Below are 57,671 nucleotides of genomic sequence, written 5' to 3'. Positions count from 1 at the left end.
GACGTGGTTCCGGAGCCGCTTTTAACTTCTTGAACGCTGCGAACGGCGTTACGATCGTGGCTTTAGGCGATACGTTCCAAGAACGTGTCGATGATTTGGCAAAGAAATTAAAAGATGAGAAAGGAATTGATGTACCGGCTGATAAACGTTTCGTCGGCTTGGATGCATACAAACAAGTGATTGATAGCGGTGTAGATGTAGTGATCGTCGCCACTCCTCCCGTATTCCGTCCAGTTCATTTCCAATACGCCACAGAAAAGGGCAAACATTCCTTCTTAGAGAAACCTATCTGTGTTGATCCGGTTGGTTACCGTACCATTATGGCTACCGCAAAACAAGCTGCGGCAAAGAACTTATGTGTCGTAACCGGTACTCAACGCCATCACCAACGCAGTTATGTCGAGTCTTACAAGAAGATCATGGAAGGATTGATCGGTGAGATCACGGGCGGTACGGTTTACTGGAATCAGAATATGCTTTGGTATCGGGATCGTCAACCGGGATGGAACGATTGCGAATATATGATCAAAGACTGGGTAAACTGGAAATGGCTTTCCGGCGACCATATCGTAGAGCAACACGTACATAATATAGATGTATTCACTTGGTTCAGCGGATTGAAACCAGTCAAGGCTGTAGGTTTCGGTTCTCGCCACCGTCGTATCACTGGCGACCAATATGATAACTTCAGCGTTGATTTCACAATGGAAAATGGTATCCATATGCATAGTATGTGCCGCCAGATAGATGGTTGTGCAAATAATGTAAGCGAATTCATCCAAGGAACCAAGGGATCATGGAGCAGTGACACGATGGAGATCAAGGATTTGGCAGGAAACGTTATCTGGAAATATGATAGTGAGGCCGAAAAAGCGAACTTCAAGCAAACTGACCCGTATACATTAGAGCATGTAAACTGGATCAACTGCATCCGTGGTGGTAAACAAATCGAGCAAGCTTCTGAGACTGCTATCTCCAATATGGCCGCAATCATGGGTCGTGAGTCCGCTTACACGGGTGCCGAGACCACTTGGGATGCCATGACTGCCTCAGCATTGGATTACACTCCGAAAGATTTGAACTTAGGAAAGATGGATATGAGCGGCTTCGTCGTTCCTGTTCCGGGTAAACCAATCGACAAGAAATAATCCAGACTGTTTATGACATTAAATAGAAGAAACTTTTTAAGAACCTCCTTATCCGGCGCTGCTTTAGCGGTAGGAAGTACGGCCTTGGCCTCCTGCTCTTCCAAGTCGGCAAACACTGCCAAAGGAGAAAAAGGGAGCGACAAGCCCGGCAAGGACCTTGAATTAAAGCTTTCTTTCCAAGAGGGAATCGCCCCGGGTGAAAGTTTGAACGAGAAACTTGATTTTATGGAGAAGTTGGGCGTTGTAGGTTTTGAGCCGGGTGGCGGAGGATTAGCCAGCCGGGTAAACGAGATCAAGCAGGCCTTAAACGGACGTAATATCAAAGTGAGTGCCATTTGCGCCGGCTTCAAAGGCTTTATTCTTTCTACCGATCCAGCCATCCGCAAGGAATGCATGGATACGATGAAAGAGATCATCGCCGCAGCCGGTGAATTAGGTTCTACGGGCGTGATTATCGTTCCTGCCTTTAATGGTCAAGTCCCCGCCTTGCCTCATACGATGGAGACACGGGATTTCCTTTGCGAGCAATTCAACGAGATGGGAACTTTCGCCGCCCAGCATGGGACTAGCGTCATCTTTGAACCTTTGAACCGAAAAGAGTGTTTTTATCTACGTCAAGTAGCCGACGCCGCCTCTTTATGCCGGGATATCAATAATCCGGGTGTACGTTGCATGGGCGACTTCTGGCATATGACATGGGAAGAGACCTCTGATATGGGAGCCTTTATCTCCGGTGGAGAGTATCTCCAACACGTACACGTGGCCAGCCGCAAACGTCGCAGCATGCCGGGTGAGGATGGAGATGCCGATAACTATATCAATGGCTTCAAGGGATTGAAAATGATTGGTTATAACAACTACGTAAGTTTCGAGTGCGGATGTCAGGGAGACCGTAACGTGGTAGTCCCCGCCGCCGTCAAGTTATTACGTGAACAATGGGAACAAGCTTGATAAGATGCCTTTAGTATACCCAAATATGCAATTGAGTGAGGTGGTGGAAGAACACCCCTCACTCATTCCCGTAATCAACCGGTTTGGGATTCGTCTCGGGCTTGGCGACAAATCGGTGAAGACGCTCTGTGAAGAACATTCGCTGGATACGGACTTTTTATTGACAGTGATCAATACCTTCCTCAACGAGGAGTATTTTCCGGAGAAGAAGTTACAAACTTTCCATACATCGCAGATTATTGATTACCTGACAAAGACGAACCAATACTATTTACGTTATCAGCTCCCCAATATAGAACGCCATCTAGGTTCCTTTATCTCGATGAGTACGCCCGGCAATCCTACTCTTGGATTGATAGGACGCTTCTTCTCCTCATTCAAGGAAGAACTCATCGCCCGCATTGAGAAAGATGATAAGATATGGTTCCCCTACTGCATGTCGTTAAGTAAAAAGCTGGGAAAAGAACCGGCGCGAACGATCGATGGATTGCAAATCACCTCCGAGCAACGTACGGAAGATACCATCGAGGCCCTTTTAGCCGACTTAAAAAGTATCATGGTCAAGCATCTTTCGGGAGATTACGACGAGAATTTATGTTATGCCGTCCTCTTCTCCGTCTGTAGTCTGGAGAAAGACATCAAACAACACAACCGGATCCGGTATCGAATCCTTACCCCCATGGTCTCGGCCATGGAAAAATTATGTATCTAACGATCTGAAATGCATCGAAACAAACAAATAGCGATCATACTGTCTGATACCCTAAGAAGTATTGGGCTGCAAAGCTTGCTGACCGACTACTTCCCCCCGGTAGAGGTTTGCTATTTTCCAAATTTCGAGATGCTTTCCTCCACAGGAAGCGACACCTACGATTACTATTTCACCGATTCAGATACCCTTGTGCTCAACGCAGATTTCTTCCTCCCGAGAAGAAACAAGACCGCCCTCCTCATCGACAGCACCGAAGAACACGGGGCGCTCTCGTCTACGAACCGTATCACGTTACGTTCCTCCCAAGAGACCATTATCGAGCAATTGCAACAATTATTTACGAGCGACAGCTCCGGCAACACCACTACCGAAAACAACAAGGACCTATCCAGCCGTGAGGTAGACGTACTTCAACTGATCGTAAAAGGCATCACGAATAAAGAGATCGCCGATAAGCTGAACATCAGCTTGAACACCGTCCTCACCCATCGTAAGAACATCACCGCCAAGCTGGGCATCAAGACCGTTTCCGGCCTCACCTTCTACGCCATCATGAACGGGATCATCTCAGGTGACGATATCGAACTATAGCGAAGCCAACAAACCAGCTTTCAAAATCACTACATCTAGTGATTGACCATCCTGTTTCTTTACCGTTTCTTCGCGATTGAAAAAATATACTAACAAAAGAAATTCGATGAAGAGACACTACTTAGGTATCATCGCCCTAGGTGCGTTGGGGCTGCAAAATGTATACGCCGAGAATATCAAGGCTAACGAGAACGACACGATAAAAACCTATAACATGGGTGAGGTAATCGTGACCTCATCCACGAAGGAGACAAATAACCTCCGTACGTTACCCGGTTCCGTATCAATCCTTTCCCCGCAAATGATCTCCGGCAGGCAGATCGACGCATTAAAGGATATAAGTTCTTTCGTCCCGAATCTATACATGCCGGATTATGGGGCAAAACTAACCTCGGCCATCTATATCCGCGGTATCGGAGCCAGAAGTAGCGGACAATCCGTGGGCTTATATGTAGACAACGTGCCTTATCTGGATAAAAGCACCTTCGATTTCGAGCTGACCGATATCCAACGCATCGAGGTATTACGAGGGCCGCAAGGAACCTTGTATGGTCGTAACGCCATGGGGGGCATCGTAAATATCTATACCATCTCCCCGTTCGATTACCAAGGAAAGAAACTCTCCCTATCGGCCGGAAGCTACGGGCAATATAAAGTCAAGGCCTCTCATTATGCTAAGTTGAGCGAGACCATCGGATTCACCGCTGCCGCTTACTATGACCATAGCGACGGCTTCTACACCAATGCCTACGATGGGAAAAAGATCGATAAGGAAGACAATGTAGGCGGCCGATTCAAGTTAGAAGGTCGCTTCAATCCAAACTTCCGTACCTCCTACTCCCTTTCCGTAGATTATACGGATCAAGGAGCGTTTCCATATGGTATGTTCATCGGAACCGGAAATACCGATCACAAGTATGTAAATCCTATCAATATCAACGATCCCAGCTCTTATAAACGGACGGTCATCGCCAATAACCTGTCCCTCGAATACCGGAATGAGCACGTGATACTGAGCAGCACCACCGGTCATCAATATTTCAAGGATGACATGAAGATGGATCAAGACTTCTCCCCTCTCTCGATCTTTACCCTCAACCAAAAGCAAAAGCAAAACGCTTTCAGCGAGGAATTGGCGATCAAGAGCAACACGAGGAATAATTACCAATGGTCCTTCGGACTCTACGGTTTCTACGATGATCTACATACGGACGGCCCGGTCGATTTCAAGGAAGACGGAATTAAGACCGTTCTCCAGCCCGTATTCGATCAATTGAAGAAAGATCACCCTAAGATGCCCTATCTAAAAATACTGGACGATCATCTTTATATTCCGGGTTCTTTCGACACCCCTTCTTACGGTCTTGCATTGTATCACCAATCCACTTATAACAATCTGTTCACGGAAGGTCTGTCAATTACCGCCGGTATCCGCTTGGATTACGAGAAGCAAAAGATGGATTACAATTCTGAGGCTAAGATGAGAATGGGGTTCGGCTTCGTAGAAAACGGACCGGTTATCGACATAGAGAAACTTTTCCCGATCCCAACCACCGTGATGGACGCCAGTGTCTCCCAAGACTTCTGGCAAGTACTTCCGAAAATATCTTTAAAGTACGAATGCTCACCAAACACGTTCACTTACGTATCGGTAGCGAAAGGTTATAAGACCGGGGGCTACAACGTACAAATGTCGGCAGACGTGATGCAAAGCCAGATGCAATACGATATGATGAGCGCTTTCAAGGACATGATGCCGATCGAGGTCAAAGAACCTACCCCCATCGAGGAAGTAGCCGCCTACAAACCGGAGAAAAGCTGGAACTACGAGATCGGTATCCGTAGCGAGTTGCTATTCCAACGCCTAAGCGCAGAATTAACAGGTTTCTATATGGACATTCAAGACGTGCAGTTGACCAAATTCGTGAACAGCGGCAACGGCCGTATCCTCACCAACGCCGGGAAAGCCAAAAGCTACGGTATAGAGGCCTCCTTGCGTGCCCGCATCATCGATGGGCTAACCGCCGACGTTAATTACGGTTTCACCCATGCTACGTTCCGGGATTACAACAATGGGAAAGAGGATTTCAAGAACAACTTCATCCCATATACCCCACGTCATACCTTCAACGTAGGACTGCAATACACCCGCCTGTTCCGTAACGCATGGATAGACCAATTCTCCGCCTCCGCCCAATTCAGCGGTGTCGGAAAGATCTTCTGGACCGAGCGAAACGACATCTACCAGAAATTCTACGGAACGGTGAACGCAAAGGTAGGCGTACGCAAAGGTATCGTCAACGTAAACCTATGGAGCCGTAATATAACGAACACCCATTACTCTGCATTTTATTTCGAGTCATTCGGGAATCCGTTTATCCAACTGGGTAAGCCCTTCCAGATCGGTGCGGAGGTGGCGATCGCCTTTTAAACGCAAGCGTTCGATAGAAATAAAAAAAGGGAGAGCCGGTTCTTACACCAACTCTCCCGATAACATTTCACATAAAAACAAAATCGATCTTTTTTATCTAGCTATTTTAAAAATCGTAAGAAATATCAGCTTAAAGTACTCAAACAATGTAGGATGATTAATATATCTCATATTAAGTTTAATTTTCGCCGGCATAATATCCTCAACATAAGTTTTGTCGGGATTTGAGGATTGTCCAAGTAATCTATTTTCATCCATATACACTATAGACGCATAATCTGTAATACCCGGTCTAACTGCCAACACACGCCGTTGTTCAGCCGTGTACAGATCAACATACTTACGTACCTCGGGCCGAGGACCTACCAAACTCATATCCCCTTTGAGTACATTGATCAATTGAGGAAACTCATCCAATTTATACTTACGGATATAATAACCAGACCGTGTAATCCGTGGATCACGCCCTCCTACGGTAATAAGTCCCTTCTTATCAGAACCTACACGCATACTTCGAAATTTAAGCAACTGAAAATCTCGATTGTTACGTCCTACACGAATTTGCCTATAAAAAACTGATCCGGTAGAATCACACTTAATCCAAATTGTCAAAATGATAAATAGAGGACTAAGCAAGATAAGTCCTATCCCGCTGGCTACAACATCAAAAAAACGTTTCAAATCGATTGATTATTTTATTGGGTAATAATATCAACAAAATTAGAGATCACATACTCTACGTCCTCATTCGTAAGACTGGTATGCAAAGGAAGAGTAATCTCGTTATGGTATTGGTTGTAAGCATTCGGATAATCTACGATATCAAAACCTAAATTTTTATAGGCTGTCATCATCGGTAAAGGTTTATAATGTACGTTACAAGCGATCCCACGTTCAGCCATCCGTTCTATCACAGCATTTCGATATTCCACATCCTCACCAAGCAAACGTACAAGATACAAATGCCCACTCGAAGAATGGTCATCACCAAAATGATCCAAGACCTGCACATTGCGCCCCTTCAGTCCTTCATTATACCTCTCAATAATCTGACGACGACGATACAGCATTTCCGGATAACGCTTCAACTGCGCAAGACCAATACCCGCCATCACATCCGTCATATTACACTTATAATACGGAGCGACAATATCATACTCCCATGCCCCCAACCTCGTTTTAGCAAGCGCGTCCTTGTTCTGCCCATGAAGGGAAAGCAATTGAAACTGTTTATAAAGAGACTCGTTGTCAACCCCATCATGATTTCTCCAAGTCAACGCACCTCCCTCTGCTGTCGTAAGGTTTTTCACGGCATGGAAGGAAAACGAAGTAAAATCAGCGATCTCACCACACATCTTTCCATGCCATTTGGCACCAAAAGCATGAGCGGCATCCGCAAGTACGATAACCCGACCGTACGCCTTCTGGATATCGTTCGCTGGCGAAAACAAATGTTTCTTGCTCTCTACGGCAGCGAATATCTTATCATAATCACAAACCACACCGGCAAGATCAACAGGCAGAACCACCTTTGTCTTCTCCGTGATCGCATCTGCCAACTTATCATAATCCATCTCAAACGAATCAGGAGCGGTATCTACCATGACAACCTTTGCCCCCACATGACAAGTTACACTTGCGGTAGCGGTATACGTATAAGCGGAAGTAATCACCTCGTCTCCTGGCCCAACGCCCAAAACACGCAATATCAACTCCATACAAGCCGTAGCCGAATTCAAGCATACAGCTTGATCCGTTTGGCAGCACATGGCAATTAATCTCTCAAATTCTTTTGTCTTAGGCCCCGTAGTGATCCAACCGGAACGAAGAGCCTCTGATACTAAATAAACTTCACTTTCAGTTATATCAGGAGGAGAAAAAGGAATTTTTTTTATACTCATAACCTCATACAAGTTTATAATTATTATTAATCATTCAATCAAAATCGTAAAAAACTTTTTTGAATTTATCATAAATATGATCAAATGTTAGATTATCTGCAATATATTTTTTCGCTTGCTTACCTATTTTTTCTCTTAGAGAACGATCATCCATTAATTTTATAATAGTATCAGCCATTTTTTGAAAATCAGTTCGGATAAAGATATGTTCTCCATCAACAATCCCCTCCAGTCCTTCTGCTCCAATTTCAGTTGTCACAACACAGCAACCGATTGACATCGCTTCAATAATTTTATTTTGTACTCCAGCTCCAGAATACATCGGAACAACCACAACAGAAGCTTTCTTCAAATAAAACTTAGGATCATCGACAAACCCCGTAATAATAACATGCTCAGATGCAAGTCGACAAACAGAGGCAGATGGTCGAGAGCCTACAATATAAAAACGAACGGATGAATCCAAAAGCAAAATAAGAGGTAGCACATATCGAACAAAAGTCGTTACAGCAACTATATTTGGTTCATAAAACATAGATCCTACAAAAACAATATTTCGAGAATCATTAGGAATAATAAGTTGATCGTCAAAATCAACACTATTACCGATTACCTCAATATGTTTATTTGAAATTTCTAGATCTGCATGCCTCAAAATAAACTGACGATCGACATCGGATATAATAATAAATTTATCAAAAGATTTTAAAACTTTATTCTCATAACTAATTAATCGATTTGCCTCGAATTTATAAACCAGCCTCCATATCCAATTCGCTTTTAAAGAAGCTCCAATATAGTTCATTGAAATAGCATCAACATAATCAATTATCTTATTACACTTACTTCCATCAACGTACGGAACGGTTCTAATATTATTACAAAAAACATAATCATACAAAGATAAATGTTCCTGTATATAACTCATCATCCTCGGAGAATAAAAATAACTACATTGTAATGGTCTAGATTTAAAAAAGCCCAATAATGCGCGTAATACACATTTCCACTTGGGCTCTAAGAATTCACTTATTTGTCGACAAAAACAACGCAATTCGGTTAGATCCGCAAATGTTTTATAAGGATTACAAGTATATACCAAATCAACTTCAAATATTTGTGACAACATCCGAATCATTTGAGATGTACGAATAGAAGCTCCGTCTTGAACTGGAAATGGACGTTTAGAACTAATTACAAGAATACGTTTACGAGAATCCATGACACAAATAATTTGCTCACAATTTAATCATTAGGCAATTGAAACTTTACAATAAAATGCCTCTCTCTTTTTTCCTCTGGAGGCAATTGCATATAATCATGATAAAGATTGGTCAAATACCGATCATAGTCAGCAGGTATATAAACGATTTCTCCTTCAAATAAAGCCTCTTTTGGAGGAAAATATACAGAAGCATCAAATATTTCTCCGTTATAATATTTTCTACCAGTAGGAATACCTAGAGGATTCCCTCTCTTTGAAGAAGCCACAAAACGATCAAACCAATAAACCCATTTCGCATGTGGAATAATACCAAAGATAGATCCCAGCATTTTCTTAATTTGGAATCTTCTCTTTAACGATGAATCTAGAGATACAAATTCTGACAAAGACTCGCTTGGATATTGCGCATATAAAACCATGATGGATACAAACTGGATTACATTGGCGATAAAACCTTTTATAGCTTGTGCGATTTTATACTTAGGCACTGAATCTAAAGCAAACACATCAATATATAATCCTTTGGGGAAGGGTGAATTCTCATTAAAAAGCTCTATATTAAAGGAGTTCTTTCTATATATCTTCAAGAACACAGTTTTTGCATCAGTGTCTCTATTAGGATAGTCAAACTCATATTTATTCCCCAATCTCCCCTCCTTACACAATCGAATCAATTTTTCATAATCATCACGCCTCATCATTACGTCTAAATCATCATCCCAAGGAATAAAACCCTTATGTCGGATAGCCCCCAAACAACTTCCACCACTAAGCATTAATGTCAAGCCTTCTTTTTCACATAATTTCGCTACATCCCTGTATATATCCAACAAAGCTCGCTTCATGGCAGAAGACTCCGAAGATGTCATCTCATGTAAATAATTCGTTTTATGAGCTAACTCATTCATCAATTCACTATCAGATTTCATCTTTACGGTCTTTTTTTAACATCCACCACTTCTCCGGTCAGGGAAGAAAATATAGTATTCACCGACACAGACGCAACAACACTTGATTTCAACAAGGTATCCTCCGGTTCTATGCCAAAATTTCTCTCCCGCATAGGGGTCTTAGTCCGTTCCGGATTAATACAATTGATACGAATACCACTATCCTGCCACTCTTCACTCAACGCTTGTACAAAATTCACGATAGCGGCTTTAGAAGATGAATACAAGCTATATAATTGACGCCCCCTCGTATAAGAACTGGAAGTAAACAGCAGCAGCGCCCCTTTGCTCATTTTTAAATATGGATAAGATTCCCTTGCTACAATAACAGCTCCAAGATAATTCACATGAATACTTTTACAAATCTCCTCATATGTCATTGTAGCCAATGGCTCCCGATTCAAGACTCCAGCCGTATTGACAACCGCATCTATACGCCCTTCCTTATCCATGACAGTTCTCAAAGCATCAGCCACTAGAGCCGAATCGGAGACATCCACTCCATTCTCTGAACGGCTGAAAGAATAGATATGCGCCCCGTACTGGCGACAAATATGGATAATATCAAGCCCAATCCCATAGCTTCCGCCAAAAACAACAATAACCGATGAAGGCAAAGCGGCTATAGTCTTAGGAGTTACCGTTTCATTCTGTTGAGCGATTGATTTTAGCTGAAACAACTTATCCAATAAAAACAGATCTTCTTTGTAAGTCAATTTCATATTAAACTGTTCACCCTTGACTACATACACGAATTCTTCCGGAAGATATCTGTAAACAACTCCACAATCATCTGTCGTTTGAAAATCAAGATCTTTCAATGCTAATTCATAAGCCCGCTTTATCGTAGAACGTTTAAAAGCTTGCGGAGTCTGCCCATTACGCAAATACTCACGAGCTGGTATTCCTGTAATATGGTCTTCCACATCCACTTGAATGATTGTATCAGTCGTCTTGATCGCAACATCCACCGCATTATACGTTTTCAACGCATTGATGCAATCAGTAATAATACGATCATTGACCAATGGGCGAACCGCATCATGGAAGATCATATTCACCTCTTCCTCATAAGCATTAATCGCCGCTAAACTTGAATGGTAACGTTCCTTTCCTCCCTTGAGGATTTTCTTCATCTTGGAATATTCATTCTTCACCAAGATATTCTCTACCTCCTGCACATAATTAGGATTAGAAACCACAACGATCTCATCTATTAACGGATGATTTTGGAAAACATCTATCGTATGTTCAATCACTTTTTTCCCTGCCAACTTCAAGAACTGTTTAGGCGTCGCATCACCTAAACGTTGACCGAAGCCACCGGCCAAAACCACAGCTATATTTCTCATGATCTACGTTTATATATATTAAAATATAAATAAATACCAATAACAAATATTGGATAAGCATATAAGGCGCAAAAAGCGACTAATTTCCACTTCTTTTTTACACTCCCATTAACCCAAAAATATTGAACATATTTCTTAAAATTCATATCATTTAAAACCTCTTTAACAATACGATTAGCTCTAATTGAAAAAGGCTTTTTTTGAGGATATTTAAATAACAAAGCATTACCAACCCAAGTAAAAATAAGTTCTTTATACAAAGCATTTTCTTTCAAATAAATTTTATTTTTTTGCACCAAGAATTTTTCCATCATATTCACAGTATACAGTACATCTTTATCCTTCTCTTTTATCGTATTAATTATACTATCTTTTCTATTCCATCTATAATAATAGTAAGGAGAATCCATCACGATCAAAGAAGACGAACAAATCAAAGCCTTAAACACAAATAATAGATCCTCATATAAAACACCTGTATCAAATCTTAATTCATTTTTCTCCAAAAATGATCTATTAAAGACCTTATTACAAGAAGAAGCTGTAAAACACTCATTTTTCACACAATGTAGCAAATAAGATTCACCTGTTTCAAAACAAGTTTTCCCCTTACTTATAGGGTCTTGCATATAAACCTCATCAGCAAAGCGATATCTTCCTAATACAATTATATCAACCTCATTATTATACGATAAAACCGCCTCTATTTCTTCACAAGTATTCAAAGATATATAATCATCCGAATCAACAAACAGAATATAATCTCCTACTGCATTATCAATACCAACATTACGAGTATATCCTAAGCCCATATTTTTTTGATCTATAACACGAATTCTATCATCAATCCTACTATACTCTTCAATTAAAGATAAAGAGTTATCACTAGAGCCATCATTTATCACTACAATCTCGATATTTTTATATGTTTGATTTATCAACGAGCTCAAGCACTCATTGATATATTTCTCAACATTATAAACCGGAACAATTACTGAATACTTTCTTTTCATCATTTACGAACAGATAAAACATAACACCAGAAAAAATTCCTCCTAGAAACAATGTGAAAATCAGAAAGGAATAAACAAACAATTAAGCTTATATTTTCTTTTAAACCAATAAATCAATTGAACACAAAACAAAACACAAAAAGGTCTATATAAAGCTGTTATAACACTTAAAGGCTCCGCTCTTGGAGACATAAAAAATACAGGAAGCACATAAAACAATATATACATATATGAATATTTTTTCTTACATCTACCGGCAAATCGCATAATTATAAATGTACACATATAACCAACGATCATAACTCCGAACATATTCCCTAAAAGATAAGATTCCGCAATCGCACTACTTCCCATACCATGTCCGTTTAAATAATATCTAGGAGATACTTTATACGACAACCAGTCTGCCCAAGAATACCCTTCCCGTACCGTACCTAAAGTTTGTCCATTAGGTATTCCTAATCCCAAATACTCCATCAACCTATTTTCTCTAAAACTATTTGTTATTGGCCCAACAAAATAAAGCCATCCATTAGCAACTTCATCCACATATTGTATCGTACGGCCTATCGTTTGAATAGAAGTGCCTTGTTGCCAAAAAAAAGATTGAATCAATTGCGTGAAAACAACATCATCCTTTTTTTGATCTAAATCTTTAAAACCACTATCCCTAAAATCATTAACGAGTTGAGCTACATATATTAAAGAAAATCCGATCAACACAAAACGTAACATCCATCTCCAATTCACTCTAATACCTCTAATACCTAAATAGACAAGAAATGCCAATACTTGCGTAAATGTTGCAGATCGACCACCAGTACCTAACAGTATCAACAATGTAAAAATGTAAAAACAACTCACTAATATATATTTTTTCCCTATGGGAAATGTACTTAAATACAAGTATATTCCAGCCACACAAAGATCATCACTAATTCTCAAAATAGGATTATCAACAGTTGTTGATGATTCATTTAAATACACCGCCAAATAACCATTTTCAACAACAAATTTTACAGCTTGATATAAATACAGCAAATATGGTACACAAAATGATATAAACAAGAAGAAACCCAATCGACGTATTTCAAATATCAACGAATCATTTTTCACGCACATTTTATAATTATATCTATCAACAAAGAGACAAGAAGACAAAAAACCAACAAATGAAAAAAGAAGATAAAATATAATTGAATTCAACATCTCAAATTGAATTGACAATGAGAAATAAGACCAATCATTAGCCCACGTCGAGACATAAAAATAAGCATCTTCAAATCCTAGCGCATCTAAAAATACACGAGACATAATAAAAACGCCAAACGCTAAAACATAAAACGTATATAAAAGAGAATCAACATCCTTAACGACAAGCAACAAGACTATACAAAAAAGATATATAGAGCATGAATAATATTTCAAAAAAGACACTATCACCTCACTTGGAGATTGTACCCACAGAATAAACTGAAGAAATATTAAGATAAAAAACAAAACAATTAACCCCTTTATTTTTTTCATATATTCAAATTCTAATAAAAACAAGTAGAATATATTTCATCTTCCTTTAAATACATCCATAATACAATATTCAGCACCTCACGTAGAACTTTCATCTAACAATGAGGATTATATCAACCATCTATAATTGTTAAATGACACATCCGGACAAATCGCATCATCAGGTTTCTCATCCCCTGAGCAACAAAAAGCAAGGCTAAAGTATCTAAAACAGAGAATACAAGAGTGGTTAATAATCCAGCAAAAAATGTCGTATTTTCTTTCTCCATTGAATATCTCATTCCAAGGAAAACAATCACTCCACAAAGCAATGTTACCACCAAATGCTTCGCATACATAAACACGTATATTCTCAATGGCTCATCCAAGCCCTTGCGAAATAAATAGCAAGGTTTCCAACAAAAAACGACTAGAAATAAGCTGATCAGAACCCCGGATAACACACCATGCAATCCAAAGGAATACCCCAAGATGATAGATAGACCAACATTAACAGACGCTTCTATCACCGGAGCCCAAATATCGCTAAATAAGCCATAAGCATTAATATAAGTATCGACCGTTGTTCGGCTTAAATTTATAAACAGAATAGCCGTCATCAACAACAAGCTCAAGGAATCCATAACATATTCCTTGCCTATCCAAAAGGAGACAAATGATGGAGTAACCAAAAGAACCCCGAAGCACATGATACACGAGAACAAGAATCTTATAGAAAACAGTTCCGCAAATACACTCATGATCTTTCGCTTATCCCCTTCAGCTATCAAATTTCCAACCCCGGCATTCACACTGTTAAACAGAGCCGTCATCAAAGTTTGAACACCCATTACAATCAACATATAATTGCCGTACAAAGCAACTATCGTTAATGTCGTATAGGCATATATAATAATGGGACTACTCTGCGTCAACGCAAATCCCGCAATCTTATGAAAAAACAACTGCTTGACCTTCGTGAGCACATCCGGATATTTCCTAGCCAACTCTTTACCTACATACAAATCAGTCTTTAAACAAGGATAAGTCCGGGCGATCACCCGATTCAAAGCCACCGAAGCCACCACAGCGAACACCACTTCCAATACCAGCCACCAAACATACCCATTAGATAAATACCGGATCGCCAATATTTGGCAAAGCAGTTTCGCCAACATTGAGGCTTTGTAACTATACTGTATCTTATACTCCTGCTGATCCGCAGATAGCACAATCTGCTTATAATTAACAAAATAGCTCAATAGTGCGCTAACCAACAACGCCCCGAAAGAGGCATACGCATACCATAACGGCAATGGCATCTTGGCGAAGATCCAAGGGAAAAAGGCCATCAGGACTACACTCCCGGCTATTACGATCCATGCGATACGCCGATAGAGCCATCCTTGCAAGGATACGATCTCATTAATTGCGTTCGCATCTTTCTCGGCAAGCGGTTTATAAAGGGTACAAGAGATAGCCGATCCCACCCCCAGCTCTGCGAGGTTCAAGAATTGCAGCAAATTAGTAGCCGTGGTATTCAGCCCCAGCACCTCCGCCCCCAAGTAATCCAAGAAGAGCTTTCGGGAAAAGAACTGGAGGATCAAGTTGATGAAATAAAACACCAACGCCACCGAACTGTTTTTTATGCTCTTGGATGTTCGCGAATCTGTCTTTGCCATATCTTCGACAAGCGTATCTTTTGTCCCAAGCAGTGGGAGAGCACTGTCCCAAGGCATGGAACAGATAACTCCTTCCGGTTGGGAATCTACTGTTCCCTTACCGGGGAAGTCTCTGTTCCCTTATCAGGTAAACCGCCTTTACTAGTACTGGTAATAGCGATTTAGCGCAAGCATCTACCCCCTATAGCCATACCCCTTAGCCCCAGTGTTCACTGGAGTTTGAGAAGGTACCGAAATATCGGATTAATTTATAAATTATTTGTTTTTAAACACAACAGTTCTTGTGTCGTAACTATTCAGCATGTTGTGTAAAACGTTCTGAAATCTTTTTCCCACTCTTGCAATAACAAAATAGATTCCTCTACTTACCTCAAAGCAGAGATTATTCTTTCTTTTCACAAGATAAAAATTCTATTTTTCTCTATCTCTTTTCTAAGGGCATTTTACTGTGCCCTAAACCGGGTTGTATTAAAATTTTAGAGGATATGTCAAAACTCAATTTTAGCCCAGATGAGCTTTTGATTTGAAACTTGAACATCCTTAAAGACAAAAAGAAGAGTCGTACCATTACTCAAAACAGAGCTTGATACGCCTCTTTTAGGTCTTGTAAGGACAATCTGTAATTTTTCGGAGAGGTCATTTTAGTTTTGACACATCCTCAATCCAATGAAATCCCTAGCTGAGCTGCCATGTAATTTAACCTTTCCAATCACACTGTGATAAGTAGCAGCCATTTCAGCACCGGCATCACTACCGTAATGAAGTGAATTGTTTCGTTGAGTAGTAAGCTTCCGAATGGTTCGCACAACAAGGTTGCTATCTATCGGTAGTTCCCCATCATCCAAGAAAGTAAATATCTCTTTCCTAAATCAATTCAGATAATTAAGGGCTTCTGTATAATACTGACTTCTAAATTCTGAATTCTTTGACTGTCCACTGTCCAACAAGGTACGCAATTCGATTAGGAGTCTCTTCGTTTCCGTAAGCCTGATACCTCTGAAAGATAATACATCTTACAACGATAAGATGATACACCTTACATTAACAAGATGATACATCTTCCGCACGAAGATAAAACATCTTTATCAGACTAGAGTAACCTGTAACTCTCAACAAGACATAGAACCCTCGATAACCCAATCCCCCAACGTATGCCGCCCACTATCAAAATTAATCCCAACCTTTACGATCGGCAACCCACAAAGAGCGAAGCGCTCCGGGTAATTGCGCAAATTGATTTGCTCAAGGGCTATATCCGCGGTCTTGTTTAACTTCAATTCCACGACATAGAGTGTTGTCAATGTGCGCATCACCATATCCACACGGCCTTTGGGGGTACGGACTTCCACGTCCACATACATTCCTAGCAGGCTGAAGATCGTGTAAAGCAAGGACTGGTAATGGCCCTCATAATCCGTATTGTCACATTGGGGGATGGTGGACAGGAAGGTCTGCAACAGACGCAGGGCATCGTCTATCCGCTCTCCAGCGATCGCCTCGAAAAGAAGGGCTACTGTAGTAAGTCCATCCGCTGTGTATTGATGCAAATAATTGGGCAATAAACTCTTCATCAATCCCATACGTACCTCCTTGTTTGGGATGTCGAGCGTGTACAAATTCGTGAGCGAGGAATAATCCTTTATCGTGATGTAACCGCTCTGATAGAGCAATGGTGTAATATCGACCATCCGTTCCGTGGGTGCGTCAAACGACTCTGCCAAAAACTTGCGTGCGCCTATTTGCTGGGGTTTCACGTGATACTTGTTCAGCATCTCGATCAAATAGGTGGGCGTACCGCTACCGAACCAATAGGAATTTAGTTTACTGTCGGCCAAGGCGTTCAACAAGCTGAACGGGTTGTATATATCGGGCGAGGGCCACGTGAAATGGTAACCGTCATAATTCGATTTCAAGGCACCCAAGGCACCCTCCGGAGAAACGCCGAGGTTGTCGGCCAAACGACCGATACCCTCACCCATATGCTCACGCATCTCCTCCTCCGTGATGCCACAGAGCGAGGCGTACTCCGGGAGCATGCTGATGTTCTTTATATTGTTCAACTCACTGAAGATGCTCAATTGGGAGAACTTGGTAATTCCGGTCAAGAAAACAAAACGCAAATAAGGATCGCAGGCTTTCAGCGGACTATAGAAGTTACGCATCACGTCGCAAAGCTTCGGCAGCTCCTTCTCCTCATGCACCACGTCCAGCAAGGGAGCGTCGTACTCGTCGATCAAGACAACCACCTTTTGACCGGTCTGGGCATAGGCACGTTGGATGAGACTTTCCAGACGTTGGTTCGTATAAATAGCGCTCTCATCACGTCCGTATATCTGCTCGTAACCATACAATTTCCTCTCCAGCTCACTCAGAAGCCGCTCCTTGTCCATATGCTTTGCCGTGCTCATGTCGAAATGAAGCACCGGATAGCTTGTCCACTCCTTCTCCAGACACTTGATAGCCAAACCCTCAAACAAATCCTTTCGCCCCTCGAAATAACTATGGAGCGTAGAAGTAAGCAACGACTTTCCGAAACGACGGGGACGGCTCAAGAATATATAACCAGACGCACCGTGTGTCATTCGATAGACCAATTCCGTCTTATCTACATACACATAATTCCCCTCTCTCAATTTAGAGAATGTCTGTATTCCTATCGGATATAATCGTCGCCCTTCCATCTTCGTCTCTGTTTATTGGTTCGTCAAGACAAATATAACGCTATTTCCCTAAATGATCAATTTTCAACCCTCTATTTTTCTATTCCACGCCTCATCGCCCTATACACCTCCTTGAGCGCCCCGGCCCCATACCCCATGAACTCCGGTTCATCCATCTCTACGCATAGTTCTTGTACCAAGCGGGTCAGACTCTGGGGATTGATACTCTTTTTTTTTCGCTTTGCTGTAGGTGGCGGTGCCTACGTGGGCCTCCGTACAAAACTCACGGATAGAGATTCCTAACCGCTTACGTGGAAATTCCACTAACTCATCAAATAAAATCTGGTTCAAATCTAAATTTTCCTTCATACTATGCTAATTTTCATTAAACAATCATCCAATATTTCAGCCTATAGGCTGAAACGCAGAATCAATTATTAGCAATAGCTTTAGAAAATTAATCTGAAATCCTATTGATATGGACCAACAAATGTCTTACTTCCTTCCTCCCATCACCAACACGCTTCCGACTGGGAACTGTACACTACGGGAAGTGTACCGATGGATCACCGAGGATAAATCTCTCGAAACGGTTACCAACGAATTACGCGCCTTCATCAGGGAAGGCAGGGTAGCGGAATACCGCCAGCTCAAGCAGCGGCAACTGCCGTTCGTAACGCCCCACGGCGTTTTTTCCCGTCGTAAGAGCGACGCTCTCATCTCCGCCTCGGGGTTGGTAGTGGTCGATATCGACCATCTCGCCTCTCTCGAGGAGGCGGAACAACTCCGGGACCACCTCTTCGAGGACCCCTATCTCGGGACCCGCCTCGCCTTTGTCAGCCCCGGAGGACTTGGAGTGAAACTTTTCATACCCGGAGACGAGACCGTTCGATGGGCCATGAGTTACATACAGCTCCTGTATGCCGACATCGCCCCCACCTACGCCGAGTATGTACAATTGGCTTTCGCCATCGCCACCGATTGCGGGGAGGCAGGACGTAGCGACTTCATCAGTCTCTGCGAGCCATCGCCCAAGTTCAACGCCCTACACGCCAACAAGCTTTTCTCCAGTGCCTTGCGCACCGGAAACCAGAATGTCCATCTGGGCACCGCTTTCCACTTGGCCAAGCTGGCGGGCGTGGAAATAGGTTTCAAGTTTCAAGGTTTCACGAAACCCTTTTCCTCACACACACGTGTGAGTACATATAATATAGCCGATACGGTAGATCAAGCCCACGAGACCAGCGATCGGGAAACCGAGGCAAACGACGCCCCACTCCACATCGGCAGCGAGCCTTACACCTCCCTGCCACGGCTGGTACCCGGCTATCCATGGCCCTCGTTGCTACGGGACATCCTCGGTTTCGCCGATAATGCCGAACAGCGGGATATCCTTTTGCTCACGGCTCTCACCGCCCTAGGCGCCACCTTGGGCAAGACAGTACGTTGCCTCTATGGGATGCATTGGATCTATCCCTGTATCCAGCTCTTCGTGATCGCTCCGCCCGCATCGGGTAAGGGCATCATGGCGTGGCTGCGTAAGTTTATCGAGCCTATCCACCGGGAGATCCGCCAACAAGTGGACCTAGCGATGAAACAGTACCGCCAAGATTTGGCGGCCTATCATGCCTTAGGCAAGGAGAAAGCCAAGATGGAGATGCCCCAGATGCCTAAAAACAGTATGTTTATCATCTCCGGCAACAATACCGGGACGGGTATCTTGCAAAATATCATCGATTCGGACGGCACCGGTATCATTTTCGAGACCGAGGCGGATACCATCACCACCGCTATCGGGGGTGATTACGGGCATTGGAGCGATACGCTCCGTAACGCTTTCGACCATGCCGGGCTCTCGTTCAACCGACGGACCGATAACGAATACCGGGAATGCGACTCCACCTTCCTCTCGATGGTGCTCTCGGGTACTCCCGGACAGGTAGCGCCGCTTATCCCCTCGGGCGAGAACGGGCTCTTCAGCCGTGAGGTCTTCTACTACAAATCGCAGATCCGGGAATGGATCGACCAATTCTCCGTCGACGAGGTAGACGCCGAGAAGGAATTCCACCGGATGGGCTACGAGTGGAAGGCCACGATCGATCAGCTCAAGTGCCGGGGTACCATTACCTTGCGCCTCGACGAGCGGCAACAAGCCGCTTTCAACGACAGCTTCGTACGTCTTTTCCTGCGTGCCCGGCAATCCAACGGGCAGGAGATGAACAGTTCCGTGGTACGCCTCGCCATCAACCTCGTACGTTTCATGGAGGTGGTAGCCATGCTTCGTGCCTTGGAACAACCGGAATTACTGCTGCCGGCCCAAGGCATCAACAGCGACAACCTAAAGGACAAGATCATTGGAGGCTGGGAACTCCATATCACCGACGATGACTTCGCCGCCCTTCTGACAATGGCGGAGCCGCTCTACCTCCACGCCACCCATATCCTCTCATTCCTGCCTACCGGCGAGATCACCAGCCGAGGCCTCTCGGAAAAGGACAGTCTGCTCAGCTCCATGCCGGACGAGTTCACCACCGTCCAATGGATGGAGGCCGCCGAGCATGCCAACATCCCCAAGAACACCGCCAAGACATGGCTACGCCGACTATGCGACTCCGGAGCCCTCCTGCATGGCGAGCATAAAGGAATTTACTTGAAACCCTTATAACGTACGTACGTGTGTGTGAGGAAAGAGGGTTCATGAAACCTTGAAACTTGAAACCCTCCTATAGTCATTTTAAAATTCAATACAGATGAAAAAAATAGATCTCGCCCGTCAATATTGCCTGACAGGCACCCCTTCGAACGCTTTGCATAAGTTGAACCGATATATCCGTGACGTGAAAGGACTGAAAGAGGCCCTTATCCGTCATGGTTATCACTCGAAAGACCGCTCCATCACGCCGAAGCAAGTACAGATATTCTATGATTTTTTAGGGGAACCCTAAAATTCTTCTCCTAGAGCGAATAGGTGGAAACAAATGGTATATCCGGGCTTTCCGCCTATCGTATCTTTGCTACAGAAACAAAAACATCAACCTTGTCCCCTATGCGCTACTTTAATTATCAAGAGTTTGAAGACTCCGCCACGGCCCGGCGAGACGGGATCGACAACAGCCTCACCCCGGTGGCCCGGAGGATGGTCACGATCCTAGTGGAAATGCTACTAGACCCGCTACGGCGGGTCTGGGGCAGCCCCATCGTCATCAGTAGCGGCTATCGCTGCCCCGAATTGAACATCCTTATCGGGGGAGCCAAGCACAGTCACCACCTCCTCGGTTGCGCCGCCGACCTGATAGCCGGCTCTCCAGATGATCATCGCCTCTTGTTCCGACTGATACAAGAGACGCACGAGCTGTGCGGACTCGAGTTCACTCAGCTCATTCTAGAGCCCGGCGCCCGATGGATCCATATCTCTTACGTACCCGGCAATCTTCGCTGTCAGGTTATCGATAAAGAAAAGTCGCCTAATTGACTTAAGTCTTTCAAACTGAAGACTTAAATCAAGGAGCACGAAAAGCCAAGTCATCAAGCGTGAGGACTCAACTCATCATCCCCCAAGTTCTTTATGTATCACTTAAAATATCTTACGATTATGTCATTAAACTATTCCATTGCCATGATGGGCAACCCGTTGAAAAAAGAGGAACCCAAGAAAGCCTACGCCAAGGCGCAAACCAACGGCGAGCTCAGTCTAAAAGAGCTATCTACCCTGATAGCGAGTAAATGCACAGTGCACCAAGCCGACGTTTCGGCCGTGCTCATCGCCACCACCGAGTGCATGCTGGAAGGTCTGAAAGCCGGTAAGCAGGTGAATTTCGGCGATCTGGGTGCCTTCCGCCTCCAGATCAATTCCGGGGGAGCGCCGAGTGCCGACCTGTTCACCTCCGACTATATCAAGGGGGTGAACATCCAGTTCGTCCCCGGCGAGGAACTTCAAGTCATCTTCCAAGGCCTCAAGTTCAACCTCGTCCCCACCCGGGCCGCCCAAGCCGCCGTCATCAAGGCCCAGAAGGCCGGTAAGACAACAGTGGATATCTCCGGTAAGAACGGCTCCTCGGACAGCGAGAGCCCGGATGAGATATAACGGGGCACGCTTCGGCGTGCTCATTGATACAGACTTCGTATTATCAACCTTATAAAACAAATTTAAATGAGTGAAAAGAAGAAAACCAACGTTTGGAGCGTAATCATCAAAGTAGTCATCGCCATAGCCACCACCATCGCCGGGGCCTTAGGCATCAGTGCTTGCGCTTTCTAACGCCTTATCCAAGACCTCGTACTTGGAGTGCCGGCTTTTGAACTCGGGGACGATCGCCTTCATCTTGCCCACGATGGCCATATCGTCCCTCGAGCGGCCTAGGCCGACGAGTTCATCTATATCTTGGCAAACCGTATCATAATCGTACTCCCGTACCTTGGCGATCTTGATCTTCGGATGGAAGGTAGGCAGCGTGATCTCCTCGTCGTTCAGTACCTCCTCGTACAGCTTCTCGCCGGCACGAAGACCCGTAAACCGGACCTCTACGTTCTTGGCGCCCGAAAGCTGAATCATACGTTTCGCCAAGTCGATGATACGCACGGGTTTGCCCATGTCGAAGACGAAGATCTCCCCACCGTTACCCATCGTACCCGCCTCCAATACCAACCGGCAGGCCTCCGGGATCAGCATGAAGAAACGGATGATATCCGGATGCGTCACTGTCACGGGACCGCCCTTGGCAATCTGTTCACGGAACAATGGGATCACGGAGCCGTTAGAACCCAGCACGTTGCCGAAGCGGGTCGTAACGAACTGCGTCACGCCTTCCACATGGCCCTCCTTGATCGCTTTGTCGAGGCTCTGCACGTAAATCTCGCAGATACGTTTCGAGCAACCCATCACGTTCGTAGGATTCACCGCCTTGTCCGTGGAGATCATCACGAACTTCCTCGTGCCATACTTCACGGCCAAGTCGGCGATCACACGGGTACCGTCCACGTTGTTACCCACACTCTCGCAAGGATTATCATCCATCATCGGAACGTGCTTATAAGCCGCCGCATGGAACACGTAGGCGGGGCGATGCTCCGAGAAGATCTCCTCCATGCGAGACTTGTTAGCGATGTCCGCCACCAAGGTATAGGCGTTGATATCCCGCCAATCCCTCGCCATCATCAAGCGGATGTCGTGCAAGGGGGTCTCCGCCTGATCTACCAAGATCAAGCGATCCGGAGTGAACGAGGCGATCTGGCGCACCATCTCGCCACCGATGCTGCCGGCGGCTCCCGTTATCAGGATGCGTTGACCACGAAGCAAGCGGCCCACCGCCTCCATGTCTATCTCTATCTTTTCCCGGGGAAGCAGATCCTCGATCTCAACCTTCCGGAGTTGTGTATGTGTCAAATCGCTCCTGCCATCCCATTCTTGTGCCGCCGGGGTCACGTAGATCTTGATCCCCGCCTCCGCCAAACGGGCCACCATATCCGGCTGTTCCCGGATGGAGTCGCTCTTCAAGGGGGAGACGAAAAGGATCGTCGCCCGCTCCCGGCGCATCGCATCGATCAGCTCCTCATCGAAAGGGTACACACGCACTCCCATCAATATACGATTCTGCATGTTCCCGGCCTCCGAGACGAAGCCTGCCAGCACGTACTGTGCGGGATCTTGGTTCTGGATGCTCTTCGCCAAACTGATACCGCCCTGCTTCACGCCGAAGATAAAGGCACGCTCAGCCTTCGACTGGCGAAAGGTCGTCACGTAGAAATACTTCACGAACACACGCATCGCCCACATCAAGCTCATCGCCAGCAGGGAGGATAGCACAAGGTCTCGTTTACGGATATACACCAAGTAAGGCGAAAAATCCGTAAACTCTTGGAAGGTCACCACGCAAACCACACCGAACAGCACGGCGAAGCCCACCCGTTGCAAATCCACGAAGGAAGAGTAACGAATGATGCCCGAATACGTACGGAACAGCCTAAAGCCCACCAGATAAGGCACTAGGCAAACACCCCACGTGAGCGACAGGTGCCAAAAGATGCCCATCGTGGCGAAGATCCCGTTATTCAAGGCATATACCAGCAAGCCTGAAAACAGGATCACCAAGCAATCCAACAGGATAATGCTCCAATACGGCAACGCTTTCCTTGAGAAATACCACGTTGAGAGTTTAGAAAAAAGGTTCATCATGAATAAAATTTTTGGTTCATGTCAGCTGGGGCAAGCCCTCCACCTCACCGGCATGCCATCTTCGGTAGTCAGTCAAGGAGGATTCGGGGACGGTCAGCACCACGTAATCCGTCTCGTCCTGCCTCAAAATATGTTTACGGGCGTACGAACGCAACGAGCGATCCGTCACGGACACCATCACGATCGGGAACGGGTAGGCGAACAGGCGCAGCGGCGTGATCTCGCTATCCGGGAAGGTGAGACACAACTGATAGGCAGAACGCTCGAAAGCCACCCAATAAGGACCCGTACAATATAAATGGATCGAGGTACGGTTCGTGCGCTCACGATCCATGATCTCGCTCAGATGCTCGTTTAGTAACGTAACCAAGCGTATGCCAGAAGGAAGAGAAGGCATGTTTTGAATTTTTAATTTTCAATTCCCACGTGTTTTAGCCAGCGGTCGTAGTCGGCTAACCGACGGATCAAGAATAATTTACTCTTCTTCGGGGAGGATTCCCGGCTCCACGGATCGATCAACTCGTGCGCACGATAATAATAGATACTGCTATCCGTACAACCATAAAGCGTAAGTAGTAATAATGCCAACGACTGTTCCGCACGAATCAAGGGTAAGAACGAGACGATCGTTCCGATCAACGACTTTTGCCGCTCCTCGTCCCCTAGTATCGTATAGGCGGGCAACAAGAGGGAATAGAGCTTGCACCGCATCACGGCAGAATCCAACTGTAACTCTCCATAGGCACGCAAGGTCTCGGTCGCCAGCTCACGATCTATAGCCGTAACGCCACCATCCCCCCAATGACGGCCCAACGCCTCATGAAGACCATTTTGTATCCGGGAATTGTCCAAACGGGTATATACATGCTTGCCTTCCTCGGCCAAGCTGATCACCTCATACTCGCCCGGCTGAACACGCAATAAAGGAACCCACATCCAGTTGTCCACGCATACCATTACCTCCCGCTCGCCAACACCGGGCTGTATTACTACACTTGCCTCAACACCTTTGAAACGACCATCCGTGATGCGTATCCGGTCACCTTTACGCAAATAACCCGCTTCCGGCACATACACCGGAAGCTCATCCGAGTAAGAACGGGCCACCCAACGCAAGTTTTCCATCTCACGATCGGAGACAAAAGGATATGAGCCACGGCCATCCACGCTAGGCAGGAAATTATACAAGGGAAAATCTCGTTTCAAACGGAAGATCTCATACACAGAAGAGCGGATAAACACATAATTGTAGAGTAACGGACGGTGAGTCTCCACCAAACGCCCCTCACGGCGATGCATCTCCACGAAAGAGGGGGCGAAAAAATCGAACGTAGGCTCGCCCAAACGCACCCTGCGATCTAACTCCTTCCGCAAACCTTTGGCTGGACCTTTGTGACAAGCGGGAAGAGATAACACATACCATCTTACGGTGTGGACATCACGCAATGGTAAAGGGGGAAGATCATGACCCATAGATACTTCAATGCCATATCAGCGTATTCTATTAACACACTGATAATCTAATACTTAAATCAAATATCGTTTTCTATTCCCGAAAATTTTAAAGCAATAGAAACCATGTCAATATCTCTTCTATCGGGACGTGGAAGATCGGCTACTTGGGAAGTAGCGTAAAAGATAGGAAATGATTATTACCCAGTTGTAGAGACGGAGCGTGCTCCGTCTCCCACCGTCTGGCAGTAATTTAAAATACCCATTTGAGGGGATGAGACGGGACACGCCCCGTCTCTACACGATGTTCGTACGATTTTTTTTGGAGACGTGATGATGCAGGAAATATGAGGTCGTTTCGTCTCCATTGTCGTGCCCATACACCACGAATAGAAACGAAAAATCGAGGAAAGATAAATTCAGAAAACAAACAAAGCTTACACAAAGCCTAAAAATTGTTTGTTATTCGGTGTTTTTTACTAAATTTGCGGCGTGGAAGATTACGCTACTTCCCAAGTAGCCGATCGCCTACCCCACCTTTGATACATTATTATATATGCTCTCGAAGCAAGCCTTGTTCACCGCAGACATCTTATCCAAAGAGAAGCTCTTCAAATAGATTTGCGTCGTCTTGATTGATTGGTGTCCCAGCAATTCGCTGATCATCTCGATCGGTACACCCTGTTCCTTCAAGGTCGTAGCGAAAGAGTGACGGATTGAGTACGAGGTAACCATTTCCGTCACACCACAGGCATTTGCCAGTTCCTTCAAGGAACTGTTGAAATCAGCCAAGGCAGAGGTATATTCCCGGAAGGCCTCTTCACCCGTTTTCGTCCCACTCAAGAAAGTGAATAGATAAGGAGAATCCCTAAGCGTGTCGGTCATTAACGCAGCCAACAACTCCTTGGCCACAGGCTGTATCTCGACCAACATCGGTGTACCCGTCTTCTGGCGGTTATACCTCAAGACACCATTCCGGATATCACTCTTTTTCAAATGAGCGAAATCGACAAACGCCATACCGCAAAACAAGAACATCAAACACAATGCCCGCTGTGTTTTCCGCAGCCCCGAATCATCCAACGGAGCGGTCATCAACAAACGCAAGGATTCCGTAGGCAACGCCTTCTTCTGTTTGCTTTTCACTCCCATGAAAATTCCCTTGAACAAATAACGGGAAAAAGGAGCCTCCCCATTCTCCATCGCCAACCCATACACACGGCGAATCCTACGCATATAGGTAGACACCGTATTCCACGAGCATTCCCGGTCCCGCAAATAGTCTTGATACCTCAAAAGCATTTCCCGGTCGATACGGGTATAAGGAATCACCTCCTGCCCACAAAAACGCAGGAATGAATTCAAGGCATCTTGATAACTCTTGGCGGACGAATAACGTCCTTGCTCTCTCAATCGGGCTATATACATCCGCATACCCTCCGCTAAATCATACTGTTTCATATTTTCACGTATAAAAAAAGTAAATTACAATAAAAAACACGGTTAATTCGTGATTGTCTACTTACATTTGCAGAAAAACAAATACCATGGACAAGATCGTAGAAATAGCCCGGTTCACCTATCCGGCGGATGCCCAACCGCTGATGGCCCTGTTGAGGTCGGAAGGGATAGAATGTTATCTCCGCAATGAGTTAAGCAGCCAGATCATGGCCGGTTACGTAGACGTAGGCGGCGCACGGGTGGAGATTCTGGAAAGCGACGTTCCCCGAGCCATGAAGATCATGGAGGAAGGCGGTTACGACCTACCCCGGGAAGACGAGCAAGCGGAACCGGTAGAACAAGTCGCCGGATTCGCACGTCATATCCCTTTTCTACGAAAATATCCCTTAGAGAAACAAATCATGATCCTATTCGTCATCATAGCTGTCTTTTTGGCTTTGGTGATTTACTTCGGATCGCTTATTTCCTCAAACTAAACAAATGTAATCAATGGCACGCAGAAAGATAACAAATAGTCAAGCCGTATGTATCACCTTACTATGGGGTGTCTTATGCTACATGCTGCTTGTATACAGCGAAACGATCAATTTCGACGTCATATTTGCCCTTGTAGCCTCCGCTATCATTGTGTTCGTTCCGATCTATAAGAGTTTCAAGCATAGAGATGAATAACATTTCGTCGTTTTTTCAAACTTAATATATCTAAATGATATTTTTTACGCATTTTCTCTTTCAATTATTTGCTAGTGTCAAAAATTAGCTTACCTTTGCCACGTCGTTAAACAAACGGCGTACGGATAACAAAATGGTATAACATTCTAAATATAAAATTCAGTCATGAAGGCAAGTGAAGTTTTAGACAACTTGAAAAGAAGATTTCCGAACGAACCGGAATATCATCAAGCAGTATCAGAGGTTTTAGGGACTATCGAGGAAGCTTACAACGAGCATCCGGAATTTGAGAAAAGCAACTTGATCGAGCGCCTTTGTATCCCCGATCGCATTTTCTCTTTCCGTGTAACTTGGATGGACGATAAGGGACAAATCCAGACGAACATGGGTTACCGTATCCAGCACAACAACGCTATCGGCCCGTACAAAGGCGGTATCCGTTTCCACGCTTCCGTAAACCAATCGATCCTTAAGTTCTTGGCTTTTGAGCAAACGTTTAAAAATTCACTGACTACATTGCCGATGGGTGGTGGTAAAGGAGGTTCCGACTTTAGCCCGAGAGGAAAGTCAAACGCTGAGATCATGCGTTTCTGCCAAGCCTTCATCCTTGAGTTATGGCACCATATCGGTCCGGACACGGATGTTCCCGCCGGCGATATCGGTGTAGGCGGACGTGAGGTGGCTTATATGTATGGAATGTACAAGAAATTGGCTCGTGAGAATACGGGCACATTCACGGGTAAGGGTATCGAGTTCGGAGGTTCCTTGATCCGTCCGGAAGCTACAGGTTACGGAAACGTATATTTCTTGTTGCAGATGCTGAAAACCCGCAACATTGATATCAAGGACAAGGTAGTTTGTGTATCAGGTTCCGGAAACGTGGCTCAATATACGGTAGAGAAATTAATCAGTCTTGGAGCGAAAGTTGTCACGATGTCTGATTCCGACGGTTATATCTATGATCCGGATGGTATCGACCGTGAGAAACTGGATTATATCATGGAGTTGAAGAACTTGTATCGTGGCCGTATCCGTGAATACGCGGAGCAATACGGATGCAAATATGTACAAGGCGCTCGTCCTTGGGGAGAGAAATGCGACATCGCTATGCCGAGCGCAACCCAGAATGAGTTGAACGGCGACGATGCCAAGACTTTATTGGCCAACGGTTGCTTCGCCGTATCCGAGGGTGCTAACATGCCTTCTACACCAGAAGCTATCGACGCATTCCTTGAGGCCAAGATCCTTTACGCTCCGGGTAAGGCCGCTAACGCAGGTGGTGTATCCGTTTCCGGTCTTGAGATGACTCAGAACGCACAGAAGTTAAGCTGGAGCAGCGAGGAAGTAGACCAGAAACTTCAAAGCATCATGGAAAACATCCACGAGCAATGCGTAAAATACGGAAAGCAAGAGGATGGTTACGTAAACTACGTGAAAGGCGCCAACGTAGCCGGCTTCATGAAGGTAGCTAAGGCTATGATGGCACAAGGAATACTCTAGGTAATTGAAAATTAAGAATTGAGAATTGAAAATTAGTTAGAGAGGAGCGATTGATGATCATATAAGCGAGGGGGATAGGCTTTGAGAGGCTATTCCCCTTTCTTATTTCCGACGAAGTCCCAATTTTCAATTTTCAATTCTTAATTTTCAATTAAAAAGCGGTATCTTAGTGCCGTAAATCGATAAGTATGATAACAGAAGAACTTAGGAAGCTATACCAATCATATACCGGATCACCGGCAGAGGAAATAACGGAGTTACCGTCATCCGGCTCTAACCGCCGGTATTTCAGGATAAAAGGTCCTGAGACGTTGATTGGAGTTAGTGGCACTTCTATTGAGGAGAACGAGGCTTTTATCTATATGGCAAAACATTTCCGGGGGAAGGGCTTACCCGTACCGCAAGTATATGCCAGCTCGGACGACCATTCATTTTATATCCAAGAAGATTTAGGAGATACGCTTCTTTTCAACGCCATCGAGAAAGGCCGTAAAAGCAGTGTATTCGACGAGGAGGAACGCCGTTTATTACACAAGACGATCACCAAACTCCCCGACATCCAGTTCTTGGGGTCCGACGGTTTCGATTTCTCGTATTGCCATCCGCAAGCCGAGTTCAACCAACGGTCTATCCTTTGGGACTTGAATTATTTCAAGTACTGTTTCTTAAAGGCTACCGGGATGGAGTTTCAAGAAAACCGTCTGGAAGATGATTTCTTGAAGATGAGCGACGTATTGTTACGCAGTTCATCCGCCACGTTCCTATACCGTGATTTCCAGTCACGCAATGTTATGGTAAAGGACGGAGAGCCTTGGTTTATTGATTTTCAAGGTGGACGAAAAGGCCCGGTTTATTACGACGTGGCTTCCTTCCTTTGGCAGGCGAAAGCGAAATATCCGGAGGATCTGAGGAATGAATTACTATCGGATTATATCACGGCCCTACGTAAATATATCCCGGTAGACGAGGCTTACTTCCATAGCCAGCTGCGCCATTTCGTCCTGTTTAGGACCTTGCAGGTATTGGGGGCTTATGGTTTCCGGGGATATTTCGAGAAAAAACCCCATTTCATCCAAAGCGTCCCGTTCGCAATCGAGAACCTGCGGCAGTTATTGAAGAATGACTATCCGGAATATCCCTATTTATGCTCCGTCCTTCGTGAGCTTACCGGGTTGAAACAATTCACGGACGATATCCAGAAACATATGCTGGAAGTAAAGGTCATGAGCTTCGCCTATAAAAAAGGAATCCCGAACGACCCTAGCGGGAACGGAGGTGGATTCGTATTCGATTGCCGTGCGATAAATAACCCCGGTAAATACGAGCGTTACAACCATTTCACCGGTTTGGATGAGCCAGTGATCCAGTTCTTGGAGGATGACGGGGAGATCACGAACTTCCTCGAGCATGTCTACCATATCGTAGACGCCTCGGTAAAACGATATATGGATCGTGGATTCACCAATTTGATGATTTGTTTCGGATGTACGGGAGGACAGCACCGTTCGGTCTATTCCGCACAGCATCTGGCGGAACATCTTAACACCAAGTTCGGAGTAAAAGTACATTTAGTACATAGAGAACAAAATATAGAACAACTCTTTAACCCTACATTATGAAAGCTATGATTTTCGCGGCCGGTACTGGTTCCAGACTGAAGCCGTTAACCGATCACACGCCAAAAGCGCTTATACCTATCGGGGGCAAACCGATGCTAGAACACGTCATACTGAAACTGAAATCCTCCGGTTTCGACCAGATCGTGATCAATATCCACCATTTAGGCAACCAGATCGTGGATTTTCTGGAGGCGAACAACAACTTCGGTGTCCGGATCGAAATCTCGGACGAGAGCGATTATCTGCTGGATACGGGAGGAGGAATCAAGAAGGCCACTTCTCTTTTATGCGGGAACGAGCCTTTCTTGATACATAATGTCGATATCTTATCGAACGTGGATCTCAAGAAACTATACGATACCCATGTACAAACGAACCCGTTGGCTACCTTACTCGTCAGCCAGCGCAATACCTCACGTTATCTATTATTTAATAAGGAGAATAGACTGTGTGGTTGGCGTAATCATGAGACCGGCGAGGTAAAATCTTACTATCCCTATTTTGACCCGGATCAACACAACGAGTACGCCTTTAGCGGAATCCACGTACTCTCGCCCAAGATATTGGAGCTGATGGAAGAATGGACCGGAAAGTTCTCTATCATTAACTTCTATCTGGCTATTTGCGCCAAAACCGATATCAGGGCTTATATGGCGGATAACCTAAAACTATTGGATATCGGCAAGCCGGAAACCTTGGCCGCCGCCGAGGAATGGCTACGACAAAACATCTAACAAAATATTTCACACATGAAAAAAACTAGTTTTATCTACTTACTCTTGTTGATCGCGCTGGGCCTCAGCTCTTGCCAGCAAGAGAAGACTTTCAAGGTTCTTCAATTCAACATCTGGCAGGAAGGCGCTGTCGTAAAAGGAGGCTTTGACGCTATCGCTGACGAGATCGTAAGAAGTAACGCTGATTTCGTTACGTTAAGCGAGGTACGTAATTATCATCAGACCCGTTTTTGCGACCGGATCGTGGAAGCGTTGCAGCAAAGAGGACAAACGTACTATTCTTTCTACACCGAGGATTCCGGTCTGTTAAGCCGCTACCCGATCACAGATAGCACGACCGTCTATCCCTTGAACGATGACAGGGGTAGTATGTACAAGGCCATTACCCACATCGGCGATACCGAGGTAGCTCTTTACACCGCCCATCTGGATTATCGCAATTGCGCTTATTACGATGCCCGTGGATACGACGGAAATACATGGGACGAGGAACCTCCTGTCACCAATCTGGATACACTCCTATGGTTGAACGAACAATCTGTCCGTGACGACGCTATCGCTTGCTTCCTAAAAGAGGCGAAAAAGGATCGGGAAGCTGGACGGATCGTTATCCTCGGAGGGGACTTTAACGAGCCTTCCCATCTGGACTGGACCGAGGCGACCAAAGAGATGAGAGACCACCAAGGATTGGTTGTTCCTTGGCACGTATCCGTCATGCTGGAGAAAGACGGCTTCAAAGATACGTACCGTGAGATCTTCCCGAACCCTGTAACTCATCCGGGACTTACCTGCCCGGCGGACTGTAAGGATATCGCTTTAGAGAAATTAGTTTGGTCGCCGAAAGCGGACGATAGAGATCGCATCGATTTCATCCATTACGCTCCATTCGAGGGATTAACGCTTACAGATGTATGTATCATCGGTCCGAAAGGTGACATCCTCCGTGGGCAAAGAGAGACGGAAGAGACCTCCGACCCGATCATGACTCCCCTTGGAATCTGGCCTACCGACCACAAAGCGGTTCTTGCCACTTTCCACTTGAAATAAAAAATGGATTCGCGAGCCCCGTCTTACCGGCTCGTCTCGCAAATCCACAAACAACTATCTTCTCTTGAAACGCTATCTTTTTATGGTTTCAATACCACGCCAAGACTTTTCTTCCCATCCATCTTAATCGTAATCGGAGCATCAAAACGTACATGACGAAGATATTCCGTCTCCTCTACGGCAGGTTGCGCATTCAAGAACGCCTCATCGAACCAACCATCTCCCTTAAATGGATTAACCGTAAAATAGCCCACTCCGAACGAAGTCAGGTTCTGGAAGAAATGGGTACCTTGACTCGGGTCTACCCGATAATTCTCCAATCCGCACTCCACGATCACCCGTGCGTTACTGATATGCGGCCATTTCACCGGAATACCCAACCAAGAGTCGCTGCTCCCCCATCGGCCGGGGCCGACTAATACGTATCCTTTCTCCTGATCGGTGAACGAACGGTTCATCTTCTCGATCTCATAAGCGATCAACTGATTATTGGATGAATTAAAAGCGCCCGTCTTCACATAGATAATATCCTGTACGTCGCCAACGATACCATGCCCCAAAACACTGGTAGAAGAAAGGATGGTTTCCTCGTTCTTCACCAAGCTCAGATCCTCGTCCATAATCTCTTTATTATCTACGATCGGACGGATTTGCAACAGATAGAAAGTCGCCCTTGTATGATCCGAAGGGTCCATGTTGACAGCGAACTCAATCTCGACCGGACGACCCATTTCCTGCTGCCCGATCCGTAAGATCTGATCCAACGTATCCGCCAGCGGGAATACGTCATGCTGTAGGATATTCACGAAAGAAAGGATCTTACGACCGCCCGGATAATAACCGTCACGGATAATCTGATCGTACGGATCGTATGTAGAGACAATATATTTCAAGGAACCTTCAGCGTCAGCGTCCTTCAAACCCAGCTTCACCAAGTTAAAGGCATCATCCACCGAGAAAGCCTCCGCCATATTCTTCAAATCCAAGGCATAGAAACGAGTCTGCGTTTCCCTAAGAGCGAAATCCATCGTACTCATCTGCAAGATACTATGGGGATGTCGGGGAGAGAAACGCAAGGTTTGCCCGCCGTCGACGATATACTTACCCAATCCCAAGGCGATATTCGCGATCCCATCTTCCGCCTTCTCGTTACCGATCGGATAGAAATTCAAGGAACGGGCCACGCCCGACATCGTCGGATAGAAATGATCATTATAACGGGAGCCCACCACTTCTTGCAAGACGATAGCCATCTTCTCCTGATCGATCAAGTTCGAGGTAGCCGTCATATACGCCTTACTGTCCTTATAAAAGACAGAGGCATACACCGCCTTGATAGCGTCGCTCACCGTACGGAGCATATCGTATTTCTCCTCGATCTTAGGTACCATATACGTAGAATAGATCCCGGCGAAAGGTTGATAATGCGAATCTTCCAGCAGGCTGGAGGAACGCACGGCGATCGGGCTTTTCACCACATCGAAGAAAGCCATCAAGTCCTCGATTAAACGGGAGGGCAAGCTGGCCCGCAAGAAATACCGGAGGATCGTCTCGTCGTCCGCATCGCCCAGCGCTACCGGATACAACTCGTTCGTCTCCATGAACTCGTCGAAGATATCGGTACAGATCACGACCGTCTTCGGGATATTCACGGCAAAATTATCACTCTCCAGCTTAGGGTATCGCTTCACCATCGCACCGATAAAGGCAAGACCTCTACCCTTACCTCCCAGCGAACCGTCACCGATACGGGCAAAATTACTATACTCATCAAAACGATCCTTCTGATAAACCGCCACGACACCCGTGTTCTTCATCCGGCGATATTGCACGATCAAGTCGAAAATCAATTTCCGAGCCTCATCCATATCCTTATAGTCACTCACGTCCACATGCTTCAAAACCTCGGCGGGCGGAAACATGGCACGGGAATAAAAGAAACGGGAGAAATGATTCCGGGAGAGATGGTAAACCAACGAATCGTCGGGAATCTGGAAGACTTTCTTTTGAAGGTCTTTCAAATCCTTGATGCGCATGATCTCCTCTTTCGTATGCGGATTCAGGATCACGAAATCGCCGAAGCCGAAACGCTGCATGATCTTCTTTTTCAAATCCTGCGGGTAACTCTTGGAATTCTTATCGATAAACGAGGCGTTCAGTTCCTTCGCGTACACATGGTTGCTGGCCTCCGAAGATTCCAGCACGAAAGGAATGATCAAACCCGTTTTCCGTACATACTGTCCGAACTTATAACCGGCATACGGATCTTTCACGCCATTGTGCATAAAACTCATATCCGAGATAATACCCAACATATTATCCCGATACTGATCAAAAATACGTACCGCCTCCTCGTAATTCCGGGCCAATTTGATCTTCGGACGACCCCGCATACGCAACGTACGCTGGTGATCGTTCAACGCCTCCTTCGCGAACATTTGGCTCTGCTCCAGCACGAACTTATATAAATGAGGCAAAGCGGACGAATAGAAACGAATGGAATCCTCCACCAACAAGATGATCTGTACGCCCACGCTGGCCGTATCGTCCGGAGCGTTCATCTTATCCTCGATCAACTTGATAATCGCCAGTAACAACTCCGAGTTACCCAACCAGCTGAACACATAATCGATAGCGCTCAGATCCTCGTTGGCGATCCGCTTAGACACCTCTTTCGAGAAAGGAGTCAATACAACGATCGGGATATTCGGATAATGCACCTTTATCTCGCTCGCCGCAGCGAATATATCCCGGTTATCCATATTCGGCATGCAAATGATCAATTCGAAGTTCCGGTTCTTCAACTCATTCAAAGCCTCCTCCTCGGTAGTCACCTGCGTAAACCGGGGTGGGTAACGGAGGCTTAAGGAAGTATATTCGTTAAATATCTGCTCATCTACACGCCCGTCATCTTCCAGCATGAAGGAATCATATTTCGTAGCGATAAGCAATACATTATATATACGCTTATTCATTAGATTGGCAAACGGGGTGTCTCTGAACACCAAGTCTTTTAAGTTCGGTATACCGCTCATAATAGATTCTGATAGAATTATTCGAGTCAAATGTAAGGAAAAATAATAACTATTGAAACATGAAAGTACGCATTCTGACTCTAACTGAAGATTTTTAGGTTTTCACTGATAAAAAGTAAGCGAAACTCTTGGTCATTCCAAAGAATTACCTACATTTGCCAACAGAATGTTATCCTTTTAAAGAATATAAATGCTATGAAGACTGAAGTTATTTTATCAGCGCTAGAGGCAAAACATCCGGGAGAAAAGGAGTATTTGCAAGCAGTAAAAGAAGTGCTTTTATCAATTGAGGAAGTGTACAACCAACATCCGGAATTTGAGAAAGCGAAAATCATTGAACGCCTAGTTGAGCCGGAACGTATTTTCACTTTCCGTGTGCCTTGGGTAGATGATAAAGGTGAGATACAAGTTAACTTGGGATACCGTGTTCAGTTCAACAACGCAATCGGCCCGTACAAGGGAGGCATCCGTTTCCACCCGTCCGTTAACTTGTCTATCTTGAAATTCTTAGGATTCGAGCAAACATTTAAAAACGCTTTGACAACCCTTCCGATGGGTGGTGGCAAAGGTGGTTCCGATTTCGCTCCGAGAGGAAAGAGCGATGCCGAGATCATGCGTTTCTGCCAAGCGTTTATTCTTGAATTATGGCGTAATCTTGGTCCGGACAGGGATGTTCCGGCTGGCGATATAGGCGTAGGTGGCCGTGAGGTTGGTTATATGTACGGTATGTACAAGAAATTGGCTCGCGAGAACACAGGTACGTTCACGGGTAAGGGCATGGAGTTCGGAGGTTCTATCCTTCGTCCGGAAGCTACCGGCTTCGGCGCTCTTTATTTCGTACATCAAATGCTGGAGACTCACGGAATCGATATCAAGGACAAGACGGTCGCCATCTCCGGTTTCGGCAACGTGGCTTGGGGTGCCGCTACAAAGGCAACCGAGTTGGGCGCTAAAGTGGTTACTATCTCCGGTCCTGACGGATATATCTATGATCCGGCGGGTATCTCCGGCGAGAAGATCGACTATATGTTGGAATTGCGTAATTCCGGAAATGATATCGTAGCTCCTTACGCAGACGAATTCCCGGGCTCTACCTTCTATCCCGGCAAGAAACCTTGGGAACAAAAAGTAGATATAGCCTTGCCATGCGCTACCCAGAATGAGTTGAACGAGGCTGACGCTCGTAAGTTGATCGAGAACAAGACTTTGTGCGTAGCTGAGGTTTCTAACATGGGTTGTACGGCTGAGGCTGTAGACTTGTTCATCGAGCATAAGCAATTATTCGCTCCGGGTAAGGCTGTCAACGCCGGTGGTGTAGCTACTTCCGGATTAGAGATGACTCAGAACGCTATGCATATCTCATGGACCGCCGCCGAGGTAGACGCTAAATTACATCAGATCATGAGCGCAATCCACGAACAATGCGTAGCTCACGGTAAAGATGGCGAATATATCAATTATGTAAAAGGCGCTAATATCGCAGGCTTCATGAAAGTAGCGAAAGCTATGATGGCGCAAGGTATCGTATAAGAATAAGGTCAGTTTAGGCTAAATAAAAACATAGTTATGAATTCTTTGAACCTTAGTTATGGTTTGAGAATTTCATAACTATGTTTTTTAAGCTCATATCAGCGGACTTTCCCGGGGTTCTTAGCGATAAAATCCTTCCATCCCGTATACTTCTTTTCCGAGACCGGATTATTGGTTTGGAAATAATGACAAACAGCCGCCGCCAACCCATCCGTAGCGTCCAATTGCGGAAGCATAGACTCATCCGGTATCTTCAGATAGCGTTGTAGCATGCCGGCCACTTGTTCTTTCGCCGCATTTCCATTCCCCGTGATCGAGAGCTTGATTTTTAGAGGGGCGTACTCGAAGATCGGGATATCCCGCTCTAAAGCCGCCGCCATCGCTACTCCTTGTGCCCTTCCGAGTTTCAACATACTCTGTACGTTCTTCCCGAAGAAAGGCGCCTCGATAGCCAACTCATCCGGATGGTATTGATCGATCAAGGCCAAGACCCGTTCGAATATCTTACGCAGACGGAGGTAATGATCCTCATACTTATTCAATTGCAGGATTCCCATAGCTTCCAGCATCGGCTTATTTCCCTCGATCTTCAAGATTCCGTATCCCATCACGATCGTACCGGGGTCTATGCCTAATATAATACGGTCCTTGATCATTTAGGCAATTCTATATCTTCCAACAGGGTAGAGAATCCTGCGATTTTCTCTTTATAACGTCCTATCAAATCTTGCTGCAAGGCTCCGCCTTCCTTACGCACCCACTCATTCAACGAATCGATATCCCTCGTATGAAACTGTACGGAAAAACTTTCACCTTCCTCATTCCGCGAATCCAAGATCCGTCTCAAATAAGGACTATAAAGGATACCGCTCTCGGAGGCTTTCGGTATATAACTATTCTTCAAATATTCCAGACACTCATCCACGATATCCTTATGGATATGAAAAGTCGTATTATAAACTATCATCTTCTTTCCTTTCTCTTGAAATTTCTTATACAAAGATAGCGCATATATCAAGAAAAGCCTTATATTTGCACATGAATTAACAAGACGGGGCATTAGCTCATCTGGCTAGAGCGACAGACTGGCAGTCTGTAGGTGATCGGTTCGAGTCCGATATGCTCCACAATTTAGCATATATCAAACATTTAGGGAATATCCAGCAACGGGTATTCCCTTTTGTCATTGATACTCTCTATGAGGCTTAGCAGGTATTGGTGTATTAGGTATCAGCCAACCTCTTGTCATAGTCACATATTCTGGGTAATCAGTTAAGACATGCGGCATTTAGTTTAAAACTCTTCTATACCCACACATTTATTTATTTTTTGTGAAGGAGGAATAACTCTTGAAACAGAAGGCTGTTGTGTATAGTTTTGCATAAAGGTTATTTTTAAGGGAAACTACAATATATTATTAATCCTAGCCCAATAAAATCAAGGCCAATTGTAATTGGTTTACAACACCTAGAAAATAATATTATGCAATGTAAAAATGAGGAAACCTTACGAGAAAAACAAGAAAGCCCCACTTTAAAATAAAGCAGGGCCAAAATTATTGTCAAACACTTCGAGCTTAAGCAAACTTAAGCGCAGTTTCATTTATCCTCTTACTCAAATCTAGCAGAGCTTCCGCAAAACGTTTACGTTCCTCTTCCGTAAATTGAGCGGGTTTACCATTAACCTTATTCCCATTTAAACGCTGGTAAAGCCAGTTCTTACTTTTTCCAAAATAAGCCTTCGCTATATAACTCAAAGAGATTGCATTCGCGACATCTCCTAATTCCAAAGCAAGTTTAACATCCTGCAATTCATTCTTAATCGCACGTAATCCTTCACGAGTAGAATCGACAAAAGCCTCACGTTCTTCCCCGGGCATTGATTCCATCTTACGGGCACGCTCTTCTTGAAACATCGCACGCTCCTCGGGAGACAGACTTTGGAACTTTTCAAAATCAGCCTGCATGTCCGCAGTTGGTAAAAATTTTGATAAGTCTCTCATAAATATATTATTTTTATCCCCCCAAAAGAGGGGTCTTGTTTATTACTCAGTTTTTTAGTTTTTCTTCGATCTCCGCAATCATATCCAAAATATCATTGATATATTGCTCGAACTCTGGATCTCCTTTTATTACTCGATTCCCTGTATGGAATTCAAAAAGCAACTTTAGGTTTTCCATTTGTTGAACGAGCTTCCCTCGCTCTTCTTTTGTCATCGACTTAAAATTTATCGGTAATACTCGTTTGGTTTGACAGCACAAATCTAATAATCCAAAGATTATTATACAAATAATCTTCGGATTATTTTCTGCAGTTTTATAGTACTAACAGATCATACCTGCACACCAACATTTGCTGAATGAATCCAGCTCTTCCCTCACTATTAGCAAGAAGGAATATAGGTCGTTATCCCTGCCTTGAATTGGTATGATAACGCTCAGAGCCGCATCTAGCATCTTATCGCCTTTACAGGATAAGGCTTGTACCCTTTTCTCCACCTCAAGGCATAATTCCACCTTGTCTGGCTCAGAACACCTTTGAAGTTTCACCATCAATTTCATAATGGCTCTACAATCGTACAATAAGGAAATTCGTTCTACAAAAGTGAATAATCCCATAAGACAAAATTTAAAGTTGCTTACCAGTTCCCTCTGGTAAGCTATTAAACACAAAAAAGGCGCAGGAACTACTGAATACTACCATCGTGAGGCTCTCGACTGCCCATCTCTAAGTAATAAACAATAGCCCTACGCCCCTATGGAGTATATTGTCCTTTCACAATGTGGAAAGGTATATAACAACATAGCGAGCGAGGACGTTCTTGCCTATTATCCTTAGAGATTGAAATTGTCGAGATTTCACGATAGGATAATATGTCAAACGCACTTCGTTAACTAAATATGTCCTCCATCAGTGACCTAACGCCTTAGGTGTGACGGACTACAATGCAAAGTTACTAAATCGTTTGAATTGGAAAGAACTTATGGCTTATTAAATGCAAGGTAAACTTAATGAATATATCTAGGGGAGGGGGTAGACATGAGGTCGTTCTTCTGTCCGGAATTAAAGGTAGGACATCTAAACTTGGAGCCCTATCGAGGAGTTAATTGTATGTAAATGGTATGTATTATCAACACAAAAAAAGGCAGCTACCATTACGATAGCTACCTTATCATGAAGAGCCGAAAGCCGGACTTGAACCGGCGACCTACGCATTACGAATGCGTTGCTCTACCAGCTGAGCTATTTCGGCAACATTTGTTTCTTTATTTCGGGCGCAAAGATACAGGGTTTATTTGACATCTGCAAGAAGATTCGCTAAAAAATCATCTAAATCCGCATCTAAATCTTTTAATAGAGGATCGTCCAGACGAAGCACATCATCGTCTATGAAGAGAAGTTCCTCTATCACAACAAAATCTTCATCAGTCAAGCTAACAGAAAGAGGTTTCATGAACCGGGGAGCGTCAAAAATATTCTTGGTGGATAAGATCGTAAGGACCGCCTTCACCGAAGCGGCAACCCGCTTATTGAATGCGTTCTCCTCCTCGTTCGAGTTCACCCAATCGAAGATAACGATCTTTTCGACCAAATGCTCATCATCATCATAAATTTGCAGTTCCCCGCTTTCCGCATCGGCCTGCACATATAAGTCGCTTATAAAATTACCGGACTCATCCTTGGCCAGCTTTTCAATAGCCGACGTAAAAGCATTCTCGATGAGGGATTGAACCTTTGCTATATTTGCGTTCATATATTAATTCTCCTTTATTCGAATATGCGTCAAAAGTAATAATAATTCACCGAATAACGCCGTTAATCCTCACCAAATTGCACATTTAGTTTCTTATCGGAACGAATTCGTTCGGCCAACGCCTGCACATAGAGTTCCAATAATTTGGTACTCTTATCATTATCACCACTATTACGCTTGAATAAATCGTATGATTTATGAGCCCACTCATAGGCTTCTTTTAAATCTCCTCTCATCTCATGGCATAGGGCCAGATTAGAGGCCGCCTTCGCCCGGCTTTTCCAGTTTTCCGTACCCCGGTAAAGCCCGGACCAACGATCTTCCGCCATATCCCATTTCTCATTAGCCGCATAAGCGGAAGCCTCTTTCCAACGTGAACCCATTCCGGTAAAGTACCAACGAGTCTCCTTCTCCCAATGAGGAACAAAATTAGCGTAGACCTTCGCCCCGAAATATTTACCGGCCCCACGCAAAGCATTCTCCGGAGAGGGCAATACCTTATCCAAGATCGGCATATAATCCGCACTTTCCGCCCAATAAATACTATCTTTCATATGTACCGTCGCCAGTGGAGCCTCACGATCGGGAACGTAACTGCGTATCACGCCAGCCATCTGCACGTCGATCATTCCCATTACATACCCTTCGCCCAAGGTACCTACGCTTTTCTTCATATCGAACAGCAAGCGGTCGATGGAGATAACCGCATCGGCACCGGTCTCATCGCATAGCGACACTACTTGCCCTTGGGTAAGTTTCGTATCCAGAAACGCCTGATTATCTTTTCGAACCGCATCATGGTAAAGCAATACGTCGTTAAAATAAGAAGCCTCCACGATAGCCTCCCCTAAAGTACGGCAAGCGTCAAACAGCGCACTATCCGCTTTCGCTTTGCAAGTATCCTGCTTTTCTCCCTGCAAGGTGTATTCGTAACCCGCATCCTCCGGTTGGGGGACGGCATTGTTTACGATAAGTACTTTAGCGACATTCTCTGGAAATGTCACCTCCGCAGGATTATACGTCTCGATACCTACATAATTAATCGTGCTACAAGCGGACAACAAACCCGCTATGCCTATAAAAAGAATGCTTCTCATCTTCATCTATTTAAAAGGGGGCGATTTACGCCCCCACATTATGTCAAATCACTCACAGCCTTGAAATAGCCGATAGACTCCGCGATCCCCAAGAATGGGTCTTTCATGTCTTTCTCGTATTCCAAGCTACACATTCCCGTGTAATTAACTTCCCGCATCATACGGATCAGCGCAGGGAAGTCGATCTTTCCACGACCGATCTCGATCCCGACTCCCGCCTTCGAAGAATCCGTCACGTCCTTGATATGCATATCAAACACCCGGGTGTGGTATTTCTTCAAGTCGGCCACAGGATCACAGCCGTTTCGCAAGTCATGTCCGACATCCAGACACATACCGATACGGGGGTCTAAATCCTTCGTATGCTCCCAAACGTCCGTAGCGTCGGGATACGTCTTAATATCAGGACCGTGCAAGTGGATGGCGTAATGGAAATCATACTCCTTCACTTTTTTATCCACATAGGGTAAAAGCTCGTAATTCGGGACACCGACGATCAACTTCACTCCTACCCGCTTCGCATAATCAAACGCACGGTCTATCTCTTCCTCGCTCTTCATATAAATAGGACCTACGGCATATCCCGTCACTTTATGGACAGCGCATTTATCATGAAAAGCCCTAATCTGCTCATCCGTACTATTCAACGGCAAATGGAAATCCTTGATGCAAAGATAATGGATATCTAATCGTTCCAACGTCTTCAACGTCGTATCTAAATCAAAATTAACGAAAGTATATCCCGCCATTCCCAGATGAAATGGATTTACGGCCTTCGGAGCCTTTGGTTTTACAGGGTCCGGCAAACCGGCCTTAGCGATAGCGGAAGTTCCCAACAAGAGAGCCCCGGCCAATCCTTGCTTAAAAAATAAACGTCTTGAGTGTTTCATGGTTTATATTATATATAATAATGTATACTATCATCATAAACAGTTTTCACCCCGCAAGATAATAAAAAGATCTTTACGAGCCAGCATTCGGACGAATCAGTGGCAAAGTTACATAAAAGATCGAGCCTTTTCCCAGCTCAGAGGTAACCCATATCTTTCCTCCCATTTGCTCTACCAATCCCCGACAGATAGCCAATCCCAGTCCAACGCCTTTGCTCCAACTGTCCAATTGGACAAAACGGCTGAATATGGAATCGATCTTATCTCTCGGTATTCCCTCTCCGCTATCCTCCACGAAAAACTCGACAGAAGCCGCCGTTCTCTTATATCCAAAACGGATGAACCCCTTCTCGGTATGCTTGATCGAATTCGTGAGCAAATTCGTAAGGATTTGTGTCAAGCGGTTCTTATCAGCCTCCATCACCAAGGCCTCGCAGTCGTTCAGTCGCAACTCTATGCCCGACGGCATACGCAACAAGATCATGCTATAAATCTCTTTCATCAGCAAACCAATATCCAGCTCCTTATAAATCAGAGGCATGGAATTTGACTCGATCTTGGATAGATCGAGCACATCCCCGATCAACCGCTGCAACAACTCATTATTACTCTGGATGATATTTGAGAACTCAAGCCTTGTCTCCCGGTCTTCCTCATCCACCAATACTTGCGAGAAACCTACGATAGCGTTCAAAGGTGTCCGTATCTCATGATTCATATTGGCAAGGAAAGCCGATTTCAGACGATCGGCTTCCTCCGCCTTATCTTTTGCCTGTTTCAATTGCAATCCATATTTATGCCGTGAATAAGAAATATATCCCAAAGAGCAACAGACCAGCAACAATAGAACAAGCCCTCCACCCATCACCAATAATTTCGTACGTGAATGAGCCGCCTCCAATTCCATCTTCTTATTTGCCAATTCCAATTTATCCACGTCATGACGAGCTCGTAAATTCGCTAAATCATTATAAAATGCAGCATTAGTCACTGAATCCTTCAAACTGATATACTCGCGATACGCATCCGCAGCCTCCATTCCATGGCCTGAATTATAACATATTATGGCCTTATCCTTCATCAATCCCAATACGGATACCGCCCTCTTACGTTGTAAGCAATAATCAATTAACTCATTAGCCAATGCTTTCCCCCGCTCATAATCGCCCGATATCCGATAATAGAGTAAACGGATATTAGAAATCGAGAGATATTCATCCCTCATGTTACAGTCTTTAACCAACTTCTCTGCACGAACTAGATGGTAAGATGTGAGAGAGACATCTTTCTTATCAATACCCAGCAAGGCGTAACTACGGTGATAGAGGTATTTAACATAATATAAAGGAGTATCTTCGTCTAATTCCTCTATTCCTTTTTCTTCGCATTCCACGATATACTCTTTCAATTTCTTTAAATAAAACAGTCTCTTCGATGCTTGGATATTTTCATTTTGTAAATGCCGGATAACGGTAATCCTTTTGGCCAATGGGGAATCCCTTTTCTCCATATCCAGGAAAACCTCCTCATACAAGGCGATTCCCTCCGCGTCAAATCCCGTACTGAAGTAAAAATCCGCCAGGGCTTGATTCGCCATATCGATACCATCCGGAAAATCAAGTTCGCTGGATAGATCTTTCAATGCCTGTACATTCTCTAGCACCCTTTCCTTCTCGCCATTACTCGATAAAGCGTAAATATACCATCCTTTAATCCGGCAAAGATCCTCATAACGTTTTTGGGCTAAATAAATAGGCTCGGCTTTCTTTATGAAAAAATACATACTGTCTATATTCCGGGAATAATAATACCGGATGATCTGGAACAAAGCGTTGCCTTTATAAGTATCATCCTTACTCAACTCCGCCTCCTTGAGCAATCTATCCGCATAATATTTATAATCCAGCCCTTGTCCTTTATCACTAGCAAGTTCATCCAACTTCACAAGCCTGTCACCCGAAGGCATTTTTGCCAGCACACATTCCATGCTATCGATATCAGTGGCCGCAGTAGCTACAAATATTGGGGTAAGAGATAAATATATTATTAACAGTATGTTTCGCATTTAAAGTTTACAAAATAGACATCAATTAGTTAATGTGTGGCAAGTTAGTAAAATTTAGACAACGGCGTATCATTATTTACAAGTTTAATATTATAATTTTCAACTCAATCAACAAAAAAGCCTATATCAATCAAAGAAAGATTGATATAGGCTCTTATTTCAAAGAAACAGCTGTTCTCTTTATTTTGTCAAGGCGGCGATACTTTCCTCGATAGACTTAATCTTCGATTCGGCATCGGCTTGCTTTTTCTTCTCCATCTCGATTACTTTCGCCGGGGCTTTGCTTACGAAATTCTCATTGCCTAATTTCTTCATGACAGAAGTCAAGAAACCTTTTTGGTATTTCAATTCTTCTTGAAGCTTAGCCAACTCTTCTTCCACATTGATCAGATTGCCTAAAGGTACGGCATATTCAGTCGTACGTACCAAGAACGATACAGCGCCGGCCGCTTTCTCCTCTACCTTGGAGATGGAAGAGAGGTTACACATCTTAGCGATCACAGCGTTGAATGCCTCATTGTGCTCACCCACGATCTGCAATTCCAGCGCATCCTTATTCGGTATATTCTTTTGCAAACGAATTGTACGGACACCGCCAACGATCTCTTTCACGATCTCGAAAGCATCCAAATAAGCGCTATCCGCAACAGCTACTTCCGGCATTTGGGCAACCATCAAGCTCTCACCTTCCTTACGAGGCTCAAGGGCTTGCCATAATTCCTCGGTAATAAACGGCATGAAAGGATGAAGCAAACGAAGCAAGGCATCGAAGAAACCTAACGTAGCCTCATAAGTAGCCTTGTCGATCGGCTGCTGATACCCCGGTTTTACCATCTCCAGATACCAAGACGAGAACTCATCCCAGAACAATTTATAGACAGCCATCATCGCTTCGCTCAGACGATATTTACTGAAAGAGTCGTCTACCTCGGCAATCGTCTTATCCAGCTGCATTTTGAACCATTTCACGGCGATAGCGGAAGCCTCCGGCTGAGCGATCGTATCGTCTACCGTCCAGCCCTTCACCAAGCGGAAAGCATTCCATATCTTATTATTGAAGTTACGTCCTTGCTCACACAAAGCATCATCGAAAGGAATATCATTTCCGGCAGGAGCCGCGAGCATCAAGCCCATACGCACGCCGTCCGCACCGTATTGCTCGATCAATTGCAACGGATCGGGAGAGTTTCCTAAAGATTTGGACATTTTACGTCCCAGCTTATCGCGAACGATACCCGTAAAGTAGACGCTCTTGAACGGCATTTTCCCTCTGTACTCATAGCCGGCCATAATCATACGGGCTACCCAGAAGAAGATGATATCCGGTCCGGTTACCAAATCACTGGTCGGATAGTAATAATTGATTTCCTCGTTATCCGGGTTATTGATACCGTCGAACAGGGAGATCGGCCACAACCAAGAGGAGAACCAAGTATCCAATACGTCCTCGTCCTGACGCAAATCAGACATGGTCAGATTCGGGTTACCGCATTTCTCTTTCGCCAGTTCCAAAGCTTTCTCTTCCGTCTCGGCTACCACGTAACCGCCTTCCGGCAAGAAGTAAGCCGGGATACGGTGCCCCCACCAAAGCTGACGGCTGATACACCAGTCCTTGATATTCTCCATCCAATGGCGATAGGTATTCTTGAATTTCGGCGGATAGAACTTGATATCGTCGTTCATGACCGGCTCCAAGGCGATCTGGGCTAGATGTTCCATCTTCAAGAACCATTGCATAGACAATTTCGGTTCGATAGGCACGTTCGTACGCTCCGAGAAACCCACCTTGTTCTCGTAAGCCTCTACCTTCTCCAAAAGGTCAGCGTTACGCAAGTCTTCCTCGATTTGCTTGCGGACATCAAAACGATCCATGCCCACGTACAGGCCAGCGGCCTCGCTCAGCGTACCGTTATCGTTGAATATATCGATAGAAGGCAAATTATATTTCTCGCCCAACATATAGTCGTTTACATCGTGTGCCGGGGTCACTTTCAAACAGCCCGTACCGAACTCTATATCTACGTAATCATCCTCGATCACCGGAATCTCACGGCCTACCAGCGGAACGATCACTTTCTTTCCTCTCAGATGTTGGTTCTTCGGGTCGTTCGGGTTGATACACATCGCCGTATCTCCCATAATCGTCTCCGGACGGGTAGTGGCGACAATGGCGTATCCCTCCTCGCCTACGATCTTATAGCGAAGATAGTACAACTTACTATGCTCTTCCTTATAGATAACCTCCTCATCGGACAGGGCCGTCAACGCCTTCGGGTCCCAATTCACCATACGGACACCCCGGTAGATCAAACCTTTCTTATATAGATCGACAAAAACCTTGATAACGCTCTCCGAACGTTTCTCGTCCATCGTGAACGCCGTACGATCCCAATCGCAGGAAGCACCCAATTTACGAAGCTGCTTCAAGATAATGCCGCCATGCTCTTCTTTCCATTCCCAAGCATGCCGCAAAAACTCGTCGCGAGTCAGATCGGTCTTCTTGATTCCTTGCCCAGCCAAACGATTCACCACTTTCGCCTCCGTTGCGATCGAAGCATGGTCCGTACCCGGTACCCAACAAGCGTTCTTACCCATCATACGGGCACGGCGAACCAAGATATCTTGGATCGTATTGTTAAGCATATGTCCCATGTGCAATACGCCGGTGACGTTAGGGGGCGGGATTACAATCGTATACGGCTCACGGCCGTCTGGCTTTGACTTAAAGAAGCCGTTATCCAACCAATACTGATACCACTTCCCCTCTACTTCAGCGGGATTGTACTTACTAGCGATTTCCATATTTTTATAACTAATTAGTCTTTACACATTTCTCGATCCGCGAAAGTACAAAAAATATAGACAAAAAACGCTGAGCATCGGGAAATATAGTCGGCCGAGACAATAGGCATTCCCTGTCGGACACGCCACTATTCTACAAACCACGACGTGGTTTATACAGACCAAGCCGTGGATTGTACAGATCACGACGTGATTTATAAGGACCACGCCACTATTTTGAAAATAGAGTGAATGGCAATTACTTTTACATCCGGGGATTTGAAGGTTTATTCCTATAACAAGCAAACTATTTATAACGGTTTTTCTATTCCGCGCTATTGCAGTTTCGCGTAAATGCCTGTATCTTCGCGTACTATAAAAAATAGATATGAGAAAGCGATCTGAGTATAAAGGAGGGGATAATCGACGTAAACCCTCTAAAGAACGACGGGTAACGGTGGGTGAAAGTAACACTTTGCTACCTTTCCTGTTCGAGTTATTAAAAGAACAGAGCCGTTCATCCGTGAAAGGATTATTGAGCAGGGGACAGATCTCGGTAAACGGGAAAGTCACCCGGCAGTTCGATGCCCCGCTGAACCCTAACGATACGGTCGGAATCAACTATGGAAGAGGGAAGGTGGAATTCAACAACCCGTTACTTAGAATTGTTTGGGAAGACGACGACCTCATCGTGATCAACAAGCGGGAAGGTTTGCTATCCGTATCTACCGATCGTATCAAGGAGCGTACGGCCTACCGTATACTGAGCGATTACGTGAAAGAATGCGACCCTCGCAACAAGATATTCGTCTTGCACCGTCTGGACCGAGACACATCGGGTATCATGATGTTCGCCAAGAACCAGAAGGTAAAAGAGCAACTACAGTCCAACTGGAGCGAGGCTATCACGCAACGGACCTACGTGGCCGTGATAGAGGGACGACCGGAGAAAGACACGGATTTGATCGTATCCAACCTCGTGGAGAACAAGCATATGCAAGTGTACGTGACACAAGATGGTGACGGGAAGGAAGCGATCACACGCTACCGCCTCCTGCAAACGAACAATCGCTATTCGCTCGTGGAACTCGATCTGGAGACGGGACGCAAGAACCAAATCCGTGCGCAGATGCAATCCATCGGCCATCCGATAGCCGGAGACTCTAAATACGGGGCGGAGACAAATCCTGCCGGACGCTTGATGCTCCATGCCCGCAGGCTCTGTTTCATCCATCCGGTAACAGGCGAGGAGATGCGCTTCGAGACACGGATCCCGGAGAAATTCACATCGACAGCAAAGTAATCTATCAATAAAGGACAAAAAATGAAGAAACTCATCAGTTCGATCATGCTGGCGCTAATAGCGCTGGTAGCGCAGGCGCAAATACTTACGCCTGTCAAGTGGAAAATTAAACTAGACGACAAGGGCGGCGCACCCGAGAAAGAGATCGTCTTTACCGCCACGGCGGACAAAGGTTGGCACCTGTATGACATGAACCTGCCGGAAGGAGGTCCTGTTTCTACATCTTTCACATTCGAGACATTGAATGGAGCTGAACTGATCGGTCAACCGGTTCCTTCGGTAAAGCCGACCACGGTTTACGACGAGCAATTTGCCATGAATCTTCGTTGGTATCCGGGTACGGTATCGTTCACCCAAAAACTAAAGGTTACCGATCCCGCTAAATTCAAGGCGGAGGGCGAGGTGGAATTTATGGCTTGTAATGACGAGACTTGTCTTCCCCCGGATCAAATACCTTTCTCTTTCGATAAGAAAAGTATCCATGTAGATCCAGCTCTGGCAGCTAACAGCTCGACTACAGAGGTGGATAAAGAGGACGCCACGGCCATACAGCCGGATACGCAAGTCGTAGCGGAAGAGGCCAGCGAGTTGAACACTCCGGACCCTGCCGCTAAAGAGACACCGGCTACGACATCTCCTAAAGCGTCCGACAGCTTAACCGACAGCCCGAATCTTTGGTCTCCGGTGATCGACCAATTGAAATCGTTCGGCGACGCTACGGTATCGGCGGCGGATACCTCTTGGTTATTCATCTTCTTCGCGGGTTTCTTGGGAGGTTTGATCGCCTTATTGACTCCTTGCGTTTGGCCGATGATCCCTATGACGGTTAGCTTCTTCCTGAAACGTACGAAAGATCGTAAGAAAGCGATTCGCGACGCTATCACCTATGGGTTATCTATTATCGTAATCTATTTGGTGATGGGCTTGTTGATCACCGGTATCTTCGGAGCGAGCGCATTGAATGATTTATCAACGAACGCGATCTTTAATATCCTGTTCTTCTTGCTGTTGGTAGTATTCGCAGTCTCCTTCTTCGGAGCCTTCGAGCTGGTATTACCTGCGTCATGGACCAGTAAATTGGATAGCAAGGCCGATTCAACGACCGGTATATTGAGTATTTTCTTTATGTCGTTTACGTTGGTATTGGTATCTTTCTCTTGTACGGGTCCGATTATCGGAACCTTGTTGGTACAGGCAGCTTCTATGGGTACGGCGGTAGGACCGGCTATCGGTATGTTCGGTTTCGCCTTGGCTTTATCCATCCCGTTCAGCGTCTTCGCCATCTTCCCGAATATGCTGCAAAGTATGCCGAAATCCGGCGGATGGTTGAATTCAGTGAAGGTCGTATTGGGCTTCTTGGAGTTGGCATTGGCTTTGAAGTTCCTTTCCGTAGCGGACTTAGCGTATGGTTGGCGTTTACTAGACCGTGAGGCTTTTATCGTGCTTTGGATCGTGATCTTCAGCTTATTGGGTGTTTATTTATTAGGAAAGATCAAGTTTAGCCACGATAGCGAAGTAAAATATGTATCTGTTCCTCGTCTGTTTATGGCGATTATCTCTTTCGCTTTCGCCATTTACATGGTTCCGGGACTTTGGGGCGCTCCGTTAAAGGCGATCAGCGCATTCGCTCCTCCGTTGTATACACAAGATTTCAATCTATACAAAAACGAGGTACACGCCGCGTTCGACGATTATGAATCCGGTATGGCTTATGCCAAGAAGGTAAATAAACCCGTCATGATCGATTTCTCCGGTTTCGGTTGCGTAAACTGCCGTAAGATGGAGGCTTCCGTTTGGACGGATCCTAAGGTGAAGCAAATGCTAGAAAATGATTACGTGCTAATCACTCTCATGGTAGACGATAAGACAAAACTCCCGCAACCCATCGAGATCCAAGAGAACGGAAAGACTCGTAAGTTGAAGACGATCGGTGATAAATGGAGTTATTTGCAACGAAGCAAGTTCGGTTCTAACGCCCAGCCATTCTACATCTTATTGAATGACGAGGGACAGCCGCTCGGACCTTCATACGCATTCAATGAGGATGTTTCCAAATACATCCAGTTCCTTCAAAACGGATTGAAAGAATTCAAGAAAGAACAACAATAAAACACATACAGAGGGCAGGGTAGAACCCGGCCCTCTTTCTTTTACAATCATTATCGAATAAGTAAATAATATGGCAACTAGAGAAGAGAAGATGGAAGCCTTCGGGCAATTACTCGACATTCTGGATGAATTACGAGTAAAATGCCCATGGGATCGTAAACAGACAAACGAGAGCCTCCGCACGAATACGATCGAGGAAACCTATGAATTATGCGAGGCCCTGATGCGTGAGGATAACACAAACATAAAAAAGGAATTAGGAGACCTGTTATTGCACATCGTCTTTTACTCCAAGATCGGCGAGGAAAAAGAAGCTTTCGATATCAAGGATGTCTGCGACAGCCTTTGCCAGAAACTGATTTACCGCCATCCACACGTATTCGGAGATACCTCCGCCGATACCGCCCAAAAGGTAGAGCAAAGCTGGGAGCAGCTTAAATTAAAAGAAAAGGGGGGTAACAAAACCGTGCTGGAAGGTGTTCCCGCTTCCCTCCCATCCGTAGTAAAAGCGCATCGTATCCAAGATAAGGCCCGTAACGTAGGTTTCGACTGGGAACAACGGGATCAAGTATGGGATAAGGTACAGGAGGAATTTAATGAGTTGAAAACCGAGATAGACAGGATGGACGCAGATAAGATGGAAGCTGAGTTCGGAGATCTCTTCTTTAGCTTGATCAACGCTGCCCGCCTATACAAAATAAATCCGGACAACGCATTGGAACGCACGAACCAGAAGTTTATCCGCCGTTTTAATTATCTGGAGGAACATACGATCCAAGAAGGTCGTTCCTTGAAAGATATGACATTGGAGGAAATGGACCAACTATGGAATGAGGCCAAGGCCAAAGGCTTATAAAGCTAGGATAAGGGCAAAACAAAAGGGGAACCGACATCACGTCGCCACCCCTCCCTTAACTTAAACGCCAAAACTAAATCTAAACAAAAAACACAAATAATGATAATATTTTACTTTTTCTGTTTTTCTTCCTTCTTGTTGTCCCGACCACTCTTCATAAAATTCCGGACAAACTTATATTCCGCATTTCGGTACTTATAGACCTTTTCGGGAGAAAGTATCTTCTTGAATCTCTCAAAATACTCTTTTTCCAACTGTGCCTCTTTTATCTCAACATCCAGACATTCGTCTATCACTTTGTTATAATCAGCATCTGTCGGATTCTCCTTATGTCGAATTTCTTTTGATAACTTACGACATTCACGACCTACCTCAAATTTTTTCTGTCGCAACTCATTGCATAAAGGAATAAATTGTGCAGCTTCCTCAGGTGTAAGGCCAACTTCAGCCGTAATAAAAGCATTCCGCCTTGCTTCGAATGCTTCTCTATCAAAATGTCTTTGCTCTTTCTTCTCTTGTGCCGTAGCATTGAAAGAGAGTAGAACCGAAATCGCTACAAATGTAATGAAAAATATTTTATTCATACAAGTATTATTACAAAAATCTTCGATAAAATTACTATTTTAAACTTTATTCAGAATAGGAAAGTTCCTCATCTAAGAGATAATTGGCGTACTGAACTTCCAAATACTCCAAATACTCCTCATCTTCTTCCGCTTCAATAGCGTCTAAAGCCGTTGTCGGGACTTCCGTCCGGACCAGTAAAGAATCAGACGCAGTACTACCATCGGAACCGTTTATTCCCACGATAGCCTTGAAAAACAAACCAAGACCAGCGAATACCGCAGCCATGTACAACCACGGACGAACACGATCCATCAAGGAAATCCGTTTCGCCCTCTCCTCCGGCTTCTCGGGGAGCTGACTCATGATCCGCTCCGTAAGCCCTTCCATATACCCTTCCGGTACAGTGAAAGGATTAGTTCCTTTCAAGCGATCTAGGTTGTTTTCTTCTTTTTTCATACTTTTTCTCTTTTTATATTGCTTTGACAGCGATTCGGGCAAAAGGTTTAAATCTCTTTTGTTAAAAACTCCTCGATTTTTTTCACCGCATGATGATACGAGGCCTTCAAAGCCCCGACAGAGGTACCTAGTATCTCGGACATCTCCTCGTACTTCATCTCCTCGTTATACTTCATATTGAAAACCAAGCGTTGTTTCTCCGGCAAGGTAAGAATAGCGTTTTGCAATCTTACCTGTATCTCGTCACCATCGAAGTATTCATCCCCTTTCAAACGTTCCAGCAAAAAGGTATCCGCATCGTCGATAGATACGTTATTCATATTTCGCTGTTTGTTTAGGAAAGTAATGCATTCGTTGATCGCGATCTTATAAAGCCATGTAGATAATTTGGCCTCACCGCGAAAAAGCTCGATGTTCGTCCAAGCTTTCAAAAATGTATTTTGGAGTAAGTCGTTCGCATCCTCATGATCCAGTACCATCTTTCGTATATGCCAATACAACTTCTCGCCATACAAGCTTACGACCTTGGCGAAGGCCTCACGTTGTCGGGCCGGGTCCCGAAGCTGTACTACAATTTCGTCTTCTGTATAGGATTGCATTTTTTCTATTTTGGGAAGTGCCCAGAACAGGACTCGAACCTGCACGATCGCAAAACCACTCGCACCTGAAACGAGCGCGTCTACCAATTCCGCCACCTGGGCTTTTTTTAATCATTCTGAAGCGCAACCTATCGGTATTGCGCATACAAAGGTAATCGTTTTTTCCAATTAGCAAGCAAATGAAAATAAAAAAAGCGACCGTCCCTTCCGGAACGGCCGCCCATATCATTAATCACGGGAGTCGATTACATCATACCACCCATTCCGCCGCCCATACCCGGGTTCATCGGAGGCATAGCCGGAGTCTCTTCTTTCTTCTCTGCGATCACACACTCTGTAGTCAAGAACATACCTGCGATAGAAGCAGCGTTCTCCAATGCTACGCGAGTTACCTTAGCCGGGTCGATTACACCAGCCTCGCACAAATTCTCGAAACAGTCCTTACGAGCGTTGTAACCGAAGTCGCCCTTGCCTTCCTTCACTTTCTGAACGATAACGGCACCTTCCTTACCAGCGTTAGCTACGATCTGGCGAAGCGGCTCCTCGATAGCGCGCTTAACGATCTCGATACCTGTAGTCTCGTCCTCGTTGTCGCCCTTCATACCTTCCAATGCATCGATAGCACGGATATAGGCAACACCACCACCGGGCACCGTACCTTCTTCGATAGCGGCACGAGTTGCGTGCAATGCGTCATCCACACGGTCTTTCTTCTCTTTCATCTCAACCTCAGAAGGAGCACCTACGTAAAGAACAGCTACACCGCCGGCCATCTTAGCCAAACGCTCTTGCAATTTCTCTTTATCGTAATCAGATGTCGTGTTCTCCATCTGGATCTTGATCTGGCCGATACGAGCTTGGATAGCCTCCTTGTCACCAGCACCATTTACAATGGTAGTGGTATCTTTGTCTACCGTGATCTTCTCAGCGGTACCTAGCATATCCATTGTAGCACCTTCCAATTTCAAACCTTTCTCCTCAGAGATAACCGTACCGCCTGTCAATACAGCGATATCTTCCAACATAGCCTTACGACGGTCGCCGAAGCCCGGAGCCTTAACAGCGCAGATCTTCAAGGAACCACGCAGACGGTTCACTACCAATGTAGCCAAAGCCTCGCTGTCGATATCCTCAGCGATGATCAAAAGAGGACGTCCGCTCTGTACGGTCGGCTCAAGGATAGGAAGAAGGTCTTTTAATACGGAGATCTTCTTGTCATAAATCAAGATATACGGATTCTCCATCTGGCACTCCATCTTCTCTGTATCCGTTACGAAGTACGGAGAGATATAACCGCGGTCGAACTGCATACCCTCAACTACGTCAACTGTAGTTTCAGTACCTTTAGCTTCCTCAACCGTGATAACACCTTCAGTCTTCACACGTTGCATAGCCTCCGCGATCAACTTACCGATAGCCTCGTCACCATTTGCGGAGATCTTCGCTACATGCTCGATCTTCTCGAACTTATCACCTACAGCCTCAGCTTGGTTAGCGATGCTCTCTACAACCTTAGCGACAGCCTTGTCGATACCACGTTTCAAATCCATCGGGTTCGCTCCGGCAGTAACGTTCTTTAAACCGACACCAATGATAGACTGAGCCAAAACCGTAGCTGTAGTCGTACCGTCACCGGCGTTATCGTTTGTCTTGGAAGCCACTTCCTTAACCAATTGAGCACCCATGTTCTCGAACGGGCAAGTCAACTCTACTTCTTTAGCAACCGTTACACCATCTTTCGTGATGTGAGGAGCTCCGAATTTCTTCTCGATAATTACGTTACGACCTTTCGGGCCTAATGTTACCTTAACGGCATTAGCCAACTCATCCACACCTTTCTTCAAAAGGTCGCGGGCATCCATATCGTATTTAATCTCTTTTGCCATGATTGTATTTCTTTTTAATATTGTTGTTTATAAAAATGAATTAGATAATAGCTAAAACGTCTGCTTGGCGCATGATCAAGTATTTCTCACCGTCTAGTTCGATTTCCGTACCCGCATACTTACCATACAATACGTTATCACCAACCTTTACAACCATCTCCTCGTCTTTCGTTCCGTTACCTACGGCTACAATCTCACCCTTTAAAGGTTTTTCCTTTGCTGAGTCAGGAATAATAATTCCACCTAATGTTTTCTCTTCCGCAGCGGCCGGCTTAATCAGCACGCGGTCTGCTAATGGTCTAATGTTCATTTTCTTGGTATTTTAAATGTTAATAATATTACTTTTTTAGTTATGAACTTTATGTTCACGCCTAAGCCTATGCGAATAGTGTGCCAAACGAATTCACCCGGGTTCGACTGACAATATTTCGGACGAAATGGACAAATATCCGAAGAGATAACTGACAACTTGTCTTTTTGCATCTCTCAAAAGGAGAATCAATCGACCAGCAGCGTATTCATGGAATATGCTTTTACGATCGGAGTATAGACTCGATCGCCGATGCGAATGGAAAGAGAATGATCATCACTGGTCTCATTGGCGATAATCAAGGCGATACTGTTATCCGGGTTACGGAATGCCAGCAGATTCGTATAAGCTCCTTCCGTTTCTAATTTATACGCACCGGGCTGGACATAATGGCTGACATGTTTCATCACGTAGTATTCCGGAGTATATCGATAGCTCTTGGTTTGCGGATCTACGACAACCAATGAGTTTTGCGCCCATCCCCAACGACTGATCCCTCCATTTTCCAAAGATATATTCCAATACATATAGGCAGAAACGCCATTATCCAGAAAATGTCGCATCAACCCCCAAGAATACATGGCACCCTTCCAATCGTTCTTGCCATCTCCACATTCTTGCTCGGTTTGGTAAAGCTTCAACCCGGGATAACGTTTGTGGATTCCGGTGATAGCTCCCTTACCCGCCCATTGGAAACCGACACCTTTTACATATTTACCACTAACAGGATCTGTCAATACCGTATCAACAAGCGACTCATTCGCACGTTCCATCGTGCCGAACATAATTTCCACTCCTTGAACCTGCATGGCCGGCCCGAGATAATTACCGATAAAATTAGCCAAAGAAGCCGATGTCCAACAACAACTCGGGAATATTTGCGCAGAGTTGAACTCGTTTTGGGACATTACGGCAAAGATTGGAATTCCTTGTTTCTTATAGGCCTCGATAAATTTAGAGAAATAGAGGGCATAGGCTTTCAGGTAAAGAGGGTCTTGGATAAACATATCCGTACCTTCATGGCCGACCTTATCGGCCGGCAAACCATTTCGATACTTCTCGTCATAATTCTCACCCGTATAGGCAGAGGCATAGTGTTTGTTATATTTCATCCAAGCGGGAGGGCACCACGGGGAAGCCCACAAGCGTAAATCTGGTTGATACTTTTGGGCGTTCTTGATAAAAGGGATCAAGGTTTGTTGGTCATTGGCGATGGTAAAATGTTCCATCGTGAAATCACCATCTACCTCGTCATACGAATACCAATCACGGGAGAAATCATTTGCTCCTACAGGCATCCGGCAAATCGTGAAGTTGGCTCCGACTCCGGGGAAGAAAAGCTCTTCCATGATTTCCTCACGTACACTTGGCTCCAGCTTACTCAAGGAAAGCCAACCTAATTCATTAAAACAGGCTCCGAAACCATCAATTTGTTGTTGATGCTTTTCTGTTAGAATTGTTATATCAATATTAGGTATCGTATCCGCAAGGGCGGAGATCAGATCGGGTTGCTCAGCCCAAGGGGAATTCTCGGTTGTCGTTACCCACTCGGCACGGGGGGTGAAAGAGCAGGAAGAAAAGTATAAAGATATTGAGAGTATAAAAACAGGTATTTTCATGGTCGTTTCATTAATTTATAAGTTTAGAACCATTT

At 45.0% G+C, this 57,671-nt stretch carries 51 protein-coding genes, 3 tRNA genes and 1 pseudogene (1 of these 55 cut by a window edge); 21 read left to right on the top strand and 34 right to left on the bottom strand.

Annotated features, from left to right (window positions below; all coding sequences use genetic code 11):
- The 5 genes from DWX84_RS07630 to DWX84_RS07610 all read left to right on the top strand — a co-directional run.
- Positions 1–1,148, top strand: partial view of a Gfo/Idh/MocA family oxidoreductase gene (locus DWX84_RS07630; protein WP_005858713.1) — the 3' portion only. It extends 235 nt beyond the left edge of the window; the window shows 1,148 of its 1,383 coding nt (coding positions 236–1,383); its start codon lies off the left edge, out of view; its stop codon occupies positions 1,146–1,148.
- A gap of 12 nt (positions 1,149–1,160) precedes the next feature.
- On the top strand, positions 1,161–2,099 hold the full coding sequence (locus DWX84_RS07625; protein WP_005858715.1) for a sugar phosphate isomerase/epimerase: 939 nt from the start codon (positions 1,161–1,163) through the stop codon (positions 2,097–2,099).
- Positions 2,100–2,124: 25 nt separating this feature from the next.
- Positions 2,125–2,811, top strand: coding sequence for a hypothetical protein (locus tag DWX84_RS07620; protein WP_005868596.1), 687 nt, complete (start codon positions 2,125–2,127; stop codon positions 2,809–2,811).
- A gap of 9 nt (positions 2,812–2,820) precedes the next feature.
- Positions 2,821–3,402, top strand: a complete 582-nt coding sequence (locus DWX84_RS07615) for a LuxR C-terminal-related transcriptional regulator (RefSeq protein ID WP_005868594.1) — start codon at positions 2,821–2,823, stop codon at positions 3,400–3,402.
- Between the two features lie 106 nt (positions 3,403–3,508).
- Complete coding sequence (locus DWX84_RS07610) at positions 3,509–5,833, top strand: TonB-dependent receptor (protein WP_005868592.1); 2,325 nt, start codon at positions 3,509–3,511, stop codon at positions 5,831–5,833.
- 93 nt (positions 5,834–5,926) lie between these two features.
- On the opposite strand, the gene DWX84_RS07605 is transcribed toward DWX84_RS07610, so the two are convergent.
- The 11 genes and pseudogenes from DWX84_RS07605 to DWX84_RS07555 form a co-directional block, all read right to left on the bottom strand.
- Positions 5,927–6,514 carry a sugar transferase gene (locus DWX84_RS07605; protein ID WP_005868590.1) on the bottom strand — a complete coding sequence of 196 codons (588 nt, stop codon included), beginning with the start codon at positions 6,512–6,514 and terminating at the stop codon, positions 5,927–5,929.
- Positions 6,515–6,528: 14 nt separating this feature from the next.
- Entirely contained in the window at positions 6,529–7,728 is a 1,200-nt protein-coding gene (locus tag DWX84_RS07600; RefSeq protein WP_048928207.1) for a DegT/DnrJ/EryC1/StrS aminotransferase family protein, read from the bottom strand.
- Between the two features lie 40 nt (positions 7,729–7,768).
- Positions 7,769–8,956: a glycosyltransferase gene (locus tag DWX84_RS07595; protein WP_048928181.1), complete on the bottom strand. Its 1,188-nt coding sequence runs from the start codon at positions 8,954–8,956 to the stop codon at positions 7,769–7,771.
- A 23-nt stretch (positions 8,957–8,979) separates the two neighbouring features.
- A complete protein-coding gene (locus tag DWX84_RS07590; protein WP_048928180.1) occupies positions 8,980–9,888 on the bottom strand; it encodes a phosphorylcholine transferase LicD in 909 nt (302 codons plus the stop codon).
- A gap of 2 nt (positions 9,889–9,890) precedes the next feature.
- Positions 9,891–11,261 (bottom strand): bifunctional cytidylyltransferase/SDR family oxidoreductase, encoded by a 1,371-nt coding sequence (locus tag DWX84_RS07585; RefSeq protein WP_009276125.1) that lies wholly within the window; start codon positions 11,259–11,261, stop codon positions 9,891–9,893.
- On the bottom strand, positions 11,258–12,277 hold the full coding sequence (locus DWX84_RS07580) for a glycosyltransferase family 2 protein (RefSeq protein ID WP_229103461.1): 1,020 nt from the start codon (positions 12,275–12,277) through the stop codon (positions 11,258–11,260). Before DWX84_RS07580 ends, DWX84_RS07585 begins: the two co-directional genes overlap by 4 nt.
- A 57-nt stretch (positions 12,278–12,334) precedes the next feature.
- Positions 12,335–13,801 carry an O-antigen polysaccharide polymerase Wzy family protein gene (locus DWX84_RS07575; protein WP_057319431.1) on the bottom strand — a complete coding sequence of 489 codons (1,467 nt, stop codon included), beginning with the start codon at positions 13,799–13,801 and terminating at the stop codon, positions 12,335–12,337.
- Positions 13,802–13,914: 113 nt separating this feature from the next.
- A complete protein-coding gene (locus DWX84_RS07570; RefSeq protein ID WP_048928205.1) occupies positions 13,915–15,462 on the bottom strand; it encodes a lipopolysaccharide biosynthesis protein in 1,548 nt (515 codons plus the stop codon).
- 662 nt (positions 15,463–16,124) lie between these two features.
- A pseudogene (locus DWX84_RS07565) lies at positions 16,125–16,439 on the bottom strand (transposase); the annotation flags it as partial.
- Between the two features lie 132 nt (positions 16,440–16,571).
- Positions 16,572–18,143 (bottom strand): ATP-binding protein, encoded by a 1,572-nt coding sequence (locus DWX84_RS07560; protein ID WP_048928179.1) that lies wholly within the window; start codon positions 18,141–18,143, stop codon positions 16,572–16,574.
- A 147-nt stretch (positions 18,144–18,290) separates the two neighbouring features.
- Positions 18,291–18,491: a hypothetical protein gene (locus tag DWX84_RS07555; protein ID WP_048928178.1), complete on the bottom strand. Its 201-nt coding sequence runs from the start codon at positions 18,489–18,491 to the stop codon at positions 18,291–18,293.
- A gap of 109 nt (positions 18,492–18,600) precedes the next feature.
- Here DWX84_RS07555 and DWX84_RS07550 point away from each other — a divergent pair, with 109 nt between their 5' ends.
- The 5 genes from DWX84_RS07550 to DWX84_RS21465 all read left to right on the top strand — a co-directional run bounded on the left by DWX84_RS07550 (position 18,601) and on the right by DWX84_RS21465 (position 22,380).
- Positions 18,601–20,787: a DUF3987 domain-containing protein gene (locus tag DWX84_RS07550; RefSeq protein WP_083434137.1), complete on the top strand. Its 2,187-nt coding sequence runs from the start codon at positions 18,601–18,603 to the stop codon at positions 20,785–20,787.
- Positions 20,788–20,872: 85 nt separating this feature from the next.
- Positions 20,873–21,067, top strand: a complete 195-nt coding sequence (locus DWX84_RS07545; protein WP_005868558.1) for a DUF4248 domain-containing protein — start codon at positions 20,873–20,875, stop codon at positions 21,065–21,067.
- A 101-nt stretch (positions 21,068–21,168) separates the two neighbouring features.
- Positions 21,169–21,594 carry a D-Ala-D-Ala carboxypeptidase family metallohydrolase gene (locus tag DWX84_RS07540; RefSeq protein ID WP_008779379.1) on the top strand — a complete coding sequence of 142 codons (426 nt, stop codon included), beginning with the start codon at positions 21,169–21,171 and terminating at the stop codon, positions 21,592–21,594.
- A 120-nt stretch (positions 21,595–21,714) separates the two neighbouring features.
- Positions 21,715–22,206 carry a DsbA family protein gene (locus DWX84_RS07535; RefSeq protein ID WP_005868556.1) on the top strand — a complete coding sequence of 164 codons (492 nt, stop codon included), beginning with the start codon at positions 21,715–21,717 and terminating at the stop codon, positions 22,204–22,206.
- 66 nt (positions 22,207–22,272) lie between these two features.
- Positions 22,273–22,380, top strand: coding sequence for a smalltalk protein (locus DWX84_RS21465; RefSeq protein WP_022193190.1), 108 nt, complete (start codon positions 22,273–22,275; stop codon positions 22,378–22,380).
- Here DWX84_RS21465 and DWX84_RS07530 read toward each other — a convergent pair.
- The 4 genes from DWX84_RS07530 to DWX84_RS07510 all read right to left on the bottom strand — a co-directional run bounded on the left by DWX84_RS07530 (position 22,354) and on the right by DWX84_RS07510 (position 27,207).
- On the bottom strand, positions 22,354–24,294 hold the full coding sequence (locus tag DWX84_RS07530) for a nucleoside-diphosphate sugar epimerase/dehydratase (RefSeq protein WP_048928177.1): 1,941 nt from the start codon (positions 24,292–24,294) through the stop codon (positions 22,354–22,356). The two genes, DWX84_RS21465 and DWX84_RS07530, sit on opposite strands and share 27 nt — an antisense overlap.
- 16 nt (positions 24,295–24,310) lie before the next feature.
- Positions 24,311–24,691, bottom strand: coding sequence for a hypothetical protein (locus tag DWX84_RS07525; RefSeq protein WP_005868553.1), 381 nt, complete (start codon positions 24,689–24,691; stop codon positions 24,311–24,313).
- A gap of 11 nt (positions 24,692–24,702) precedes the next feature.
- Positions 24,703–25,767, bottom strand: a complete 1,065-nt coding sequence (locus DWX84_RS07520) for a transcription termination/antitermination protein NusG (RefSeq protein WP_005868550.1) — start codon at positions 25,765–25,767, stop codon at positions 24,703–24,705.
- A 507-nt stretch (positions 25,768–26,274) separates the two neighbouring features.
- On the bottom strand, positions 26,275–27,207 hold the full coding sequence (locus tag DWX84_RS07510; protein WP_005868548.1) for a site-specific integrase: 933 nt from the start codon (positions 27,205–27,207) through the stop codon (positions 26,275–26,277).
- Between the two features lie 86 nt (positions 27,208–27,293).
- On the opposite strand from DWX84_RS07510, the gene DWX84_RS07505 reads away from it, so the two are divergent.
- The 6 genes from DWX84_RS07505 (at position 27,294) to DWX84_RS07480 (ending at position 32,779) form a co-directional block, all read left to right on the top strand.
- Entirely contained in the window at positions 27,294–27,683 is a 390-nt protein-coding gene (locus tag DWX84_RS07505) for a DUF2007 domain-containing protein (protein ID WP_005858748.1), read from the top strand.
- A gap of 13 nt (positions 27,684–27,696) precedes the next feature.
- On the top strand, positions 27,697–27,879 hold the full coding sequence (locus tag DWX84_RS07500; RefSeq protein WP_005868546.1) for a hypothetical protein: 183 nt from the start codon (positions 27,697–27,699) through the stop codon (positions 27,877–27,879).
- Between the two features lie 165 nt (positions 27,880–28,044).
- On the top strand, positions 28,045–29,379 hold the full coding sequence (locus tag DWX84_RS07495; protein ID WP_005858752.1) for an NADP-specific glutamate dehydrogenase: 1,335 nt from the start codon (positions 28,045–28,047) through the stop codon (positions 29,377–29,379).
- A 188-nt stretch (positions 29,380–29,567) separates the two neighbouring features.
- On the top strand, positions 29,568–30,998 hold the full coding sequence (locus tag DWX84_RS07490; protein WP_005868544.1) for an RNase adapter RapZ: 1,431 nt from the start codon (positions 29,568–29,570) through the stop codon (positions 30,996–30,998).
- Positions 30,995–31,732, top strand: coding sequence for a nucleotidyltransferase family protein (locus tag DWX84_RS07485; protein ID WP_005858756.1), 738 nt, complete (start codon positions 30,995–30,997; stop codon positions 31,730–31,732). The genes DWX84_RS07490 and DWX84_RS07485 overlap by 4 nt, the downstream gene beginning before the upstream one ends.
- A gap of 15 nt (positions 31,733–31,747) precedes the next feature.
- Positions 31,748–32,779: an endonuclease/exonuclease/phosphatase family protein gene (locus tag DWX84_RS07480; RefSeq protein WP_005868542.1), complete on the top strand. Its 1,032-nt coding sequence runs from the start codon at positions 31,748–31,750 to the stop codon at positions 32,777–32,779.
- A gap of 80 nt (positions 32,780–32,859) precedes the next feature.
- On the opposite strand, the gene DWX84_RS07475 is transcribed toward DWX84_RS07480, so the two are convergent.
- On the bottom strand, positions 32,860–35,814 hold the full coding sequence (locus DWX84_RS07475; protein ID WP_005868540.1) for a PEP/pyruvate-binding domain-containing protein: 2,955 nt from the start codon (positions 35,812–35,814) through the stop codon (positions 32,860–32,862).
- A gap of 195 nt (positions 35,815–36,009) precedes the next feature.
- On the opposite strand from DWX84_RS07475, the gene gdhA reads away from it, so the two are divergent.
- Positions 36,010–37,344 (top strand): NADP-specific glutamate dehydrogenase, encoded by a 1,335-nt coding sequence (gene gdhA / locus DWX84_RS07470; protein WP_005868539.1) that lies wholly within the window; start codon positions 36,010–36,012, stop codon positions 37,342–37,344.
- Positions 37,345–37,442: 98 nt separating this feature from the next.
- Here gdhA and ruvC read toward each other — a convergent pair whose 3' ends face one another.
- Both ruvC and DWX84_RS07460 read right to left on the bottom strand, forming a co-directional pair.
- Positions 37,443–38,000, bottom strand: coding sequence for a crossover junction endodeoxyribonuclease RuvC (gene ruvC / locus DWX84_RS07465; protein WP_048928176.1), 558 nt, complete (start codon positions 37,998–38,000; stop codon positions 37,443–37,445).
- On the bottom strand, positions 37,997–38,311 hold the full coding sequence (locus DWX84_RS07460; RefSeq protein ID WP_005868538.1) for a DUF4286 family protein: 315 nt from the start codon (positions 38,309–38,311) through the stop codon (positions 37,997–37,999). Before DWX84_RS07460 ends, ruvC begins: the two co-directional genes overlap by 4 nt.
- Positions 38,312–38,397: 86 nt before the next feature.
- On the opposite strand from DWX84_RS07460, the gene DWX84_RS07455 reads away from it, so the two are divergent.
- A tRNA-Ala gene (locus tag DWX84_RS07455) sits at positions 38,398–38,471 on the top strand.
- Positions 38,472–38,920: 449 nt separating this feature from the next.
- On the opposite strand, the gene DWX84_RS07450 is transcribed toward DWX84_RS07455, so the two are convergent.
- The 9 genes from DWX84_RS07450 to DWX84_RS07415 all read right to left on the bottom strand — a co-directional run bounded on the left by DWX84_RS07450 (position 38,921) and on the right by DWX84_RS07415 (position 47,952).
- Entirely contained in the window at positions 38,921–39,346 is a 426-nt protein-coding gene (locus tag DWX84_RS07450) for a DUF5053 domain-containing protein (RefSeq protein WP_008772583.1), read from the bottom strand.
- Positions 39,347–39,392: 46 nt separating this feature from the next.
- Positions 39,393–39,560, bottom strand: a complete 168-nt coding sequence (locus tag DWX84_RS21620; RefSeq protein WP_172618171.1) for a hypothetical protein — start codon at positions 39,558–39,560, stop codon at positions 39,393–39,395.
- A gap of 108 nt (positions 39,561–39,668) precedes the next feature.
- A complete protein-coding gene (locus DWX84_RS07445; protein WP_122377459.1) occupies positions 39,669–39,962 on the bottom strand; it encodes a hypothetical protein in 294 nt (97 codons plus the stop codon).
- 562 nt (positions 39,963–40,524) lie between these two features.
- A tRNA-Thr gene (locus DWX84_RS07440) sits at positions 40,525–40,597 on the bottom strand.
- A gap of 39 nt (positions 40,598–40,636) precedes the next feature.
- Positions 40,637–41,098, bottom strand: a complete 462-nt coding sequence (locus tag DWX84_RS07435) for a hypothetical protein (protein ID WP_005868523.1) — start codon at positions 41,096–41,098, stop codon at positions 40,637–40,639.
- Between the two features lie 62 nt (positions 41,099–41,160).
- Positions 41,161–42,195 (bottom strand): DUF6340 family protein, encoded by a 1,035-nt coding sequence (locus DWX84_RS07430; protein WP_005868521.1) that lies wholly within the window; start codon positions 42,193–42,195, stop codon positions 41,161–41,163.
- Positions 42,196–42,233: 38 nt separating this feature from the next.
- Positions 42,234–43,085, bottom strand: a complete 852-nt coding sequence (locus DWX84_RS07425) for a sugar phosphate isomerase/epimerase (protein ID WP_048928175.1) — start codon at positions 43,083–43,085, stop codon at positions 42,234–42,236.
- 73 nt (positions 43,086–43,158) lie between these two features.
- Complete coding sequence (locus tag DWX84_RS07420; protein WP_229103462.1) at positions 43,159–45,072, bottom strand: sensor histidine kinase KdpD; 1,914 nt, start codon at positions 45,070–45,072, stop codon at positions 43,159–43,161.
- A gap of 258 nt (positions 45,073–45,330) precedes the next feature.
- Complete coding sequence (locus DWX84_RS07415) at positions 45,331–47,952, bottom strand: valine--tRNA ligase (RefSeq protein WP_005868508.1); 2,622 nt, start codon at positions 47,950–47,952, stop codon at positions 45,331–45,333.
- A 367-nt stretch (positions 47,953–48,319) separates the two neighbouring features.
- Between DWX84_RS07415 and DWX84_RS07410 the strand changes: the two genes are divergently transcribed.
- From DWX84_RS07410 to mazG, 3 genes are all read left to right on the top strand, one after another.
- Positions 48,320–49,234 (top strand): RluA family pseudouridine synthase, encoded by a 915-nt coding sequence (locus DWX84_RS07410; RefSeq protein WP_005868506.1) that lies wholly within the window; start codon positions 48,320–48,322, stop codon positions 49,232–49,234.
- Positions 49,235–49,255: 21 nt separating this feature from the next.
- Positions 49,256–51,343, top strand: a complete 2,088-nt coding sequence (locus DWX84_RS07405; protein ID WP_048928173.1) for a cytochrome c biogenesis protein CcdA — start codon at positions 49,256–49,258, stop codon at positions 51,341–51,343.
- 70 nt (positions 51,344–51,413) lie between these two features.
- Entirely contained in the window at positions 51,414–52,199 is a 786-nt protein-coding gene (gene mazG / locus DWX84_RS07400; RefSeq protein ID WP_005858781.1) for a nucleoside triphosphate pyrophosphohydrolase, read from the top strand.
- 110 nt (positions 52,200–52,309) lie between these two features.
- Here mazG and DWX84_RS07395 read toward each other — a convergent pair whose 3' ends face one another.
- The 7 genes from DWX84_RS07395 to DWX84_RS07365 all read right to left on the bottom strand — a co-directional run bounded on the left by DWX84_RS07395 (position 52,310) and on the right by DWX84_RS07365 (position 57,636).
- Positions 52,310–52,783 (bottom strand): hypothetical protein, encoded by a 474-nt coding sequence (locus tag DWX84_RS07395; protein ID WP_005858783.1) that lies wholly within the window; start codon positions 52,781–52,783, stop codon positions 52,310–52,312.
- A gap of 46 nt (positions 52,784–52,829) precedes the next feature.
- Positions 52,830–53,222: a hypothetical protein gene (locus DWX84_RS07390; RefSeq protein WP_036632978.1), complete on the bottom strand. Its 393-nt coding sequence runs from the start codon at positions 53,220–53,222 to the stop codon at positions 52,830–52,832.
- Positions 53,223–53,269: 47 nt separating this feature from the next.
- A complete protein-coding gene (locus DWX84_RS07385) occupies positions 53,270–53,821 on the bottom strand; it encodes an RNA polymerase sigma factor (protein WP_048928172.1) in 552 nt (183 codons plus the stop codon).
- An 18-nt stretch (positions 53,822–53,839) separates the two neighbouring features.
- Positions 53,840–53,923, bottom strand: a tRNA-Leu gene (locus DWX84_RS07380).
- Between the two features lie 143 nt (positions 53,924–54,066).
- Positions 54,067–55,707, bottom strand: coding sequence for a chaperonin GroEL (gene groL, locus DWX84_RS07375; protein WP_005858786.1), 1,641 nt, complete (start codon positions 55,705–55,707; stop codon positions 54,067–54,069).
- 40 nt (positions 55,708–55,747) lie between these two features.
- On the bottom strand, positions 55,748–56,017 hold the full coding sequence (locus DWX84_RS07370) for a co-chaperone GroES (RefSeq protein WP_005858788.1): 270 nt from the start codon (positions 56,015–56,017) through the stop codon (positions 55,748–55,750).
- 188 nt (positions 56,018–56,205) lie between these two features.
- A complete protein-coding gene (locus tag DWX84_RS07365) occupies positions 56,206–57,636 on the bottom strand; it encodes a glycoside hydrolase family 30 beta sandwich domain-containing protein (protein ID WP_122377458.1) in 1,431 nt (476 codons plus the stop codon).
- Between the last annotated feature and the right edge of the window lie 35 nt (positions 57,637–57,671).

The sequence above is a fragment of the Parabacteroides sp. AF21-43 genome, from assembly GCF_003635435.1.
Taxonomy (GTDB): domain Bacteria; phylum Bacteroidota; class Bacteroidia; order Bacteroidales; family Tannerellaceae; genus Parabacteroides; species Parabacteroides distasonis.
Note: the sequence above shows the minus strand (reverse complement) of the source record. Positions and strands in the feature narration are given on the sequence as shown.

What these genes read in the sequence shown, in the direction of transcription:
- DWX84_RS07610 (WP_005868592.1), top strand. Translation starts at nt 3,509, where the DNA reads ATGAAGAGACACTACTTAGGTATCATCGCCCTAGGTGCGTTGGGGCTG.
- DWX84_RS07435 (WP_005868523.1), bottom strand. Translation starts at nt 41,098, where the DNA reads ATGAACGCAAATATAGCAAAGGTTCAATCCCTCATCGAGAATGCTTTT.
- DWX84_RS07495 (WP_005858752.1), top strand. Translation starts at nt 28,045, where the DNA reads ATGAAGGCAAGTGAAGTTTTAGACAACTTGAAAAGAAGATTTCCGAAC.
- DWX84_RS21465 (WP_022193190.1), top strand. Translation starts at nt 22,273, where the DNA reads ATGAGTGAAAAGAAGAAAACCAACGTTTGGAGCGTAATCATCAAAGTA.
- DWX84_RS07575 (WP_057319431.1), bottom strand. Translation starts at nt 13,801, where the DNA reads ATGAAAAAAATAAAGGGGTTAATTGTTTTGTTTTTTATCTTAATATTT.
- DWX84_RS07370 (WP_005858788.1), bottom strand. Translation starts at nt 56,017, where the DNA reads ATGAACATTAGACCATTAGCAGACCGCGTGCTGATTAAGCCGGCCGCT.
- DWX84_RS07520 (WP_005868550.1), bottom strand. Translation starts at nt 25,767, where the DNA reads ATGGGTCATGATCTTCCCCCTTTACCATTGCGTGATGTCCACACCGTA.
- DWX84_RS07425 (WP_048928175.1), bottom strand. Translation starts at nt 43,085, where the DNA reads ATGAAACACTCAAGACGTTTATTTTTTAAGCAAGGATTGGCCGGGGCT.
- DWX84_RS07460 (WP_005868538.1), bottom strand. Translation starts at nt 38,311, where the DNA reads ATGATAGTTTATAATACGACTTTTCATATCCATAAGGATATCGTGGAT.
- DWX84_RS07385 (WP_048928172.1), bottom strand. Translation starts at nt 53,821, where the DNA reads ATGCAATCCTATACAGAAGACGAAATTGTAGTACAGCTTCGGGACCCG.
- mazG (WP_005858781.1), top strand. Translation starts at nt 51,414, where the DNA reads ATGGCAACTAGAGAAGAGAAGATGGAAGCCTTCGGGCAATTACTCGAC.
- DWX84_RS07390 (WP_036632978.1), bottom strand. Translation starts at nt 53,222, where the DNA reads ATGAAAAAAGAAGAAAACAACCTAGATCGCTTGAAAGGAACTAATCCT.
- DWX84_RS07485 (WP_005858756.1), top strand. Translation starts at nt 30,995, where the DNA reads ATGAAAGCTATGATTTTCGCGGCCGGTACTGGTTCCAGACTGAAGCCG.
- DWX84_RS07395 (WP_005858783.1), bottom strand. Translation starts at nt 52,783, where the DNA reads ATGAATAAAATATTTTTCATTACATTTGTAGCGATTTCGGTTCTACTC.
- DWX84_RS07500 (WP_005868546.1), top strand. Translation starts at nt 27,697, where the DNA reads ATGGCACGCAGAAAGATAACAAATAGTCAAGCCGTATGTATCACCTTA.
- DWX84_RS07365 (WP_122377458.1), bottom strand. Translation starts at nt 57,636, where the DNA reads ATGAAAATACCTGTTTTTATACTCTCAATATCTTTATACTTTTCTTCC.
- DWX84_RS07615 (WP_005868594.1), top strand. Translation starts at nt 2,821, where the DNA reads ATGCATCGAAACAAACAAATAGCGATCATACTGTCTGATACCCTAAGA.
- gdhA (WP_005868539.1), top strand. Translation starts at nt 36,010, where the DNA reads ATGAAGACTGAAGTTATTTTATCAGCGCTAGAGGCAAAACATCCGGGA.
- DWX84_RS07590 (WP_048928180.1), bottom strand. Translation starts at nt 9,888, where the DNA reads ATGAAATCTGATAGTGAATTGATGAATGAGTTAGCTCATAAAACGAAT.
- DWX84_RS07415 (WP_005868508.1), bottom strand. Translation starts at nt 47,952, where the DNA reads ATGGAAATCGCTAGTAAGTACAATCCCGCTGAAGTAGAGGGGAAGTGG.
- DWX84_RS07580 (WP_229103461.1), bottom strand. Translation starts at nt 12,277, where the DNA reads ATGATGAAAAGAAAGTATTCAGTAATTGTTCCGGTTTATAATGTTGAG.
- DWX84_RS07445 (WP_122377459.1), bottom strand. Translation starts at nt 39,962, where the DNA reads ATGGGATTATTCACTTTTGTAGAACGAATTTCCTTATTGTACGATTGT.
- DWX84_RS07410 (WP_005868506.1), top strand. Translation starts at nt 48,320, where the DNA reads ATGAGAAAGCGATCTGAGTATAAAGGAGGGGATAATCGACGTAAACCC.
- DWX84_RS07405 (WP_048928173.1), top strand. Translation starts at nt 49,256, where the DNA reads ATGAAGAAACTCATCAGTTCGATCATGCTGGCGCTAATAGCGCTGGTA.
- DWX84_RS07625 (WP_005858715.1), top strand. Translation starts at nt 1,161, where the DNA reads ATGACATTAAATAGAAGAAACTTTTTAAGAACCTCCTTATCCGGCGCT.
- DWX84_RS07530 (WP_048928177.1), bottom strand. Translation starts at nt 24,294, where the DNA reads ATGATGAACCTTTTTTCTAAACTCTCAACGTGGTATTTCTCAAGGAAA.
- DWX84_RS07450 (WP_008772583.1), bottom strand. Translation starts at nt 39,346, where the DNA reads ATGAGAGACTTATCAAAATTTTTACCAACTGCGGACATGCAGGCTGAT.
- DWX84_RS07620 (WP_005868596.1), top strand. Translation starts at nt 2,125, where the DNA reads ATGCAATTGAGTGAGGTGGTGGAAGAACACCCCTCACTCATTCCCGTA.
- DWX84_RS21620 (WP_172618171.1), bottom strand. Translation starts at nt 39,560, where the DNA reads ATGACAAAAGAAGAGCGAGGGAAGCTCGTTCAACAAATGGAAAACCTA.
- DWX84_RS07585 (WP_009276125.1), bottom strand. Translation starts at nt 11,261, where the DNA reads ATGAGAAATATAGCTGTGGTTTTGGCCGGTGGCTTCGGTCAACGTTTA.
- DWX84_RS07560 (WP_048928179.1), bottom strand. Translation starts at nt 18,143, where the DNA reads ATGGAAGGGCGACGATTATATCCGATAGGAATACAGACATTCTCTAAA.
- DWX84_RS07570 (WP_048928205.1), bottom strand. Translation starts at nt 15,462, where the DNA reads ATGGCAAAGACAGATTCGCGAACATCCAAGAGCATAAAAAACAGTTCG.
- DWX84_RS07595 (WP_048928181.1), bottom strand. Translation starts at nt 8,956, where the DNA reads ATGGATTCTCGTAAACGTATTCTTGTAATTAGTTCTAAACGTCCATTT.
- DWX84_RS07545 (WP_005868558.1), top strand. Translation starts at nt 20,873, where the DNA reads ATGAAAAAAATAGATCTCGCCCGTCAATATTGCCTGACAGGCACCCCT.
- DWX84_RS07525 (WP_005868553.1), bottom strand. Translation starts at nt 24,691, where the DNA reads ATGCCTTCTCTTCCTTCTGGCATACGCTTGGTTACGTTACTAAACGAG.
- DWX84_RS07555 (WP_048928178.1), bottom strand. Translation starts at nt 18,491, where the DNA reads ATGAAGGAAAATTTAGATTTGAACCAGATTTTATTTGATGAGTTAGTG.
- DWX84_RS07475 (WP_005868540.1), bottom strand. Translation starts at nt 35,814, where the DNA reads ATGAGCGGTATACCGAACTTAAAAGACTTGGTGTTCAGAGACACCCCG.
- groL (WP_005858786.1), bottom strand. Translation starts at nt 55,707, where the DNA reads ATGGCAAAAGAGATTAAATACGATATGGATGCCCGCGACCTTTTGAAG.
- DWX84_RS07540 (WP_008779379.1), top strand. Translation starts at nt 21,169, where the DNA reads ATGCGCTACTTTAATTATCAAGAGTTTGAAGACTCCGCCACGGCCCGG.
- DWX84_RS07420 (WP_229103462.1), bottom strand. Translation starts at nt 45,072, where the DNA reads ATGGAATGTGTGCTGGCAAAAATGCCTTCGGGTGACAGGCTTGTGAAG.
- DWX84_RS07535 (WP_005868556.1), top strand. Translation starts at nt 21,715, where the DNA reads ATGTCATTAAACTATTCCATTGCCATGATGGGCAACCCGTTGAAAAAA.
- DWX84_RS07480 (WP_005868542.1), top strand. Translation starts at nt 31,748, where the DNA reads ATGAAAAAAACTAGTTTTATCTACTTACTCTTGTTGATCGCGCTGGGC.
- DWX84_RS07430 (WP_005868521.1), bottom strand. Translation starts at nt 42,195, where the DNA reads ATGAGAAGCATTCTTTTTATAGGCATAGCGGGTTTGTTGTCCGCTTGT.
- DWX84_RS07510 (WP_005868548.1), bottom strand. Translation starts at nt 27,207, where the DNA reads ATGAAACAGTATGATTTAGCGGAGGGTATGCGGATGTATATAGCCCGA.
- DWX84_RS07490 (WP_005868544.1), top strand. Translation starts at nt 29,568, where the DNA reads ATGATAACAGAAGAACTTAGGAAGCTATACCAATCATATACCGGATCA.
- ruvC (WP_048928176.1), bottom strand. Translation starts at nt 38,000, where the DNA reads ATGATCAAGGACCGTATTATATTAGGCATAGACCCCGGTACGATCGTG.
- DWX84_RS07550 (WP_083434137.1), top strand. Translation starts at nt 18,601, where the DNA reads ATGGACCAACAAATGTCTTACTTCCTTCCTCCCATCACCAACACGCTT.
- DWX84_RS07505 (WP_005858748.1), top strand. Translation starts at nt 27,294, where the DNA reads ATGGACAAGATCGTAGAAATAGCCCGGTTCACCTATCCGGCGGATGCC.